Origin of the sequence: Pseudomonas sp. R43(2017), from assembly GCF_002112345.1 — a bacterium.
Classification (GTDB): Bacteria; Pseudomonadota; Gammaproteobacteria; order Pseudomonadales; family Pseudomonadaceae; genus Aquipseudomonas; species Aquipseudomonas kribbensis.
Genome location: NZ_NEHJ01000008.1, coordinates 1 through 57,671 on the forward strand (window position 1 = coordinate 1; position 57,671 = coordinate 57,671).

Sequence of the window (57,671 nt, forward strand, 5' to 3'; positions counted from 1 at the left end):
CTGATCCCATCCCGAACTCAGAAGTGAAACGATGCATCGCCGATGGTAGTGTGGGGTTTCCCCATGTGAGAGTAGGTCATCGTCAAGATTAAATTCCGAAACCCCAATTGCGAAAGCAGTTGGGGTTTTGTTTTGCCCGCGAGAAAATCCTGGAAGAGTGGGCCGGGCGTCGTGATCGCAACCACTGGGGAAATCCTTCTGAAATGACCGCCCGGTTTTTGGTATGGTGCAGCTCGTTTTTAACGGACTGATGTCTCGCCTACGGATCGGCGCTCATTTTTGTCAAAGAGTTGCTGCAGAAATGCCTGAACCAATCCCCATCAAGGACCACGAAAAAGAGACGCGCCTGGTCAACAAACGGCTGGTGGCCTGTGCCTTGTTCGTCTTCGCGATAAGCTGTGCGCTTGTGGTGCGCCTTTACATCCTTCAAGTGGTCGAGTTCGACTACCACTCGACCATCTCCGAAAACAACCGCGTCCACGTCCTGCCAATTCCGCCAACACGCGGGCTGATTTACGACCGCAACGGCGTGCTGTTGGCCGACAACCGCCCCAGTTACAACCTGATCATCACCCGCGAACGTGCCACTGATGTCAATCAGGAGCTGGACGAAGTCATCAGTCTCCTGCATCTGCCCGCCGAAGATCGTTCGGTCTTCGACAAGGCCATGAAACAGTCGCGTCACCCGTTTACACCGGTGACCCTGTTCTATGAACTGACCGAAGAACAGATTGCCGTGCTGGCAGTCAACGAGTTCCGCTTGCCGGGGCTGGATGTCGAACCGCAGTTCGTTCGTCACTACCCGCTCGGCGCGCACTTCGCCCACTCGATCGGTTACGTCGGGCGCATCAACGAAAAAGAATCCAAGACCCTCGACTCCGTCGAGTACCGCGGCACCCAATCCATCGGCAAGACGGGCGTAGAGCGTTTCTACGAAGCACAACTGCACGGCCATGTCGGTTACGAGGAAGTGGAAACCAACGCTCAGGGCCGCGTATTGCGTGTCCTCAAGCACACCGACCCAGTGCCCGGCAAAAACATCGTCCTGAGCCTCGACGTCAAGCTTCAGGAAGCCGCCGAAGCTGCACTGGGCGACCGTCGCGGCTCGGTCGTTGCACTGGATCCATCGACCGGTGAAGTACTGGCCATGGTCAGTAACCCGAGCTTCGACCCCAACCTGTTCGTGACCGGTATCAGCTCCAAGGAATATTCTGCGTTGCGTGACTCCATCGACCGACCGTTGTTCAACCGCGTGCTGCGCGGCTTGTACGCGCCCGGTTCGACGATCAAACCCGAGGTGGCGATTGCCGGGCTCGACGCCGGCGTGGTCACGCCACAGACCCGCGTCTTCGACCCGGGCTACTACCAGCTGCCGGACTTCGACCACAAATACCGCAACTGGAACCACAGCGGCGACGGCTGGGTGGACATGGATGCGGCGATCATGCGCTCCAACGACACCTACTTCTACGACCTGGCGCACAAGCTCGGCATCGATCGCCTGCACGACTACATGGCGATGTTCGGCCTCGGCGAGAAAGTCTCGCTGGACATGTTCGAAGAGTCTCCCGGCCTGATGCCATCCCAGGCCTGGAAGCGTGCCACACGGCGTCAGGCGTGGTTCCCCGGTGAGACGGTGATCTTGGGCATCGGCCAGGGTTATATGCAGGTCACGCCGCTGCAGTTGGCTCAGGCCACGGCACTGATTGCCAACAAAGGTGTATGGAATCGTCCGCACCTGGCCAAGACTGTCGACGGTGTGCCGCCGGTAGATGAACACCCGATGCCGAACATCCTGCTCAAGGATCCGCGCGACTGGGATCAGGTCAACCACGGCATGCAGATGGTGATGCACGACGCTCGAGGTATCGCCCGCGCCGCTGCCGCCGGTGCGCAATACCGCATCGCTGGCAAGAGTGGTACGGCGCAGGTGGTGGCGATCAAGCAGGGTGAGCGCTACAACCGCGAGAAAACCCTCGAGCGCCATCGTGACAACGCCTTGTTCGTCGGGTTTGCCCCGGCCGAGCATCCGAAGATCGCCATCTCGGTGATGATCGAAAACGGCGAGGCCGGTGGCCGAGTCGCAGGTCCCGTGGTGCGGCAGATCATGGACGCCTGGCTACTCGACCAGGACGGTCACCTCAAGCCGCAATACGCGGCGCCAACCAAGGCGCCGGGCGATCCTCACGTGTAACCCGCAACAGCTTCACAGCACAGGCTCACGCAAGCTGAGCATGTGCTGGAAGCTGTCGAGGAACACCGTTTCCGCCTGAGTCATCTTCTGTTCACGATTCCACAGCAGCTGGATATCGAAATCCACCACCCCGTCCTCCGGCGGCAAGCGCCACAGCAAGCCCTGTTCGACATCCCGTCGAACCAGGTGAATCGGCAGACAGCCAATGCCGAATCCTGCACAGATCAAGCGGTAAATCTCTTCGAAACTGGTAGAGGAGGCGACGATCTTGCCGGTAAAACCCTGCTGGTCACGAAACAGCGTCAACGGCGAAAGATTGCCGCCGAGCTGATCGCTGGTGAAGCTGACAAAGTTCTCCGCCGCCAGTTGTTCCAGCGTCAGATTCTGTTGTCCGAACAGTCGATGCCGCTGTCCGCAAAAGTACGCATAGCGCTCACGAAACAGCACCCGTTGCTCCAGCCTTGGCTGTGGCAGGCGACATAACCCGACGCCGACCGTAGCGGTCTTTTGCAGCAGTGAACTGATTATGTTCGAGCTGCCCATCACTTCGACTTCCAGCTCGATTTTCGGGTGAGTTTCGTGGAAGTCCGCAAGAAACTCATCGTAATGCCGCGCTTGTACGCCGCTGACGGTGAGGATGCGGATCTTGCCGACAACATCGTCATGGCGGTTCTCGACCACGGTGCCCAAGCGGGAAATATCGCCGTAGATATCCGCCGCAATCCGCAGGACTTCCTCCCCGGTCTCCGTCAGATCAAAGCGCCGTCCACTTCGGGCAATCAGCACGCAATCCAGTTGTTCCTCGAGACGTTTCAACGCCTGGCTGACCGCCGACTGAGTGATGTGCAATCGCGCGGCGGCGCGGCTCATGCTGCCTTCCTGGCCGATCACCAGGTAAGTGCGCAGCAGGTTCCAGTCCAGCCGGTCGTTGAGAAAACGTCGGCCAACCCAAGGATTCGAGGAAGAACTCATGCAGTAGCCACGCTAATAGTAAAGATAAGTTTTTGAAAATTGACTAATCCTGTCACGGAAGCGATAAAGCCCACAAGCGCCACAGAGCGCGACCGTCAGCCGCCTCGACACCTGCCCAAAACTATAAATACACAGGGTTCTTGCATGCACACCACCGCTCAGCCGCGTCGCGCCGCGGCCGCTGCCTTCATTGGCACGACCATCGAATTCTACGATTTCTATATCTATGCCACCGCCGCCGCACTGGTGCTCGGGCAAGTGTTCTTTCCCAGCAGCGACCCGGTGACCAGCACGCTCGCCGCGTTCGGCAGTTTCGCCGTTGGTTTCATCGCCCGCCCGATGGCCGGCATGGTGTTCGGACACCTGGGCGACCGTCTCGGCCGCAAGAAAATGCTGCTGGTGACCATGGCACTGATGGGCCTGGCCACCGCCGGCATCGGTCTGCTGCCGAGTTACGCCAGCGTCGGTATCTGGGCGCCGATCGGGTTGATTGTTCTCCGTTTGATTCAGGGCATTTCCGTTGGCGGCGAGTGGGGCGGGGCGGTGCTGATGGCCAGCGAGCACGCCCCGGCCAAACGCAAGACCTTCTACGCCTCGTTCGCCCAGCTCGGCAGCCCGGCGGGTTTGCTGTTGGCGTTGATCGCCTTCCGTCTGGTGACGTCGCTGTCGCCGGAAGACTTCCTTGCCTGGGGCTGGCGTCTGCCGTTTCTCGCCAGTGGCGTGCTGATGATGGTCGGGCTGATGATCCGTTCCGGTGTGCACGAATCGCCGGAATTTGCCAAGGCCAAAGACAACAACGAAACCGCGAAATACCCGGTGAAGGATGTTATTCGTCAGTGCTGGCGACAGATCCTGTTCGCCGCTGCCGCCGTGACTATCGGCTCGGCCGGTTTCTTCTTCACCAACACCTTCATGATCACCTACGTCACCCAATATCAGGGCATTCCACGAGCGACCATTCTCGACTGCCTGTTCCTGGTGACGATCATCCAATTGCTTTCGCAACCGTTGTCGGCGCTGCTCGCCGAGCGCATCGGCGAAGGGCGATTCCTGATGCTGGTCGCGTTGCTGTGCATGGTCACGCCGTACCCGATGTTCCTGCTGGTCGGCACTCAAAACATTCTGTTGATGACCCTCGGCATCGCCGTTGCAGTGGTAATCCTCTCGGCGCTTTATGCGGTGATTGCCGGGTATATGACCCAGGCGTTCCCGGTGCATCTGCGCTATTCGGGCATTTCCATCGCTTACCAATTGAGCTGCGCGGTCGCCGGCGGCACCACGCCGCTGATCGGCACGCTACTGGCCAGCAAGTTCTCCGGGCAGTGGCTGCCGTTGGCAGTGTTCTTCACGCTGCTGTCCGCTCTGTCCCTGATCGGTGTCTGCGGCCTCGCGCGTCTGCGGGCCAACCCGATCGTCCTTCACACAAGCAAAGAGGTGTATTCGTGAGTAAGCCCGCCCACATTGACCCGATCGAATGGCAAGCCCGTTGCGAGCTCGCCGCGCTTTATCGCTTGATCGCGCACTTTCGCATGACCGACCTGATCGACACCCACATCACCCTGCGGATTCCGGGGCCTGAGCATCATTTCCTGATCAACCGCTACGGCGTGATCTTCGACCGCATGCGCGCCTCCGATCTGGTGCGCATCGATCAGGACGGGCGCATCGTCGACCCTGTATATGCAGGGCATCGGGTCAATGCCGCCGGCTTCGTGATCCACTCGGCAATCCACATGGCGCGGCCTGATCTGAACTGCGTGATCCACACCCACACCGCCGCCGGCATGGCCGTCGCCGCGCAGAAACAAGGCCTGCTGCCGATCAGTCAGCACGCGCTGAAGTTCTACGGAAAACTGGCTTATCACACCTACGAAGGCATCGCCTTGTCGCTGGACGAGCGTGAGCGTTTGATCGCCGATCTCGGCCCGCATCGCGCGATGATCCTGCGCAATCACGGTTTGCTGGTCGGCGGTTCCGGCGTGGCCCAGGCATTCCAGGAAATCCACTTTCTGGAGCGTGCCTGCCAGGCTCAGGTTCAGGCATTGGCCGGCGGCTGCGAGCTGCATTTCCCGTCGCCGGAAGTCTGCGCCCACACCGCCGAGCAGTTCGACCGCGACGAGCAGGACAACATCATCGACCTGGCCTGGGAGGCCGCTTTGACCCTGATCGAATCCCAGCGCGAGTCCTATCTGTCATGAACACCGTTGCAATGATGTCCCGCGACACGCTGTTGCTCAAACAATTGCAGGAAGCCTTTGCCCGCCGTGCGCCGCAGCTTTCGGCGGTGCTGGCCGATGATCCCCAAGCGGTGAATGCGCAGATCGCGGCGTGCTGGTTTCCGCTGCCGGGCAGCCTTGCCGCGTTGCCCAATCTCCAAGTGATTCACTCGGTCGCCGCCGGCATCGATCATCTGGAGCACGATCCGTCGTGCCCGGATCTGCCGGTGTGCCGGGTGGTCGATCCTGGCCATCGCCAAGGGATGACCGAGTACGTGCGCTGGGCGGTAATTCACTTTCATCGCGGCTTCGATCAAGTCCTTCAGCAACAGCGCCAACTGCATTGGGAGCGACCGCTGCAACGCCCGGCCCGTGAGTTCCGGATCGGTGTGATGGGGCTCGGTTCACTCGGCAGCGCGATTGCACAGGACCTGGCCAGCGCCGGTTACGACGTACGTGGCTGGGCGCGCAGCAGCAAGGATCTGCCGGGCGTGCAGACCTTCGCCGGCACTGATGCCTTCAATCCATTTCTCGACGGCGTGGAGTTGCTGATCAATCTGTTGCCGCTCACCCACGAGACTCGCGGCATCCTCAATCGCCAGACCTTCGAACGATTGGCCAACGGCGCGGCACTGGTCAATGTTGGCCGCGGCGGGCACCTGAACATCGAGGATCTGCAGCAGGCACTGGCCCGTGGAAAACTGCGCGGGGCGCTGCTCGATGTGTTCGAACAGGAACCGCTGCCCGCTGACCATCCGTTGTGGAAAACCCCGGGCGTGACCATCACACCGCACATGGCTTCGGCGGCGTCTCATGACTGCATCGCCGAGCAGATCGCCGAGAACTTCCGCCGTTTGAATGCCGGTGAGCCATTGCTCAACAGCGCGGATCGGCTGCTCGGTTACTGATCCTCCAGACAGGCCTGCAAACGTTCAATGAACAGCGTCTCGGCGCGGCTCATGCGCTGATCGCGATTCCACAGCAGATGAATGTCGACATCGGCAATCCCTTCGTGGGGCGGCAGGCGCCAGAGCAATCCGGCCTCGACGTCCGCCGCCACCACGTGCTCCGGCAGACAGCCGATGCCGAATCCGGCGATCACCAGTCGCCGCACTTCCTCCAGGCTCGGCGATGACGCGACGATACGTCCGCTGAAACCCTGTTGATCGCGAAAAATCGTCAGCGGCGAGAGCATCCCGCCAATCTGGTCGCTGGTGAAACTGACGAAATTCTCTCGCTGCAAATCGCCCTCGACGACGTCCTTCCGACCAAATAACGCGTGGTGTTTGCCACAGAAAAACGCATAGCGCTGACGAAGGAACAGACGCTGTTCCAGACGCGGTTGCGGGCGGCGATTGAGGCTCAGGCCGAGGGTCGCGGTTTTCTCTTGCAGGGCGCTGACGATGTCCGAACTGCGCATCACATCGACCTCCAGATCCACCCGTGGATACTGCCGGTGGAAGTCGGCGAGGAAATCATCGAAACGCTCGGAAAAGATCCGGCTGATGATCAGCAATCTGACCTTGCCGATCACTTCGTCGGCCGGTTGCTCCAGCAGGCTGCTGACTTGGGACATCTGTCCGTAGATCTCGCCGGCCAGTTCGAAGATCTGCTCGCCGACTTCGGTGAGGGCAAAGCGCGGACCGCGCCGGGCAATCAACTGGCGACCCAGTTGCTCCTCCAGACGCTTGAGCGCCTGGCTCACCGCCGGTTGCGTCAGGTGCAGACGCGCGGCGGCGCGGCTGATGCTCAGCTCCTGGCCGATCACCCGGAAGGTGCGCAGCAGGTTCCAGTCGAGGCGGTCGTTGAGCAGGCGCTGGACGTCGCGTTCGGCCATGGGATTTCTCGATTATAAGGTTGCGTAATAGTCGGAATAATAAATAGAAAATTGACTAATCATAGCCCCGGGACGATAAATCTCCTCCAGACAGGCACCGTCAGAGTGCCTCGGATTTGCCGTTTCCCTCCTGCCAGAAAAACAATCAAAGGAGCCCGACCCATGAAGCCCCACGCTTCGAACCAGCCGCGCCGTGCGGCGGCCGCAGCCTTCATCGGCACCATGATCGAGTGGTACGACTTTTACATCTACGCCACCGCCGCCGCGCTGGTGTTCGGCGCGCTGTTCTTTCCCTCCGACGATCCGCTGTTCAGCACCATGGCTGCGTTCGGCACCTTTGCCGTGGGCTTCTTTGCCCGGCCGTTGGGCGGAATCATTTTCGGCCATATCGGCGACCGCATCGGCCGCAAGAAATCCCTGATCATCACGCTGCTGATGATGGGCGTGGTCACGGTGTGCATCGGTCTGTTGCCGACCTACGCGCAGATCGGCGCAACCGCACCGGTACTGCTGATTCTTCTGCGCATCGTCCAGGGCATCGCCGTCGGTGGCGAGTGGGGCGGGGCGGTGTTGATGGCCGGCGAGCATGCGCCGAAGGGCCGGCGCAATTTCTTCGCGTCGTTCGCGCAACTGGGCAGCCCGGCGGGTTTAATCCTGTCGCTGCTGGCCTTCAGTGCCGTGACCCGTTTGCCGGAAGAAGACCTGATGAGTTGGGGCTGGCGTCTGCCATTCCTCGCCAGTGCGCTGTTGCTGTTGGTAGGCCTGGCGATTCGTCTGGGCGTAAACGAATCGCCTGAATTCCTCGCCAGTCGCGAGCAGGCCACCAAACAGATCAAAAAAGAACAGGCGCCGGTCATGGAAGTGTTGCGCACCGCGTGGCGTCCGCTGCTGCTGTGCATCGGCGCCAACACGCTGGGCATCGCCGGGGTGTATTTCACCAACACCTTCATGATCGCCTACACCACTCAGCAGTTGGCGTTGCCGCGTTCGCTGATTCTCGAATGCTTGTTCTTTGTCGCGATCATTCAGTTCTGCATTCAGCCGCTGGCCGCATGGACGGCGGAGAAGATCGGCGCCACGCGTTTCCTGTGCCTGGTATCGCTGCTGGCGATGGCCTCGCCGTATCCGATGTTCGTGCTGGTCAGCTCGGCCCAGGCGCCGCTGATCATCCTCGGGATCGCCTTGGCGGTGGTGTGCATGGCCTCGTTCTACGCGGTGATCGCCGGTTACGTCAGCGGCATGTTTGAGACCCGTGTTCGCTACACCGCAATCTCGCTGGCCTATCAGATTTGCGGCGCGGTGGCCGGTGGGCTGACGCCGCTGATCGGCACGATGTTGGCGCACAAATTCACCGGGCAGTGGTGGCCGATGGCGGTGTTCTACAGCCTGATTGCCGGCATTTCGCTGGTCTGCGTGCTGTCCCTCGCCCGTCGTCACGCCAGCGCCCATCGCGCGGAAATGGCCCGTGCCTAACCCGGAATTTCAGGAGAACCTCATGTTGAAAATCAATGGCGAACGCCTGTGGGCGAGTCTGATGGCCATGGCCGAAATCGGTGCGACAGCCCGGGGCGGCAGCTGCCGTCTGGCATTGAGCGATGAAGACAAGGCCGGTCGCGAACTGTTCGCCTACTGGTGTCGCGAAGCCGGCATGACCTTGAGCGTGGATGCCATCGGCAACCTGTTCGCCCGCCGCGCCGGCACCGATCCGGACGCCGCGCCGGTGATGATGGGCAGCCACCTCGATACCCAGCCCGAGGGAGGGCGTTTCGATGGCGTCTACGGCGTGCTCGCCGGACTGGAAGTGGTACGTTGCCTCAACGACCTGAACATCCAGACCCGCAAACCGCTGGAAGTGGCGGTGTGGACCAACGAAGAAGGTGCTCGCTTCACACCGGCCATGTTCGGCTCGGCGGTATTCACCGGGATCATGGATCTAAGCGCTGCGCTGGCTGTTCGTGATGCAAATGGCATCAGCGTTGCGGAGGCCCTGCAACGAACCGGGTACGCCGGTGAGCGTCCGTTGGGCGGCGCGGTGGATGCGTATTTTGAAGCGCACATCGAGCAAGGCCCGATCCTTGAAGACAACGCCAAAAGCATCGGCGTGGTCACGGGCGGTCAGGCGATCCGCTGGCTCGACGTGCGTGTGGAAGGCATGGCGGCCCACGCCGGCACCACGCCGATGCCGCTGCGCAAAGACGCGTTGTACGGCGTGGCGCGGATGATCCAGGCAATCGAAGGTCTGGCAGCAGATTTTGCGCCGCAAGGCCTGACCACGGTTGGCGAACTGAGCATCAACAAGTCCTCGCGCAACACCATTCCGGGGTTGGTGAATTTCACCGTCGATCTGCGTCATCACCGCGACGACGCCATTGCCGCCATGGAGCAACAGGTCCGTGCCCGGTTGCAGGCCATCGCCGACGGTCGCGGCCTGAACCTGACGATCACCCCGCACTGGATCAGCCCGGCCACACCATTCGACGCCGAATGCGTGGCGGCGGTACAGGAGGCGGTGGATGCGCTGGGCTACGCTCAGCAGTCGATTGTCAGCGGTGCCGGGCATGATGCGATTCACCTGGCGCGCTACTGCCCGACGGCGATGGTGTTCATTCCGTGCGTCGGAGGCTTGAGCCACAACGAAGCCGAAGATGTGTTGCCCGAAGACGTGAAGCAGGGCACCGATGTGTTGCTCAACGCCGTGCTGGCCCGCGCCGGTCGAATCGAACAAGGAGTCTGAAGCATGCGCAGTTTTTTCCACCCCGAACAGTTGCTCCACCATCCGCGCAGCTATTACTCGCGCGGGCAGATGCGCACGCCGCAGGAAGTCCCGGAACGCGCGCAGCGTCTGGTGCAGGCGGCCCATGGTCTGGGCTTCCGTGTGGAGCAACCTGACGATGCCGGCCTCGCGCCGCTGCTGGCGGTGCATGGCGCGCCGTATCTGACATTCCTGCAGGAAGCGCATGCACGCTGGAAAGAAATCCCCGAAGACTGGGGCGATGAGGTGATGTCGAATATCTTCGTCCGTGAACCCAATGCCTTGCGTGGCATCCTCGCCCAGGCGGCACGCTATCTGGCGGACGGCAGTTGCCCGGTCGGCGAGCAGACCTGGCGTTCGGCCTACTGGTCGGCGCAAAGCGCAGTGGCCGGGGCTCAGGCGCTGATCGATGGCGAGCCGGCGGCCTACGCCTTGTGCCGTCCGCCGGGGCATCACGCCCGGGCTGAAGCTGCGGGCGGTTTCTGCTACGTGAACAACGCGGCGGTGGCGGCGCAGGTGCTGCGCGACAAGTTTGAAAAGGTCGCGGTGCTCGACACTGACATGCACCACGGCCAGGGTATTCAGGAAATTTTCTACGACCGCGACGACGTGCTCTATGTCTCCGTGCATGGCGATCCGACCAACTTCTATCCGGGCGTCGCCGGGTTTGCCGATGAGCGCGGCAGCGGCGCGGGGGAGGGCTTCAACCTCAACCTGCCGATGGCTCATGGTTCAAGCGAAGCGGATTTCCTCGGGCAACTGGACGTCGCGTTGAGCGCGGTGCGCGAGTTCGGTGCCAAGGTGCTGGTGCTGTCGCTGGGCTTCGATATCTATGAGCTGGACCCGCAAAGCAAAGTCGCCGTGACCCGCGAAGGCTTTGCAGCACTGGGCGAGCGGATCCGCAGCCTGGGCCTGCCATGCCTGATCGTGCAGGAAGGCGGCTATCACCTGGAAAGTCTCGAAGACAACGCCCGGGCGTTTTTCGTGAATGGCGAGGTGTGGCAGCGCTGAGACGATCCACCTGACGAAGCGCCCTGTGGTGCTTGCCATCGCCCTGACGTTAACGTAAACATTGGCGTCAGGGCGCTGAAGTAAAGAAGCGCAAAGCGGACCGCTCCGGAGCGCTTGATGACTCTAATAAAAACAACTGATCCCAAGTCTCACCACGAAGCCCGGCTGGCCCGGGAAAAACTCCATCTCGAAGGGCAGGTCCCGGATGGTGTGTTGCGTGCGGAGATCGATGCTTCGTGGCGGCGCAGCCTGAGCCACGGCGTGCATTTCAATGGCAAGCATGAGCTGGCGCTGGAATCGAGCGCGAGTCTCGATGTGTTGCTGGCGAGCAATCGCCTGCTGATCGATGCGGCGATTCCGGCCATCGATTACCTGGCCGAACGTCAGGGCAAGGAAGGCCTGATCATCCTCGCCAATTCCGACGCCACCATTCTCGCGGTCGAAGGACGTGCCGACCGGCTCAAGGGCAGCGGCTTGCAGGACATCACCCTCGGCGCCTGCTGGAGCGAAGCTGCCCGTGGCACCAACGCCCTCGGCACGGCACTGGTGGAAGCGCGTCCGACCCTGATCGATTGCGGCGAACACTACCTCGATCGCCTCACCGATTTCTCCTGCACCTCGGTGCCGATCCATTGCCCCCAGGGCGAAATTCTCGGCGTTCTCGACCTGACCCGCGAAGGCCCGCTCGGCCGCGTCCATGACAGCACCGCGCTGCTGAGCATGGCGGTCAGCCAGATCGAGAGCCGAGTGTTCAACAACAGTTTTCCCGATCAGATCGTCCTGGCGTTTCACAGTCGCCGGCAGTATCTGGAATCGCCGTGGCAAGGCCTGCTGGCGGTCAGTCTCGGCGGGCAGATTCTGGCGGTCAGTGCCCAGGCCTGTCAGTTGCTGCGGGCCGAGCGTTCTGCATTGGTCGGCAAGCGCTGTGAGGAGTTCCTCGGGGTCGATGGCGTGCAATTGCTGACCCGTCTGCAACAGGGCGGCGTCGGCAGTGTGCAGACCGCCAAGGGCGAGTTTTTCTACAAGACCCTGCGTGCCCCGGCGCGCTCGGTCAACGTTGGCGGCCCACCACGCAGCGTGGCGAAAACCGCCAAGGCGCAACCGGATCTGGAAGCACTGGCCGGCAACAACGCCCGTTATGCCCGCGCCCTGCGCATGGCCCGCCAAGGTCTGGCCAATGAGTTGCCGGTGCTGTTGCTCGGCGAAACCGGCACCGGTAAAGAAGTGATCGCCCGTGCCCTGCACCTGGCCGGCAGCCGCAGCGACAAACCGTTTGTGGCTGTGAACTGCGCGGCGATTCCCGAAGGCCTGATCGAGTCGGAACTGTTCGGCTACCGCGAAGGCGCGTTCACCGGGTCGCGTCGTGGAGGGATGATCGGGCGACTGCAACAAGCCCATGGCGGCACGTTGTTCCTCGATGAAATCGGCGACATGCCGCTGGCCTTGCAGGCGCGTTTGCTGCGCGTTTTGCAGGATCGCAAGGTCGCGCCGCTGGGGGCCGGAGAAGAGCAGGACATCGACGTCGCACTGATCTGCGCCACCCATCGCGACCTCAAGCGTCAGGTCGAGGACAAGCAATTCCGGGAGGATCTGTTCTACCGGGTCAACGGCATCAGCGTGATGCTTCCGGCCCTGCGTGAGCGCGATGACTTCGCCGCGCTGGTCACTCGCCTGCTGGGCAAACTCGACGCACCGAACGCCGTGTTGCACGACGACCTCAATCGCTTGCTCGCGGGTTATCACTGGCCGGGCAACATCCGCCAACTGGAGATGGTCCTGCGCACCGCTTTGGCCATGCGCGAGCCCGGTGAAACCGTGCTGACCCTCGATCACCTGCCCGATAGCATGCTCGACGAACTCTCCGCCACCGAGAAACCCCAGACCGGCAGCATTCGCGAGAACGAGCTGGAGATGATCCGCCAGTCCCTCGACACCCATCAGGGCAACGTCTCGGCCGCCGCCGACGCCCTGGGCATCAGCCGCGCGACCCTGTATCGCAAACTCAAACAGTTGCGCTCGTGATGCAGCGCCTGTTCGTGCGGCTGATCGACAGCCACAACCCCGCCGCGCTGCAAGCGGCGTTGCGCTGGCTGTACGGGTTCGTGCGGCCGCAGCGGCTGGCGATTGCCGGCCTGCTCGGTCTGTCGGTGTGCGCCTCATTGCTGGTGCTGGTGCAGCCGTGGCTGGTCAAGCTGCTGATCGACGATGGCCTGCTGGCGCGCAATTTCCCGATGCTGGTGCTGATTGCGGTGCTGATGATCATCGCCGGGTTGCTTGGCACGGCGTTGTCGGGGATCAACCGTTATCTGCACACACGCCTGTCCGGACGGATTCTGTTTGCCCTGCGTGACGACCTCTACCGGCATTTGCAGAAGCTGTCGCCGAGCTTCTACGGCCAGCGGCGGATCGGTGATCTGATGTCACGGCTCGACGGCGATGTGGCGGAGATTCAGCGCTTCGCCGTGGACTCGTTGTTCTCGGCGGTGTCGAGTGTGATCGGCCTGGTGGTGGCGATCGCGATGCTGTTCACGCTGTCGTGGAAACTCTCGCTGCTGGCGCTGGTGCTGATTCCGCTCGACGTGCTGTGGCTGCGCTGGATGCGGCGCAAGGTCGAGCGCGATGTGCGGCAGTTGCGCGAGCGTTCGGCGGACATGTCGTCGTTCATGGTCGAGACCCTGCCGGTGATGAAATTCATCCAGTCCGCTGGTCAGCAACAGCGTGAGGCGCGGCGTCTGGAAAGCCTCGGACAGGGCTACATGAACCAGTTGTTGCGCCTGCAAGTCACCGAGTTTTTCACTCAGGCCGTGCCCGGCACCTTGACCTCGCTGTCCCGCGCCTGCGCTTTTTTGATCGGCGGTTATTGGGTTGTGCAGGGCACTTGGCAACTCGGCGCGCTGATCGCGTTTTCCACCTATCTGGGGATGGCGGTCGGGCCGGTGCAGAGCCTGTTGGGGCTGTACGTGGCGATCCAGCGCATGACCGTCAGTCTCGGTCGGGTCATGGAGTTGCGCGGCGAAGAGCCCACAGTGTTTTCGCCGGTCACGCCAAAACCGTTTCCGACCTCGGGTGAACTGCGTTTCGACGCGGTGCACTTCAGCCATCCGGGGCGGCCGAGCACGTTGAGCGGCATCGAAGCGACGATTCCCTACGGTCTGAAAGTCGCCTTGAGCGGCGGCTCCGGCGTCGGCAAGTCGACGTTGATCGATCTGCTGCAACGGCATCACGATCCGCAGTCCGGGCGGGTGCTGCTCGGCGAAGTGGATCTGCGCGAACTTGAGCTGTTCGAACTGCGCCGACGCATCGCCGTGGTCAGTCAGGACATCGTGCTGTTTCGCGGCAGCCTCGCCGACAACCTGGCTTACGCGGTGCCGGACGCCAGCCGCGAAGCCATCGCCGAGGTCGCACGGCTGGCACAACTCGACAGCCTGATCGCGTCGTTGCCCGAAGGCCTCGACAGCCCGTTGGGCGAGCGCGGCCAGCAGTTGTCCGGCGGGCAGAAACAGCGGATCGCGATTGCCCGGGCGTTGTTGCAGGACCCGTTGATTCTGGTGCTCGACGAAGCCACGTCGGCCGTCGACGAAGCCACCGAGCGCGAGGTGATTGAAGCCATAGACCGGTTGTTTGCCGGACGTACACGGATCCTCATCAGCCATCGTCCCTCGACCCTGGCCGATGCCGACCTGCGTTTCGAGTTGCTCGACGGTGTACTCATTTCGAAAACGGTGCTGCATGAAGCCTGAATTGCGTATCGGCGTGGTCGACAGCGGGCACTCGGCAGTGCAGCGAGTGCAGGTGATTGCCGGGCGACGTTTCTCTTTGCTGGAAGACGGTCTGGCTGAATCGGAGCTGCGTGACGATCCCCTTGGCCATGGCAGCGCGGTGATCGAGGCGATCAGCCGCCGGGCTCCCGCTGCACAGATGTGTGTGGCTCAGGTGTTCGATCAGCGCGGTGTCACCAGCGCCTTGCAGATTTCTGCGGCCATTGACTGGCTGGTGGCGCAGGACGTGCGGCTGATCAATCTGAGCCTTGGCCTGCGGCAGGATCGCAGCCTGTTGCGCCAGGCCTGCGCGGCGGCAGTGGCTCGTGGAGTGTTGCTGTGTGCATCGAGCCCGGCGCAAGGGACGGCGGTGTTTCCGGCCAGTTATCCGCAAGTATTGCGGGTGACCGGCGACGCCCGTTGCACCGATGAACAATGGTCCTGGCTCGACAGCGCGCAGGCGGATTTTGCCGCCTGTGTACGCGGCACCTACCCGGGGCAGTCCGGCGCCAGTCTGGGATGTGCCGCGTTGAGCGGTCACATCGCGGGCTATCTGCTGGAGCACCCGCAGGCGAGCAATGCCGAGGTCATCGATTGGCTGAAACAGTACGCTCGTTATCGCGGCCCTGAACGGCGTTTCGGCCCATGACACCGATCCTGATTCTCGGTGCCGGGCCGGCGGGCGCGGCGGTAGCGTTGGGGCTGCGGCGGCTGGGTTACGCCGTGACGCTGATCAGCGAATGGCGCCGCTTTGCGGCGCTCGAAGGCGTGTCGCAACGGGTACTGGAGGCGTTGCGCGGTGCCGGGTTGAATCACGCGTTGGCGGATGCCCCGTTGCCGTCCCAAAGGCAGGTTTCGTGGAACGGTCAGCAGCATGCGCAGAACATCGAGTTTCTGCTGGATCGCCCGACCTTTGATCGCGGTCTGCGTGAAGACTTGCGGCTGGCCGGGGTCGAGGTGATTGAAGGGCGAATCCTGAATGTTCAGTCCTCGGCGGACGGGCATCAGGTCGAACTCGATGGCGGACAGAAGTTGGCGGCGGATTTCCTGGTGGAAGCTCGGGGGCGACAAGCTCCGACATCCGGAAAAGGTCTGCGCGGGCCGGAGACGGTCAGCCTGCTCAATCGCTGGCAAGGTACGCCGGGTGTGACCGCCAGCGCCGTGGAAAGCCTTGAGGATGGCTGGGCGTGGATGGCGCGGCGGGATGACGGCCAATGTTATTGGCAATGGACCGTGGACGTTGTCAGTGCCGGGTTGCCGGGCAAGTCGCAATTGCTCGATCACTGCCGCGCGCGGCGTCAGGCCTCGGATTTTGCTCAAGCGTTCTTTGCCGGCGGGCAGGAATCGGCGTTGCAACTGCACGCTCGCAGCAGCACTGCGATTCTCGCGTCGCAGGTCTGCGGTGATAACTGGATTCGTGTCGGCGACGCGGCGATGGCAGTGGACCCGCTGTCCGGCAACGGGATTTTTCAGTCGTTGTCCTCGGCTTTGCAGGCGCCATTGGTGATCAACACACTGTTGCGCAAACCTGAGCGGGCGTTGCTGGCCCAGCGTTTTCACCGTCAGCGAGTTGAGCAGTTGTTCCTGCGTTTTGCGCGAATAGGTCGAGACTTTTATGCCGATGAACAGCGCTGGCTCGACCTGCCGTTCTGGCAGTTGCGGCGGCAGTGGCCGGACGCTGAGGTGGCGCATGCAGAGGCGGATTTTGCAGCATTGCGCATCGAGCGGATGCCGGTGCTGAGTGACGGGTTTGTCGATGAGGCCGAGGTGGTGATCACGACGGATCAGCCGCTGGGGATCTGGCATGTGCAAGGTGTCGAGCTGGCGCCGCTGGTGCGGCGGCTGCGCGATGAGCCAGCGGATCAGGTGCTGGCGGGGTTGACGTTGGAGCAGGGGCGAGCCGTTCGTGGGTGGTTGTTGGCTCAGGGTTTCAGACCCTGAGCCATGAACCCAGTCATTACAACTTGATCAACACCGACTTCAACTCGGTGTAATGCTCAATCGCCGCATACCCCATCTCGCGCCCGACGCCGGACATCTTGTAACCACCAAACGGCAGCGCCGGGTCCAGCGCACTGTGGCAGTTGACCCACACCGATCCCGACTTGATTCGCGGAATCATCCGGTGCACCGCCGCCAGGTCGTTCGACCAGATGCTGGCGCCCAGGCCGTAAGGGCTGTCATTGGCCATGCGCAACGCATCGGCTTCGTCATCGAATGGAATCGCCACCAGCACCGGGCCGAAGATCTCTTCCTGCACCAGCGAGTTTTTTTGATCGACATCGACAATCACCGTCGGCTTGACGAAGAACCCCGGTCCGAACTGCTCGCCGCCGCAGGCGATGGTCGCGCCGCTCTCCCGACCCATTTCGATGTAGTTGTAGACCCGCTCCTGCTGGCGCGCGGAAATCAGCGGGCCCATATCGATGGTCGGGTCGAGGCCGTTGCCGAGTTTCATGGCATTGGCGATGTCGCTGATGTCGGCCACCACGTTGTCGAAATGCTTGCGCTGCACATACAGCCTGGAGCCCGCGCAGCAGACCTGACCCTGGTTGAAGAAAATCGCACTGGCCGCACCCGCCGCAGCGGTTTTCAGGTCGGCGTCGGCCATGACGATGGTCGGTGACTTGCCGCCCAGTTCCAGGGTGACGCGGGTCATGGAGTCCATGGCGATCTTGCCGATCTGCTTGCCGACGGCGGTGGAGCCGGTGAAGGTCAGCTTGTCGACCAGCGGATTATGGGTCAGGGCGGAACCGGCCGTGATGCCGGTGCCGGTGACTACGTTGAACACGCCTTCCGGATAACCTGCCTCCAGTACCAGCTCTGCCAGTTTCAGCGCAGTCAGCGGGGTTTCGTCGGCCGGTTTGAGCACCACGGTGCAACCGGTGGCCAGCGCCGGGCCGAGTTTCCAGCAGGCCAGCAGCAGCGGAAAATTCCAGGCAACGATGGCGCCGACCACGCCCACGGCTTCGCGGCGGATGAAACTGTGGAACTGATCGCCGGGCAACAACGGCAGCGAAACGTCGACACTGGAACCTTCGATCTTGGTGGCCCAGCCAGCCATGTAACGCAGGAAATCGATGGCCAGTTGCACGTCCATCACCTGCGCCACCGCCGCGCTCTTGCCGTTGTTCAGGCATTCCAGTTGCGCCAGCAGTTCAGCGTCGCGCTGCATCAGGTCTGCGAGTTTCCACAACAGGTTTTGCCGTTCACGCGGACGGGTGCGGCTCCAGGCAGAATCATCGAAAGCCTGACGAGCGGCGAGTACCGCACGGTCGACATCTTCCGGCGTGGCGCGAGGCACCACACACAGCACTTCGCCGGTGGCCGGATTGTGCAGTGGCATGGTCTGGCCGTCGGCGGCTTCGACCCAGTCGCCGCCGATCAGCATGCGCGGCGGGCGCTGGATGAAGGCCGAGGTGGCAGGGAGCAGATAGGGCAGGGGCATGGTGAAGACCTCTTGTTGTTCGTTGTCGTTGAACAGGTCTTGGCAATGGCTGTGCCAGATATTCGAACGTACTGTGCAGGCCCGCCGTGCAAGGGGATGGAGGGGGGAAGAGGGGCGTGGTGGAGTTGCAGGTTGTCGCAATTCGCGACAGCGGCTGAGACTCAAGACACTGATTTGCAGCGGCTGAGGCGCTGGCTGAAAGCAGCATCAGGACTTCAATCAATGATGGCAAAGTGGTATTTCGCCAAGGGATAGCGTATTTAATGCCGCTTTATTGATTGGCCTGTGGGGGCATTGATGCGAGTTGGCAACATTTTACGTTCTGCGGCGCTTTTACTGGCGGGGTTGACGCTGTCGGGATGCATCCACTTCACCCATGAAAGTGCAGAGGGCAAGCCTGTTTCGGATATCGCCACGATCAATCAGATCAACCCGGCGTTAACGATCGTCAGGGTCGATGGTGAAGGCACCTGGTTCTGGTTGAGCCGGCAGTCCCAGTACTTCATCGGCCCGGGCATCCATCGCATCGAGGTACGCAGAGAACTTTCCCAGCAGAGCTACACCGGGACGGTGGAAAGAACCGTGGAACTTGCAGCGGGCCGTACCTATGGGCTTGATGGAAAGACCGGATACGGTCGGTGGGATTTCGAAGTCCGCGATATCGAAACGGGACAGCGGGTTGACAAGCCTGTCCCGGAGACGGCTGCTCAGTAATGGAACTCGACCCTGCGGCCTGTTTACCGCAGGGTCGAGCGATCATCGGTCAGGCGTCAGGGTTGTCGTAGACCTTGTGCCCACCTTTCCAGGTTTCGCAGACGACGATTTTACGGATTTCGCTGGCCGGGTATTTTTCGTCGAGGGGATTATCCTTGAGAATCACGAAGTCGGCGAAATGCCCGTCCTGCAATGAACCGGTAAAGGCATCGGCATGGCACTGCCACGCAGCGTCATAGGTGATGGCTTTCAGCGCTTGCTGGCGGGTCAGGCATTGCCCTTCGTTGAGTACGGGTTGTCGGGCTGCGTCTTTGACAAACGTACCGTTCTTGTCGCGTATGCCTTCCATCTTACGGGTCACCGCCTGTTCCATTGAGCGCAATGGCCCCAGCGGGGTGACGGTGCAATCGCTGTGCAACGAGATGCGCAGGTCTCTGTCCAGGGCGTCCTGGCACAGGTCGAGCATTTCGCTGGCCCGTTCCTCGAAAATCGCCTGTTCGAACGCATACCCCCAATAACCGACGTGACCGATCAGGAAGCTGGGAGAGATGCCCAGATCCTTCATTTGGTCGAGAGTGTCATTGCTCAGCATTGAGCAGTGTTCGATGCGATGGCGTTTTTCCAGGCCGCTCTGGCCGTTCAATGCCTCCTTGTAAGCCTGCAAGGTGAACGCGATGGCCCGGTCTCCGTTGGCATGGATCATCAGTGGCCAGCCGGTTTTCACGGCTTGCTTCAATGTTTTTCCGTAGGTGTCGGGCAGCGTTTTTGGCTCTTTGTCATCGGCGTCGACGAAGTTGAAGTTGCCATATGGGGAGGTGGCATCGCAGCAGTATTTCCGGGATTGGTAGCCGGTCAGGCCCTGATTCGAGCCATCGGAGATCAGCTTGACGGACCCTTGATAAAAAAGTCGTGCGGCTTCTTTGGTCACCGGTTTGTATTTTTCGATCTTGCTGAAGTCCACACCATTACACGCCGCTGCATACCCGACGCGCAGATTACGCGGATGTGTCAGGCCATAGGCTTCCAGAATCACCTTGGATACCGGATCCACCATGGCGTCGTACAGCAGCGTGATGCCCCGGCTGGACGCGTTGTCGAAGTACTTCTTCATGTACTTGAAGATGTTCACCACATCGAGCGCCTGTATGAGCGGAATCGCGCTGATGGCGAGCATGACCCCGGCCTCTTCCTGCAGGACGCCTTGCGTGGCGTTCACAAACGCCTGGGCAGTCGGGTATTGCTTCTTGAAGTCCGGATCCTTTTTGCACTGGTGGTCATACACGGCGTTGGTCGCGGCGGTGTTCAGGTAAACGGTGTGCATGGAGGCGCTCATCATCAGCAACGGACTTTTGCTGACGATGCTGTCCAGATTGCCGATGTTGTCCTGAGCCGGGTCGAAACTGGCGTCGCAATAGAAGCGGGTCAGTTGTTTTTGCCCGTTCTTGTCGACGATCAGTGGCATCAGGGCCGGATCGACCATGTGCCCGAGAATCCAGGTCTTGTTGTCTTTGGGCAGGTCATCCTTGATGAGCCTCACCAAGTAGTCCCAGTTGTAGAGGGGGCGCAGTTGTTGCGTGAAGTCGTCGATCGGCCCCAGGTCCCGCCAGTTGCTCATGACGCACGACTGCACGATATGAGCGTGCGGTTCGACCAGCCCCGGCAGCAGGGTTCTGTTCTCCAGCGATTGAATCTTGTACTTGATGCCCTTGGCCTTCATGCGCTCCTGCACATGGGCGAGGGTGCCCGACGCAACCACGTCGCCGCCATGGATGCCCAGCGCTTCCACCTGCTCATCCATGTTGCCGTTTATCAGGGGGTAGATGGTGCCGCCGGTGAAGATCAACGATTCGCTGCCGGGTTCCGGTAGCAGCCCGGCGACCTTGCCTGCGAAGGCTTTAAGGTCGACGTTGTGTCTGAGCGTATTCCATACCGGGTTTTCACAGCCGCAATGGGTGCAGCCTTGACCCTGTCCATGTGATCCCATGATTCCACTCCTCAGGTTTTCGGTGGTTAGAGGCGTGATGCACGGAGTGTGCGAACAGCAAGCGTAGCAGGCACTTTGATATCGGACGGTCAGTCGTCGGCAACCGGGCTTTTGGCCCTGCGACTGTGCTTGTCTCAGACTGCAACAGCTGTCGCGAAATTGGACGCCGGGAGGCCACGCAAAGATTGGCGCGACACCGTGATGAGCGCGTAACTGCTTGATTGAAAAGCTTATCGGCAAGCTGGCACGCTCCGTGTATTGCTCACCTCAGACGTTTCGCTTGCCTCCGTCCGTGCATCGCCGCGAACGGCAGAAACCATAAAAACGATAAGCCACAAAAATAAGAAAGCACCGTGCGAGGTTCGACGTTGATGAAGAGAAAACTCCGATCAGGCATGAGCGCCAGCCTGCTGGCCGTGGCCGCATGCGTGGCCCTGCATTCGCCCCACAGCCTGGCAGCCCGTGACGCCCAGACCATCCTCAAGGAAACCTGCCAGGGCTGTCACACCCCTGAAGCCGGCGACCAGTTGAGCCGCATCAGCCACCAGCGCAAGACCCCGGAAGGCTGGCTGATGAGCATTGCCCGCATGCAGACCATGCACGGTTTGCAGATCAGCGATGATGACCGTCGCACGCTGGTCAAATACCTCGCCGACACCCAGGGTCTGGCGCCGAGCGAAACCGATGGCGTGCGTTATGCACTGGAGCGCCGGTTGAACACCGTCGAGCAGTTCGACGAGAAAACCGCGCAGATGTGCGGCCGTTGCCACTCCGGAGCGCGGATCGCCCTGCAACGGCGTCCGGCTCAGGAATGGGAGCGCCTGGTGAACTTCCACCTCGGCCAGTGGCCGTCGCTGGAGTATCAGGCGCTGGCCCGGGATCGCGACTGGTTCGATATCGCCCGCAAGGAAATGGTCCCGCTGCTGGCCAAGCGTTATCCGCTGGACAACCCGGCATGGCAGGCCTGGCTCAAAACCGCGCCGAAAGCCGAAGCCTTGGTCGGCGACTGGAGTTTCAGCGGCCACTTGCCGGGCAAGGGCGAACTGGCCGGCATCATGAGCGTCACCGCCGATGGCAGCGACACCTTCAAGGTTGCCGTCAAAGGTCAGTATGCCGATGGCAGCCCGTTCAACGGCGATGGCAGTGCGATCCTCTACAGCGGCTACGAATGGCGCGGCAACGTGACTGTCGATGGCGTGACCATGCGCCAGGTGTTCGCCGCACAAGGCAACGCCATGCAAGGCCGGATGTTCGAGGCCGAGCACGATGAGCGCGGCCTGGACTTTGTCGCCGCCAAACAGGGTTCGCAGCGCTTGCTGGCGGTGCAGCCGGGTTACGTGAAGGTCGGTAGCGAAACCGAAGTGACGCTGATCGGTAGCGGTCTGAGCGGCAAGCCGAATTTCGGCAAAGGCGTGGATGTAGTCGAAGTGGTCGAGCAGAACGCCGAGCGGATCAAGGTCAAGGTCAAAGCCGCCACCAATGCCCAACCGGGCCTGCGCGCCGTCAGCGTCGGCAGCCTGAAAGGCCCGAGCCTGTCGGTGTACAGCACGATTGCCTCGGTCAAAGTGGTGCCGGAATTCTCGGTGGCGCGGATCGGCGAGGGTGGCGGTTCGACGCCGAAAGTCCAGGGCCGTTTCGACGCCGAAGCCTGGGGCAAGGGCGCCGACGGCAAGCCGTATCGCATCGGCGTGTTCCCGGCGCAATGGAAAGTCGAAGCCTTCGACGAGCGCGCCAAAGAGGACGAAGACGTCAAGTTCGCCGGCACCATGCAGGCTGACGCGGGCGTGTTCACCCCGGGCGATGCCGGGCCGAATCCGGCACGCAAGATGTCCACCAACAATGCCGGCAACCTCAAGGTGATCGCCGCCGTCGACGACGCAGGAAAATCCCTGACCGGCGAAGGTCACCTGATCGTCACCGTGCAACGCTGGAACAATCCACCCATTCCCTGATGTTGAAACGTGAGTTGAGCTGAGCGACAGCGATTCAGACACTTTTCGGAATGACCGCAAGTCCCGCCAGGCGGGGCTTGCACAGGAGGTTTGCAATGGGCGCTATCTTGAATCTGGTCGAACGTAATCTGCACGAAGTGCACGTCGACGCCGACCGCATGCTGTTCCATATTCCCAGCAGTTCGCTGTTTGTCAGCGATGAACTGACCGGCACCATCATCGATGCGTTGCGTGGCCCTGGCTGCTCCTCGGAAGACCTGATCCAGCGCCTCGGTGCGCGGTTCAACGGTGAGGAAATCAACGAGACCCTGCGTGAGCTGATCTCACTGGAACTGGTCAGCGACGGCTCGCCGCTGACCCCGGACATCGCGGTCAAACGCGTCGAGCGCACCGCGATCAACACTGTGGTACTCAACGTCAACACCGGCTGCAACCTGAGCTGCACCTACTGCTACAAGGAAGACCTCGACAAGCCGTCCGCCGGCAAGAAAATGGACGTCGAAACCGCCATCGCGTCAGTGGAAATGCTGCTGCGTGAATCCCCCGACGAAGAGCGCTTCACCGTGGTGTTTTTCGGCGGCGAGCCGCTGAGCAATCGCAAGCTGATCGAGTACATGGTCGATTACTGTGAGAAGCGTTTTGCCGAGGCCGGCAAGTTCGTCGAGTTCGTGATGACCACCAACGCCACGCTACTTACCGAAGAAACCGTGGACTACCTGAATGCCCACCGCTTCGGTTTGTCAGTGAGCATCGACGGGCCGAAAACCGTGCACGACCGCAACCGCATCACCGTGGGCGGGCAGGGCACCTATGACGTGGTGCGGCGCAAGGCCGAAATGCTGCTGTCGCGCTACAACAGCCGTCCGGTCGGCGCACGGGTGACCCTGACCACCGGCGTCACGGACGTTGAAACCATCTGGGATCACTTGTTCAACGAGTTGGGGTTTGCCGAAGTCGGATTTGCTCCGGTGACGTCTGGCGATATCAGCAGTTTCAACCTGACCAACGACGAATTGATCGAAGTCTTCGCCAGCATGAAACGCCTCGGTCGGCGTTATCTGGACGCGGCGCTGGAGCACCGCAACATCGGGTTCTCCAACCTGCATCAGTTGATCACCGATATTCATGAAGGCCACAAAAAGGCCCTGCCGTGCGGTGCCGGGCTGAAGATGCTGGCGGTTGATCACAAGGGCGAATTGAACCTGTGCCATCGCTTCACCGGCTCGTCGCTGCCGACTTTCGGCAACGTCCACAGCGGCGTTAAACAGGTCGAGTTGAACGACTTCCTGTCCCAGCGCCTGGATCGCACCAACACCGGTTGTCATGACTGTCAGATCCGCAACCTGTGCTCCGGCGGCTGCTATCACGAGAGCTACGCCCGCTACGGCGACCCGGCCCACCCGACGTATCACTACTGCGAACTGATGCGTGACTGGGTCGACTTCGGCATCGAGGTCTACACCCGGATCATGGCCGCCAACCCTGCGTTCATCAGCAGCTACATCACTCCGCGCAAGGCTCACTGATATGAAACATCTCAAGGCAATCAATAACAAAGCGTTGAAGCTGGATCAGGCCGCGGACGAGAACCGCATCGAAGAAGTGGTGGCGATGAGCTCCGTCGCCGGCTGTGCCTCGACCACCGATCCGGGCTGGGAAATCGATGCGTTCGGCGGCGTGTCGTCGCTGTGCCAGCCGATGGAAGCGGACCTGTATGGCTGCTCCGACCCGTGCTGGTGGCCGGCCCAGGTGCCGGACATGATGAGTACCTACCCGGACTGGAACAAGGATGCCCAGGCGTCCAACGACAACTGGCGCAACCTCGGCACTGTCTTCCCGAAAGACAAGTGATCCATAAGAAGAAGGATTCCGGCATGCACAACTTCAAAGCCTGCGGCCTTGCCGCACTCGCGGTTCTGAGCGCCTGTTCGCTCCCGGTTCTGGCCGATGAAAACACCGCGCTGCAAGACGGTCACGAGTACATGTTGACCACCAATTATCCGAACAACCTGCACGTCATCGACCTGTCGACCGACAGCTTGTACAAGACCTGCAAGATGCCCGATGCCTTTGGCCCCGGCACCGTGCAGCTGTCGCCGGATCGCAAGACCGCCTATGTGCTGAACAACCATTACGCCGACGTTTACGGTGTCGAGCTGGACAGCTGCAAGCAGGTGTTCCATGCCAGCATCACCCAGCAGCCGGGCGAGAAGGCACGGTCGATGTTCGCATTCACCGTCAGCCACGATGGCAAGGAGCTGTACACCATCGCCAACCCGACGCTGATGCTCAACGACCATTACGAGGTCAAGCAGCCACGTCTGGACGTCTACGCCACCGACGCCGGAATGAACGCCAAACCGGTGCGCAGCTTCCCGGCGCCACGACAGTTGACGATCATGCAGAGCGGCGATGACGGTACGTTGTATGTGGCTGGCGCCGATGTGTACAAGGTCGATGTGAGGAGCGGCAAGTTCGACGTGCTGATCCCCAGCCGTCACTGGAAGCGCCCGAACTACAGCGCGCCGGACGTGCTCTACGTGTGGAACCAGCAGACTTACCGCCACGATTTCTCGCTGCTGTACACCGCCGCCAAGTTCAAGGACAAGAAACAGGATCCGGCCACCGCTGAATACCTGTACGGCTTGTTCAGCGTCGACCTGAAAACCGGCAAGACCGAAACCACCGACTTCGGCCCGCTGACCGAAATCTACTTCAGCGGCATGCGCTCGCCGAAGGATCCGAACCTGATGTTCGGCGTGCTCAACCGTCTGGCCAAGTACGACATCAAGCAGAAGAAGCTGATCCAGGCGGCCACGCTGGACCATTCCTACTACTGCATTTCGTTCAACAAGGATGGCAGCAAGATCTACCTGGCCGGGACGTTCAACGACGTGGCGATCTTCGATGCCGAGACCATGAAACAGACCGGCAGCATCAAGTTGCCGGGTGGGGATATGGCGATTACTACGGCGCAGATATTTGTGCGTTGATGAGTGGCGTCAGGGATGACGCCATCGCGAGCAGGCTCGCTCCCACAGGGGATTTGTGAACTGCACACAGCCCCTGTGGGAGCTGGCTTGCCAGCGATGAGGCCTTCAAAGACCCTGAAAAATCAGGCCCCGGGCACCGGGCAACTCAAATCACCTTCTTCACACTTCAGATACTGCTTCAGGGCCTCGGTACGCACCTTGGTCACCGATGTCAGGCAGTTGCTGTAAATCAACGGATAAACACTCCCGCCTGCCACCCCGGACGCCGAAAAGTTGCACTCGGCATCCCGAAACCCGATCCACGCTCGTTGTGCACTGACCAATAGTTTCTTGCCTTCGGCGTTGTCCTTCAGACGCGCGGTGATCTGCTGGTACACCGCATTCAGTTCCTTATCGGCCGCCTTGTATTCCTGTCCGGCACACTGATTCATCGTCGCCTGATCGCTGGCATTGGCGCAGTCCACGGCAGCGTGGGCAACGGAAGTGAAAAGAAAAGGCGTCAGGGCCAGGAGCAGGCGTGGGGACATGGGGGTTCTCGCTGTTTGCGGTGAAGAAATGTGCAGTGTAGACAGGTGAAGGATGATTTCGATCAGTCGTTTGATACAACTTCGCATTGGACATGTGGTCATACAAGCCTACTGTTCAAAACAGGAGGTGACGTATGAAACCAGTACCCAACAGCTTTGAACGTAAAATCATGCTCCGCTCGCCGCGCTCCCATGTCTGGCGTGCGCTGGTCGATGCCGAGGCGTTTGGCCAGTGGTTTGGCGTGGCTCTGGAAGGCCGGCGGTTTATCGCCGGCGAGTGGACCCAGGGGCAGGTTACGTACCCCGGTTATGAACATGTGCTCTGGAACGTGCTGGTGGAGCGGGTCGAGCCCCAGCAGTTGTTTTCCTTTCGCTGGCACCCGTATGCGGTGAACCCGAAAATCGACTACTCCCAGGAACCGACCACACTGGTCAAATTCGAGCTGCAGGACTATGAGAACGGCACGCTGCTGAAGGTTTCCGAGTCCGGTTTCGCGCATATTCCCGATGTGCGTCAGAAAGAGGCGTATTACATGGACAGCCGTGGCTGGGAAGAGCAGTTGAGCAGGCTCGAACACTTTCTGGCCGAAACCGACAGGGCACGCGAGCGTGAAGGTGGCTGATAACGAGTGGTTTGATCCGTGGTTGAAGCGTTGGGCACTGGTGCCCGACGGCGTTCCGATCATCACGCCGGGCAGCAAGCTGTTGCCGGTGCGTCAGGGCGACGTACCGGCGATGCTGAAAGTCGCGGTGGACGACGAGGAAAAGTACGGCAACTTGCTGATGACCTGGTGGGATGGCGATGGCGCCGCCCGGGTGCTCGCTCATCACGAGGAAGGCCTGTTGCTGGAGCGGGCCATGGGCCGGCGTTCGTTGATGCACATGGCACTCAATGGCGAGGATGACGAGGCCACCCGGATCATGTGCCAGGCTTTGACGCGGTTGCATGCACCGCGCCCTACGAAACCACCAACATTGGTGGAGCTGGCGCCGTGGTTTACGTCGTTGCGAGTCGCTTCGGCCCGATACGGCGGCCAATATTCTGTTTGCCTGCAAATGGCTGAAACCTTGCTCGCCGCGCCCCGGGATGTCGTGGTTCTGCACGGCGACATGCATCACGACAACGTCCTTGATTTCGGCCCGCGTGGCTGGCTGGCCATTGACCCGAAACGGGTGCGGGGCGAGCGTGGTTATGACTACGCTAACCTGATCTGCAATCCGGAACTGCCGACTGCTGCCGATCCTGAACGCTTTCAACGGCAGGTCGATGTGATCTGTGAAACGGCGGGACTTGAGCGAAAGCGCCTTCTGCAATGGGTACTGGCGTTTGCCGGACTGTCTGCCGCATGGTTCATGGAGGATGACGAGCAGAAATCCGCCGCCGGACAGCTGAAAGTCGCGGATCTGGCGGCTGTTGCACTCAATGCCCGACACGTCTAAGGGTTTTCGGAAGGGGTGCTATGGCGAATGTCTTACACGCGCTGGTAGCTTTTTCGACTATTGCCGATTGGATCCACAGCGTAATCTAGCCTCATCAACTGAAGCACAGGGAGTGTTTCAGGATCATGGATGATCGACCATATGCAAGGATCGCTGCCGACAGGGAGTCGATAATGGTCTTGGGAAAAACCCGCTTCGGCGGGTTTTTTTTCGCCTGCAGAAAAGTGTCGCCCCTAAACAGAAACACCGCCGATTGGCGGTGTTTCTGCATCTGCAGGTCTTACGAGGCGATCAACTGCCGCAATACGTAATGCAGGATCCCGCCGGACTTGAAGTACTCCACTTCGTTCAAGGTATCGATGCGGCACAGCACTTCGATCTTCTCCTGACGTCCGTCTTCCCGGGTGATCACCAGGGTCAGGTTCATGCGTGGCGTCAGCTCGACACCGGTCAAACCCTGAATCTCCAGGGTTTCCTTGCCGGTGAGGTTCAGGCTCTTGCGGTTCTGATCGAGCTTGAACTGCAGCGGCAGCACACCCATGCCCACCAGGTTGGAACGGTGGATCCGCTCGAAGCTTTCGGCGATTACCGCTTTCACGCCCAGCAGGTTAGTGCCCTTGGCGGCCCAGTCGCGGCTGGAACCGGTGCCGTATTCTTGCCCGGCAATCACCACCAGCGGCGTGCCCGAGGCCTGATAGCGCATGGCCGCGTCGTAGATCGCCAGTTTTTCGCCGGTCGGAATGTAGATCGTGTTACCACCTTCTTCCCCGCCGAGCATTTCATTGCGGATACGGATGTTGGCGAATGTGCCGCGCATCATCACTTCGTGGTTGCCCCGGCGCGAGCCGTAGGAGTTGAAGTCCCGCGGTTCCACACCTTTTTCCCGTAGATAACGCCCGGCCGGACTGTCAGCCTTGATGTTGCCGGCGGGGGAGATGTGGTCAGTGGTCACCGAATCGCCCAGCAACGCCAGTACCCGCGCACCTTTCACGTCGGTGATCACCGGCAAAGGCCCGGCAATGTCATCGAAAAACGGCGGGTGCTGGATGTAGGTCGAATCGTCCTGCCAGACATAGGTGGCAGCTTGCGGCACTTCGATGGCTTGCCACTGTTCGTCACCGGCAAACACCTCGGCATATTCCTTGTGGAACATCGCCGTGTTGACCTGATTCACCGCGTCGGCGATTTCCTTGCTGCTCGGCCAGATATCGCGCAGGTAGACCGGTTTGCCTTGCTTGTCTTCACCCAGCGGTTCGCTGCTGATGTCCGTGCGCACTGTGCCGGCCAGGGCGTAGGCGACCACCAGTGGTGGTGAGGCCAGCCAGTTGGTTTTCACCAGCGGATGCACCCGGCCTTCGAAGTTGCGGTTACCGGACAGTACTGAAGCCACGGTCAGGTCGGCTTTCTGAATGGCTTTTTCGATGGGTTCCGGCAGCGGCCCGGAGTTGCCGATGCAAGTGGTGCAGCCATAGCCCACCAACGAAAACCCGAGTTGATCGAGGTACTGCGTCAGTCCGGCAGCCTTGTAATAGTCAGTGACGACTTTGGAGCCCGGTGCCAGTGAGCTCTTCACCCACGGTTTACGGGTCAGGCCTTTCTCCACGGCTTTTTTCGCCAGCAAACCGGCGGCCATCATCACGCTGGGGTTGGAGGTGTTGGTGCAGGACGTGATCGCGGCAATCACTACGGCACCGTTTTTCAGGCGGTAGGTGTGGCCGTCGTACTCGTAATCGGTTTCGCCGACCAGATCGGCATTGCCCACCGCGACACCGCCGCCGCCCTCGCTTTCCAGACGTCCTTCTTCCTTGCTGGTGGGTTTGAATTGCAAGTCGAGGAAGTCGCTGAACGCCTGGCCGACATTCGGCAGCGAGACGCGATCCTGCGGGCGTTTCGGCCCGGCGAGGCTGGCTTCGACGCTGCCCATGTCCAGCGCCAGGTTGTCGGTGAACACCGGTTCCTGACCGGGCAGGCGCCACAGGCCCTGGGCCTTGGTGTAGGCCTCGACCAGTTTCACCACTTCGGTGGGGCGACCGGACAGGCGCAGGTATTCGAGAGTCACGTCATCGACCGGGAAGAAGCCGCAGGTCGCGCCATATTCCGGGGCCATGTTGGCGATGGTCGCACGGTCGGCCAGCGGCAGGTCGGCGAGGCCGTCACCGTAGAACTCGACGAATTTGCCGACCACGCCTTTCTTGCGCAGCATCTGGGTCACGGTCAGCACGAGGTCGGTGGCGGTGATGCCTTCCTTGAGCTTGCCGGTGAGTTTGAAACCGATCACCTCAGGAATCAGCATCGACACCGGTTGCCCGAGCATCGCTGCTTCCGCCTCGATTCCGCCTACGCCCCAGCCGAGTACGCCGAGGCCGTTGATCATGGTGGTGTGGGAGTCGGTGCCGACCAGCGTGTCGGGGAAGGCATAGGTGCGGCCGTCTTCGTCCTTGGTCCACACCGTGCGTCCGAGGTATTCGAGGTTGACCTGGTGGCAGATCCCGGTGCCCGGCGGCACCACGCTGAAGTTGTCGAAGGCGCTCTGGCCCCAGCGCAGGAAGGCGTAGCGTTCGCCGTTGCGCTGCATTTCGATGTCGACGTTCTGTTCGAATGCGCTGGCGCTGGCGAACTTGTCGACCATCACCGAGTGGTCGATTACCAGATCCACCGGTGAAAGCGGGTTGATTCGCTGCGGATCGCCGCCGGCCTTGGCCATTGCGGCGCGCATCGCGGCCAGATCGACCACGGCCGGTACGCCGGTAAAGTCCTGCATCAGCACGCGGGCAGGGCGGTACTGGATTTCCCGGTCGGAGCGACGCTCCTTGAGCCACGCGGCAATCGCCTTGAGGTCGGCGCCGGTGACAGTTTTTTCATCTTCCCAGCGCAGCAGGTTTTCCAGCAGGACTTTCAGCGACATGGGCAGCTTGTCGAGATCGCCCAAGGTCTTGGCGGCATCCGGCAAGCTGAAATAGTGGTAAGTCTTGTCGTCGACTTTCAGGGTTTTAAGGGATTTCAGACTATCGAGGGACGGCATTACGATCACTCCTTTGAGTCCGCACGGCTACGGACTGAGGGGACGGGCAGAGCTATCAACGTAGCCCTGTTTTCAGTAGCTGGCTAATAACTGGACTCTATGGGCAAGTCCAAGGTTCCGACATCGGCTATCATGCGCCGGTTTTCGTGACAGGCTTTGCTTTGACGCAAGCCTGGACATCGCGCAGGGGATGAATGACCGCCCTCTGCCCAGGAGTAAGAATGAACACCCTATTCATGCATTGCCGGCCGGGCTTCGAAGGCGAAGTCTGCTCGGAGATTTCCGACCTCGCCGCCCAACTGAACGTGGCCGGCTACGCCAAGGCCAAACCGGCGACCGCTTGCGCCGAGTTCGTCTGCACCGAAGAAGACGGCGCCGAGCGCCTGATGCGTGGCCAGCGTTTCGCCGAGCTGATCTTCCCGCGCCAATGGGCTCGCGGGGTTTTCATCGATCTGCCGGAAACCGACCGCATCAGCGTGATCCTCGCGCACATGGCCGAATTCCCGGTCTGCGGCAGCTTGTGGCTGGAAGTCGTCGACACCAACGACGGCAAGGAACTGTCGAATTTCTGCAAGAAGTTCGAAGGCCCGCTGCGCAAGGCGCTGACCGGTGCCGGCAAACTGGTGGATGACGCCGGCAAGCCGCGCCTGTTGCTGACCTTCAAGAGCGGCCGTGAGGTGTTCCTCGGTCTGGCCGATGCCGGTAACTCGGCGATGTGGCCGATGGGCATTCCGCGTTTGAAGTTCCCGCGTGAGGCGCCAAGCCGTTCCACGTTGAAGCTGGAAGAAGCCTGGCACCACTTCATCCCCCGGGATCAGTGGGACGAGCGTCTGCACAGCGACATGACCGGCGTCGACCTCGGCGCGGCGCCGGGGGGCTGGACCTGGCAACTGGTCAATCGCGGCATGCTGGTGACGGCCATCGACAACGGCCCGATGGCCGAAAGCCTGATGGACACCGGTCTGGTACAGCACTTGATGGCTGACGGTTTCACCTTCAAGCCCAAACAGCCAGTGGACTGGATGGTCTGCGACATCGTCGAGAAGCCGGCGCGCAACGCCGCGATGCTCGAAGAGTGGATCGGCGAGGGGCATTGCCGGGAAGCGGTGGTCAACCTCAAGTTGCCGATGAAGCAGCGATATGCCGAAGTGAAGCGCCTGCTCGAGCGTATCGCCGATGGTTTCAAGGCCCGGGGAATCAAGGTCGACATCGGCTGCAAGCAGCTGTATCACGACCGCGAGGAAGTGACCTGCCATTTGCGCCGTCATGACGTGAAGAAAGCCAAAGCCCGCTGAGCGCGCGACAGGTGACCGAACACCCGGCATTGGGCGACAATGCCGGCCAGTTTCAGGAGTGAATCATGAGTGAAATGATCAATACGCCGGTCGACGGCACCCTCGACGCCACGGGCCTCAATTGCCCGGAGCCGGTGATGATGCTGCACCAGCGCATCCGTGACCTGGTGCCCGGCGGCCTGCTCAAGGTGATCGCCACCGACCCGTCGACCCGTCGCGACATCCCCAAGTTCTGCGTGTTTCTCGACCATGAACTGGTGGGGCAACACGAAGAGGCCGGGACCTATCTGTACTGGATTCGCAAGAGGTCCGGTTGATCGGAAGGCAAAAAAAAGACCTGCAGTTGCAGGTCTTTTTTTATGGCCGGTCAGCCCATCGAGCGGCTGATGCGAATGCGTTTGCGCGCACTGCGCGTCAGGCGGATCGACAGCATCAGCGCCGCACAGCTCAGGCCGACGATCAGACCTTCCCACAAGCCGCTCGGGCCGCGTGGCTCGCCGAACCAGTCGGTCAGGCCGAGGGCGTAACCCACCGGCAGGCCGATGCCCCAGTAGGCGAACAGGGTAAGGATCATTGTTACCCGCGTGTCCTGATAACCGCGCAGGGCGCCAGCGGCGGTGACCTGGATCGCGTCGGAGAACTGGAACAGCGCCGAATACACAATCAGCATCGCTGCGATGTGAATCACCATCGGATCGGAGGTGTAGATCGCCGCGATGTGTTCGCGCATCAGCAACATCATGCTTGCCGACAGACAGGCGTAGGCCAGCGCAGTACCCATGCCGACACCTGCCGCAAAACGCGCTTCGCGAGGTTCTTCACGGCCCAGGGCCTGGCCGACACGCACGGTCACGGCCATGCCCAGCGAATACGGAATCATGAACACCAGCGAGCTGACGTTCAGCGCGATCTGGTGCCCGGCCACCACCGTGGCGCCGAGGCTGCCGATCAGCAGCGCGATCACCGCGAAAATACTCGACTCGGCAAACACCGCGATGCCAATCGGCAGACCAATGGCCAGCAGACGCTTGATCACCGCCCATTGCGGCCAGTCGAAACGGCTGAACAGTTCGCTCGACTTGTAGGCTGGCGCCCAGCGTTCGTAACCGGCCAGGCCCAGCGCCATGACCCACATCACGATCGCCGTGGCCCAGCCGCAACCGACGCCGCCCATGGCCGGCACACCGAAGTGGCCGTAAATGAACACGTAGTTCAACGGAATGTTCAGCGCCAGACCACAGAGGCCCAGCACCATCGCCGGCCGGGTGCGGCCGAGACCGTCACTGGTGCAGCGCAGCACATGGTAGAACGCCACCGCCGGCAGACCGCTGGCGATGCCGTGCAGGTACTGCATGCACGGGCCGATCAGCTCCGGATCGACTTTCATCAGGTGCAGGATCGGTTCTGCACTGAACAGCAGGGCGGTCGCCATCAGTCCGACCACCAGCGCCAGCCACAAGGCCTGGCGCACGATCGGGCCGATCTCGCTGTGGGTACCGGCGCCGAAGCGCTGGGCGACTTTCGGCGTGGTGGCCAGCAGGGTGCCGGTCATCAGCAGAAACACCGGCACCCAGATCGAGTTGCCCAGCGCCACGGCCGCCAGATCCTTTGGCCCGACGCGCCCGGCCATCACCGCATCGACGAAGCCCATGGCGGTGGTTGCCAGTTGGGCGATCATGATCGGCAGGGCCAGGCCGAGCAGATTCTTCAGCTCCAGGCGAACCCGGGCAGGGCGGTTGAGGGAAACGGCGTCAGGGCGTTCGGTTACGGAGTTCACAGGCAAAGCGTCCACAGGGGTTGATGCGCAAGGCCGGGCATTCTACGCCGCTGACGTTATGGTCAGGAAAAATCCTCTGTTGCGGATTTGTAATCAACAGCCGGCTGGCTCATCGCAGTCCCAGCGCCTACACTGCCGATCCGCCCAAGGAGCCCTGCCATGCTGATTGTTGCCGACGAAAATATCCCGTTGCTCGATGCCTTTTTTGCCGGTTTCGGCGAGATCCGCCGGGTGCCGGGCCGTTCCATTGACCGGGCCACGGTCGAACAGGCCGACGTGTTGCTGGTGCGCTCGGTGACCAACGTCAACCGCGCGTTGCTCGAAGGCAGCCAGGTGCGTTTTGTCGGTACCTGCACCATCGGGACCGATCATCTGGATCTCGAATACTTCAACGAGGCCGGCATCACCTGGTCCAGCGCGCCGGGCTGCAATGCGCGTGGTGTGGTGGATTATGTGCTGGGCAGCCTGATGACCCTGGCTGAAATCGAAGGTGTCGATTTGAGTGAGCGCACCTACGGCGTGATCGGCGCCGGTGAAGTCGGCGGTCGCTTGATCAAGGTGCTGAAAGGGCTGGGCTGGAACGTGAAAGTCTGCGATCCGCCGCGTCAGGCGGCCGAGGGCGGCGACTATGTCAGCCTGGAGCAGATCATCCAGCAGTGCGACGTGATCAGTCTGCACACCCCGCTGACCCGCAGTTGTGAAGGCGCAACCTGGCACTTGTTCGACGAGCAACGTTTGCAGCAACTCAAGCCCGGCGCGTGGCTGATCAATGCCGCCCGTGGTCCGGTGGTGGATAACGCCGCGTTGCGCGAAGTGCTGCTGGAGCGTGAAGACCTGCAAGCGGTGCTCGATGTGTGGGAAGCCGAGCCGGAAGTCGATGTCGCCTTGGCCGAACTCTGTGTACTGGCGACCCCGCATATCGCCGGTTACAGCCTCGATGGCAAGCAACGCGGCACGGCGCAGATCTATCAGGCTTACTGCGATTTCGTCGGCCAACCGGCCAGCATTCAGCTAGGCGATCTGTTGCCGGCACCGTGGTTGTCGGAAGTTTCCCTGCATGCCGACAGCGATCCGGCCTGGGCCCTGGCGATGTTGTGCCGTGGCGTGTACGACCCGCGCCGGGACGATGCGGATTTTCGTCGCACCTTGCTGGGTAGCGTTGGCGAGCAACGTGCGGCGTTCGATGTGTTGCGCAAGCAGTATCCGGTACGCCGCGAAATCGAAGGGCTGAAAGTAAGAATCGAGGGGGATTCACCCGCCCTGCGGCAGATCGTGACGGCGCTGGGCGCTGTGGCCGTATAAACCGCGGGCAGAAAAAAACCCGGCCTGCAGGGGCCGGGTCAGGAAGACGGTGGCTACATCACTTTTGTTCGGCAGGCTTGACCAATCGCTTCTCCAGTTCGCGGCAAGCGTTCTGGATCATGTCTTCAGTGATTGGCACTTCGCGCCCATCCTTATCGATAATCGAGCAACCCAGAGGTTGGCCGGGCTTGGTGCGGATCACTTGAATCTTGTCGTCGCTGCTGTGTTGCAAGGACATGGCCTGTCTCCTCATCAGGTTGTGTAAGCACAATAAAACCGTCAGGTGACCAGGCTGTGACAACTCCCTTCGATCTTTCCGGAACGGTATCTTCACTCAAGCAGAATTGACCGTTCGTCTCAACCCGGACATTAGACCGATAGCATCTAGGGGGTAGTCTTGCCGGTCATATTTAACGTTACTCATTGTGATTTGCAGGGCTCTACCCCATTTGAGTGTGTAGGCTGACCCCATTAATCAGCACACGATGTGAACCTTGATGATCTCGATGCTTTCCTCGCGCCACCGACGGGCCCTGCGCCTGACCAGTCATTTTCTCGCTCCTTATCGCTGGCAGGCCTTCGGCGCACTGCTCGCATTGATCGTTACCGCCGGCATCACCTTGTCGATGGGGCAGGGCATCAAGCTGCTGGTCGATCAGGGTTTCATGACCCAGTCGCCGCACCTGCTCAACCAGTCCATTGGTCTGTTCATGCTGTTGGTGTTTGGGCTCGCGATCGGCACCTTTGCCCGGTTCTATCTGGTGTCATGGATCGGCGAACGGGTAGTGGCCGACATCCGTCGGCAGGTGTTCAATCATCTGGTTTACCTGCATCCCGGGTTCTACGAAGACAATCGCAGCTCGGAAATCCAGTCGCGCCTGACGGCTGACACGACATTGCTGCAATCGGTGATCGGTTCGTCGCTGTCGCTGTTCCTGCGCAATCTGCTGATGGTCATTGGCGGCGTCGTGCTGCTGTTCATCACCAATGCCAAGCTCACCAGTATCGTGGTGATTGCGCTGCCGCTGGTGATTGCGCCGATCCTGATTTTCGGGCGACGTGTGCGTAATCTTTCGCGATTGAGTCAGGACCGGATCGCCGACATTGGCAGCTATGTCTCGGAAACCCTTGGCCAGATCAAGACCGTTCAGGCCTATAACCATCAGGTCCAGGACGAACAACGCTTCGCCGGCACCGTCGAGCAGGCGTTCGAGACCGCACGCAAACGGATTTTCCAGCGGGCTTGGCTGATTACACTGGTGATCGTGCTGGTGCTCGGCGCCGTCGCGGTAATGTTGTGGGTTGGCGGCATGGATGTGATTGCCGGGCGTATTTCTGCCGGTGAGCTGGCGGCGTTCGTGTTCTACAGCCTGATCGTCGGTAGTGCGTTTGGCACGTTGAGCGAAGTGATCGGCGAACTGCAGCGTGCTGCCGGTGCTGCCGAGCGCATTGCCGAACTGCTGCGTTCCGAGAACATCATCCAGCCGCCGAATGCCGGGCTGGTAACCTTGCCGGAGCGGATCAAAGGCGAGCTGGAATTGCGGGATGTAAGTTTTTCCTATCCCTCACGGCCCGAAAGCCTTGCGGTCAATGGTTTGAGCCTGACAGTCAACGCGGGCGAAACCCTCGCGCTTGTAGGTCCGTCAGGTGCGGGCAAGTCCACGGTGTATGACCTGCTGCTGCGCTTTTACGATCCGCGCGAAGGGCAAATCCTGATCGATGGCGTGCCGCTGACGAGTCTTGATCCCCTGGACCTGCGCCGCTGTTTTGCACTGGTTTCGCAGACTCCGGCGCTGTTCTTCGGCAGTGTCGAAGAAAACATCCGCTACGGTTGCCCGAACGCCACGCTGGAGCAGGTGCAGGAAGCCGCGAAAATCGCCCATGCCCACGACTTCATCGAGCAAATGCCCGACGGCTACCAGACCCACCTGGGCGACGGTGGTCTCGGCCTGTCAGGCGGCCAACGCCAACGTCTGGCCATTGCCCGGGCATTGCTGGTCGACGCGCCGATCCTGCTGCTGGACGAAGCCACCAGCGCCCTCGATGCCCAGAGCGAACACCTGATCCAGCAAGCCCTGCCCAGCCTGATGCAAAACCGCACCACGCTGGTGATCGCCCACCGCTTGGCTACGGTGAAAAACGCCGACCGGATCGCAGTGATGGATCAGGGCAAGCTGGTTGCGATCGGCACGCATCAGGAGCTGATCGCCAGCAATCCGTTGTATGCGCGGTTGGCGGCGTTGCAGTTCAGTGATGGGCATCTGGCTTCGACCGACCCAGTAACCGACTAAGTAAGCGACCTAGTAACCGACCCAGTAGAGCGTCATAAAAAATGCCCGCATCTCTCGATGCGGGCATTTTTGTTTACGTCGATCCTTGCACGATCACTGATCGTCAAAATACCGCTCATGCCAGTCCACCAGCGGTTGCGGCGAGTTGAGTTTCTGGCCGTAGATCACCGAATAGGACAGCACGTTCTGCACGTACTGGCGGGTTTCGTCGAACGGGATGCTTTCCACCCACACGTCAAAGCTCAGGTGGTCGGCACCGCGCAGCCACTGGCGCACGCGGCCAGGGCCGGCGTTGTAGGCGGCGGAGGCGAGCACACGGTTGCCGTTGAACTGGCTGTGTACCTGGCTCAGGTAGGCGGCGCCGAGCTGGATGTTCTTGTCCGGATCGAGCACCTGCTGCGGCGAGGCCAGCGGAATGCTGAATTTGCGCGCGGTTTCCTTGGCGGTGCCGGGCATCAGTTGCATCAGGCCGCTGGCGCCGACGCCGGAGCGGGCGTCGTCCATGAAGGCGCTTTCCTGACGAGTGATGGCGAACACCCAGCTCGAGTGCAGGCCACGAACCTTGGCTTCACGCACGAGGGTGTCGCGGTGGGCCATCGGGAAGCGGATGTCCAGGTCGTCCCAGTATTGCGCCTGGCTGATGGTGCGGATTGCCGGGAAATACCATTTCAGGTCGTAAGCCAGTTTGGCCTGGGCGACCATCTCGTCGCGGTTGAAGTGACGGCTGACGTGGTACCACTCGCGACGCCCGTCGACGATCTGCCCACGGGCGTGGAACTCCAGCGCACGGCGCACGCCGGGGGTGTTGCGCACCTTGTTGATGGTGGCCTGGCTGAGTACCAGCGGTTTGTTGACCAGCGAATAGGGCAGTTGCGAGCGATCGGCGGCCAGGAAACCGTAGAAATCCCGCTCCCGTGCGAGGCTCTTGTACAGCGTCTGCGCTTCAGGGTTCTGCGGTTGCGCCAGTTCCAGGCTGCGGGCCTGCCAGTAACGCCAGCGGTTGGTGGTGGCCAGATCCTGCGGCAGGCGGCGGGTCAACTGATAGGCGTCGTCCCAGCGCGCCAGGCGCAGCAGCAGGCGCAGGCGCCATTCGGACACGGTGTTGTCGCGCAGTTCCGGGTCATATTTGGTCATCACATCCAGCGCGCGGCTGTCGAAGCGACGGGCCAGGGTCAGGCCGATTTCCCGGGCGATGGCGACTTTTTCATCTCGCGAGAAATGCATGCTGCTGGCGTAGCCGTCGAGCAGATCCATGGCCTTGTCCGGATCCTGACGGGCCAGACGGCGCAGGCCGAGGCTGACGATGTCCGACATCGGTTCGTCGGCCGGGGTGAAGCGCGATGGCTGGTTGAGCAGTTCCGGTTTCTGCGCCACATCCACCAGCAGACGCCCGCGCGGGGCAAGGGTGGTCAGGCCGTTGACCAGGCTGTTGGCCAACGGATAGTTACGCGCCTGGGCGGCGAGTTTGGTGCGCTCCCAGCGTTTTTGCTCGGTCAACTGGCCATCGGCAGCCCAGATGCCGAACAGCGCGTCACACGCGGCGGGTTGCGATTTGCCGGTCAGCCACAGTTTGTCGGCATTGGCGTAACCCTCGGCCTTGTGGCCGCTGCTGATCTGGTACTGCGCGTTCAGGCAGTCCAGTTCGGTGAAGTTGAGCTTCGGATCGTAATACTTGACGAAGGTCGCCCAGTCGCCACGGTCGGCGAGCCAGCGCAACCAGCGCAGCTTCATCCAGTTGGCCTGGGGCAGGTCGCCGTGTTCGGCGAGGAATTTTTCGATTTCCGCGTTGCTGGCAGTCTTCAGGCGGGCGGTCAGCTCGTCGTAGGCCAGGTACGGCTCCAGCGGATAATCGGCGAGCGCCTGGCTGTAACGGAAATACGGGCCGGTGTCGCCCTTGGCCAGGGCGCGCTTGGCCTCATCGTAATACTGGCGCTGGGTGGACAGGTCCACCGCCTGGGCGGATTGAGCAGCAGCGGCGGTGAGTAGCAAACAGGACAAAACACTGAGAAGGCGACTGCGCATGAGACATCCGGGCAGAGAAATCATGACAAGTGCCAGCGTGGGCGGCACTGAATTGTCTGTAGCTTAGCCTTTTGCCAGCAGACGGCGAAAGCTTTGCGGGCCTTGTGGCACAAGTTCGCAACAAATGTTGTGCAGAGTACGTCAGCGGCGAAATTGCCGGCCTGTTCGGCCCTCGATTCAGGTAGAATGCGCGCCCGGTTTTTGGAGAAGCTCATGACCCTGCTCAAATTCAGCGATGTGTCCCTTGCATTCGGCGCGATGCCGTTGTTGGACAAGGTGTCCTGGCAGATCGCCCGTGGTGAGCGGGTGTGCATCATCGGCCGCAACGGCACTGGCAAATCCAGCATGATGAAACTGGTCAAGGGCGACCAGAAGCCTGACGACGGCGCCGTGTGGCGTGCCCCCGGTCTGAAAATCGGTGAATTGCCACAGGAACTGCCGGTGGCCGACGAGCGGACCGTTTTCGACGTGGTGGCCGAAGGCCTCGACGGTGTGGGTGCGCTGCTTGCCGAATACCATCACCTGAGCCAGAACATCGTCACCGACGCTGATCTGGAAAAGCTGATGCACGTCCAGCACGATCTCGAAGCCCGTGACGGCTGGCGCTTGCAGACCCTGGTCGACAGCACCCTGAGTCGCCTGCAACTGCCGGCCGACAAGACCCTCGCCGAGTTGTCCGGCGGCTGGCGTCGTCGCGTGCTGCTGGCCCAGGCGCTGGTGTCCGAGCCGGATCTGCTGCTGCTCGACGAACCGACCAACCACCTGGATATCGGTGCGATTGCCTGGCTCGAAGAAGCGCTGAAGGATTTCCAGGGCGCCGTGCTGTTCATCACGCACGACCGTTCCTTCCTGCAAAACCTGGCCACCCGCATCCTCGAACTGGATCGCGGCGGCCTGATCGACTGGAATGGCGACTACGCCAGTTTCCTGGTCCACAAAGAAGCCGAACTGGCCGCTGAAGAAACCGCTAACGCGCTGTTCGACAAGCGTCTGGCTCAGGAAGAAGTGTGGATTCGTCAGGGGATCAAGGCCCGTCGCACCCGTAACGAAGGCCGCGTGCGTGCGCTGAAGGCCCTGCGTGTCGAGCGCAGCGAGCGTCGTGAGCGCACCGGCAAGGCCAACATCCAGCTGGAAACAGCGGAGAAGTCCGGCAAGCAGGTGATGGTGCTGGATAACGTGAGTTTCGCGCACCCGGGCGGTCCGTTCCTGATCCGCGATTTCTCCATGGTGCTGCAGCGCGGCGATCGTATCGGCCTGCTCGGCGCCAACGGTACCGGCAAGACCACCCTGCTGAAACTGATGCTCAGCGGTCTGCAGCCGACCAGCGGCAAAGTGGAAGAGGGCACCAAGATCGACGTGGCCTACTTCGACCAGTTGCGCCATCAGCTGGATCTGGAAAAGACCGTGGTCGACAACGTCGCCGAAGGTCGCGATTTCATCGATATCAATGGCCAGAGCCGCCACGTGCTGAGCTATCTCGGCGACTTCCTGTTCAGCCCGCAGCGTGCCCGCACGCCGGTGAAAGCGTTGTCCGGTGGCGAGCGCGCACGTCTGCTGCTGGCCAAACTGTTCAGCAAACCAGCAAACCTGTTGGTGCTCGACGAACCGACCAACGACCTCGATGTGGAAACCCTCGAGCTGCTCGAGGAAGTGCTGCTGACCTTCAACGGCACCGTGCTGATGGTCAGCCACGACCGGGCATTCCTCGATAACGTGGTTACCAGCACCCTGGTCTTCGAAGGTGAAGGCAAGGTTCGCGAGTACGTCGGCGGTTATCAGGACTGGATCCGTCAGGGCGGTTCGCCGCGTCTGCTGGGCGTGACCGAAAGCAAATCCGGCAAGGCCGACCTGAATTCGGCGGTGGTCACTGCCGAACCGGCTCCGGTGGCCGCACCGGTTGCTGCGGCCCCGGCAGCGAAGAAGAAGCTTAGCTACAAGCTTCAGCGCGAGCTGGAAGCGTTGCCGGGCGACATCGACGCCAAAGAGCAGCAGATCGCCGCTGTGGAGGCTGAAATGGCTGAAGCCGGTTTCTACCAGCGTCCGCCGGCCGAAACGGCCAAGGTGATTGCTTCGCTGGAGCAATTGCAGGCTGAGCTGGATGCGCTGGTGGAGCGTTGGGCCGAGCTGGATGCCTGATTGTTTCCAGGCATGAAAAAGCCCGGCGTCCAGAGATGGGCGCCGGGCTTTTTAACTTTTCACAAGTGCCTGAGGTCAGCGTTTGACCAGATGCACCGCGAGCACATCGCAAGGTGCGCCGTGCAGCACGTCGTTGGCGGTCGAGCCCAATAGCAGCGCCAGACCATGCCGGCCATGGCTGCCGACCACGATCAGGTCGCATTCCTGATCCTTGGCGAAGTGGTGGATTTCCTGGCGCGGCTGGCCGTAGGTCAGGTGGCAGTTTGAGCCTTCCAGTTCGGTGTATTTGTGCTTCAGGCGCTCGAGGCGTTCCTTGGCTTGATCGAACTGCTGTTGTTGCAGTTGTGACAGATCCATCGGCACGTCACCCCCGAAGGCCATGGCCATCGGTTCGACGATATGCACCAGCGACAGCTTGGCGCCATTGCTCACCGACAGCTCTCGGGCGCGGTGGATCACAGGGTCGCACTCTTCGGTCAGATCTACGGCGACCAGGATATGGTGGTAGGGCATGAGGTGCTCCTCGTGAGGGATCAATATTGTTAAGTATGGCTGGTTTCAAGCGCATTGGTTCCAAAGTGACGCAATGGGCTCATGACAAAACGGGAGTACACATATGACGGTCTGGCTGGTGGTGTCAATCCTGCTGGTGGTGTTGAGCCCCCTGGCGTGGTTGCGTCCGTCCCGTGCACAGAGTGGCCGGATAGCCTTGCGCACGGAGGCCCGGCGCATCGGGCTGGCCATGCAGCTGGCGCCCCAGGAGTGGCCGCACTGGCTGTCTCAGGAGCCGCCAAACCCGTGTGCGCAATACCATCGGCCACGGCGCGGCAAGCAGCCAGCGTGCTGGACGTATTGGCAGAAATCCCCGGGCGTATGGGTCAATCAGTGGCAGGAAGTCTGTGAAGAGCCGCTGCTGCTGAATCATTTCGAAAAATTGCCGGGCAACGTTTTCAAGGTCGAAGCCGACAAACAGATGATCGCGCTCTATTGGGGCGAGAAGGGTGACGCTTCGGTTCTGCTGGACATTGATGCCACGCTGAAAGCACTGGCATGACTCACGGACGTTTCGCGCTGCAACGGTGCGAAACGTCTGGCAGACGAGCAATAAAAAGCCCGACATGATTCATCGGGCGGGGTTGGCCAGGCAGGCCGGAAATTCTTTTTGGCGTTGGGCCGGAGTGATCCGGTCAGCAAACGTGCACCTGTTTTCCTTCGTAGTCCAGCCAGCGTAGCCTGTTAAACAAGGCTTGCGGTGAATTAGGGCGACTTTTCTAACTATTAATCTTATGAATGCCCTGACATGCAAGCATGTGTGGACGGGCTGCGTCTTACAGAAATGACCGCAAAGTCGCATTTCAACCCGTATTTAGGGCGATTGACAATTGTCGGAAATTCCGTGAAGGTGGCGTACCCAAATCAAACGGGCGTATGAATTGAGCGTTTGTATTGCAGACTGCTCCTACAGAATCCCGACTATCGCGTTGGCGGGTGTGCCGGGTGGATTGGTGTCAGCATTGACGAAAAAGCGTCCTGCCGAGCCATTCGCCTGCGTCCGACGTGTACTGTTCAGCTTCCATATCGTGGAGATCAGTTGATGATTTACGAAGGTAAAGCCATCACGGTTAAAGCTCTTGAAAGTGGCATCGTCGAATTGAAATTCGACCTCAAGGGTGAGTCCGTCAACAAGTTCAACCGTCTTACCCTGAACGAACTGCGTCAGGCCGTAGACACCATCAAGGCAGATGCTTCGATCAAGGGCGTGATCGTCAGCAGTGGCAAGGACGTGTTCATCGTCGGCGCCGACATCACCGAATTTGTCGACAACTTCAAGCTGCCGGATGCCGAGCTGGTTGCTGGCAATCTCGAAGCCAACAAGATCTTCAGCGATTTCGAAGACCTCAACGTTCCGACCGTAGCCGCGATCAACGGCATCGCCCTGGGTGGCGGTCTGGAAATGTGCCTGGCAGCGGACTACCGCGTCATGTCCACCAAGGCCAAGATCGGTCTGCCGGAAGTCAAGCTGGGCATCTACCCGGGCTTCGGCGGTACCGTGCGTCTGCCGCGCCTGATCGGTGCCGACAACGCCATCGAGTGGATTGCCGCCGGCAAGGAAAACCGTCCGGAAGACGCGCTGAAAGTCGGCGCCGTCGATGCCGTGGTTGCCCCTGAAAAGCTGCAGGATGCTGCCCTTGAGCTGATCAAGCGCGCCATCTCCGGCGAGTTCGACTACAAGGCCAAGCGTCAGCCGAAGCTGGAAAAGCTCAAGCTGAACGCCATTGAGCAAATGATGGCTTTCGAAACCGCCAAAGGTTTCGTGGCTGGCCAGGCCGGTCCGAACTACCCGGCCCCGGTCGAAGCGATCAAGACCATCCAGAAAGCCGCGAACTTCGGTCGCGACAAGGCGCTGGAAGTCGAAGCTGCTGGTTTCGTGAAGCTGGCCAAGACCTCTGCCGCGCAGAGCTTGATCGGTCTGTTCCTGAACGATCAGGAACTGAAGAAAAAGGCCAAGGCCTACGATGAAATCGCCAAGGACGTGAAGCAGGCTGCCGTACTGGGCGCCGGCATCATGGGTGGCGGTATCGCCTATCAGTCGGCCTCCAAAGGTACGCCGATCCTGATGAAGGACATCAACGAGCACGGCATCGAGCAAGGTCTGGCGGAAGCCGCCAAGCTGCTGGTCGGCCGCGTTGATAAAGGCCGCATGACTGCCGCGAAAATGGCTGAAGTGCTCAACGGCATTCGTCCTACGCTGTCCTACGGCGATTTCGGTCACGTTGACCTGGTCGTTGAAGCCGTGGTCGAGAACCCGAAGGTCAAGCAAGCCGTTCTGGCGGAAGTTGAAGACAAGGTCAAAGAGGACACCATCCTCGCGTCCAACACCTCGACCATTTCCATCAGCCTGCTGGCCAAGGCTCTCAAGCGTCCGGAAAACTTCGTCGGCATGCACTTCTTCAACCCGGTGCACATGATGCCGCTGGTGGAAGTGATCCGTGGCGAGAAGTCCAGCGAGCTGGCGATTGCCACCACCGTTGCCTACGCCAAGAAAATGGGCAAGAACCCGATCGTCGTCAACGACTGCCCGGGCTTCCTGGTCAACCGCGTACTGTTCCCGTACTTCGGCGGCTTCGCCAAGCTGGTCAGCGCTGGTGTTGATTTCGTCCGTATCGACAAGATCATGGAAAAATTCGGCTGGCCGATGGGCCCGGCGTACCTGATGGACGTGGTCGGCATCGACACCGGCCACCACGGTCGTGACGTAATGGCTGAAGGCTTCCCGGATCGCATGAAGGACGACCGTCGTTCGGCCATCGACGTGCTTTACGAAGCCAAGCGTCTGGGTCAGAAGAACGGCAAGGGCTTCTACGCCTACGAGGCCGACAAGAAAGGCAAGCAGAAGAAGGTTGCCGATCCGTCGGTGCTGGAAGTGCTCAAGCCGATCGTCTACGAGCAGCGTGAAGTCACTGACGAAGACATCATCAACTGGATGATGATCCCGCTGTGCCTGGAAACCGTGCGTTGCCTGGAAGACGGCATCGTCGAAACCGCCGCCGAAGCCGACATGGGTCTGGTCTACGGTATTGGTTTCCCTCCATTCCGTGGCGGTGCGCTGCGCTACATCGACTCGATCGGTGTTGCCGAGTTCGTTGCCCTGGCCGACCAGTACGCTGATTTGGGCGCGCTGTACCACCCGACCGCGAAGCTGCGCGAAATGGCCAAAAACGGCCAGAGCTTCTTCGGTTAAGCGCCCCCAACTAGAGTGAGAGTGAACTTATGAGCTTGAATCCTAGAGACGTCGTGATTGTCGACTTCGGTCGTACTCCGATGGGCCGCTCCAAGGGCGGCATGCACCGCAACACCCGCGCCGAAGACATGTCGGCGCACCTGATCAGCAAACTGCTGGAACGCAACTCCAAGGTCGATCCTGCTGAAGTGGAGGACGTGATCTGGGGCTGTGTGAACCAGACTCTGGAGCAGGGCTGGAACATCGCGCGCATGGCGTCGCTGATGACCCAGATCCCGCACACTTCGGCCGGCCAGACCGTCAGCCGTCTGTGCGGCTCGTCGATGAGCGCGCTGCACACCGCCGCACAAGCGATCATGACCGGCAACGGTGACGTATTCGTGGTTGGTGGCGTCGAGCATATGGGCCACGTGAGCATGATGCACGGTGTCGATCCGAACCCGCACATGTCCCTGTACGCGGCAAAAGCCTCGGGCATGATGGGCCTGACCGCTGAAATGCTGGGCAAAATGCACGGCATCACTCGCGAACAGCAGGACGCCTTTGGCGTGCGTTCCCACCAGTTGGCCCACAAGGCAACTGTGGAAGGCAAGTTCAAGGACGAAATCATCCCGATGCAGGGCTATGACGAGAACGGTTTCCTGAAAACCTTCGACTACGACGAAACCATTCGTCCGGAAACCACCCTGGAAAGCCTGGCGGCTCTGAAGCCGGCGTTCAATCCAAAGGGCGGCACCGTGACTGCCGGTACTTCGTCGCAGATCACCGATGGTGCTTCGTGCATGATCGTGATGTCGGCGCAGCGTGCACAGGACCTGGGCATTCAGCCGCTGGCCGTGATTCGTTCGATGGCGGTGGCAGGTGTGGATCCGGCGATCATGGGCTATGGTCCGGTACCGGCGACTCAGAAAGCACTGAAGCGTGCCGGCCTGGGTATCAACGATATCGACTTCTTCGAGCTCAACGAAGCGTTCGCCGCACAGGCCCTGCCAGTGCTGAAAGACCTGAAAGTGCTCGACAAGATGAATGAGAAGGTTAACCTGCACGGCGGCGCGATCGCCCTGGGTCACCCGTTCGGTTGCTCCGGTGCCCGTATTTCCGGCACTTTGCTGAACGTGATGAAGCAGAATGGCGGCACCTTCGGGGTGGCCACCATGTGCATTGGCCTCGGCCAAGGCATCTCCACCGTCTTCGAACGCGTTTAAGCGTCTCGTCGATGGAAGCCGGGGCCAAGTGCCCCGGTTTTTGTTTTTGCGGATTTATTTTTGTTTTTATTTTGAAAAAATTTGAGTGAGGGCCGAAGCATGCCGATACAACCTGGGCTCTACCAACATTACAAAGGTCCGCAGTACCGCGTATTCAGTGTCGCGCGGCATTCCGAGACCGAAGAAGAAGTGGTCTTTTACCAAGCCCTGTATGGCGATTACGGCTTCTGGGTACGTCCCTTGAGCATGTTCCTGGAGTCCGTCGAGGTTGACGGGGAGCAGGTCCCACGCTTTGCTTTGGTGCAAGCCGAACCGAGCCTTTTTTCGAAGCCGTAAGGCGAGTGCGCGCAAAACCCTGCGCTTGACCTCACCTTGTAGCCACTATATATAGCGGTGCCGCGTCAGGCGCCAACCGCCTTTCACTTCTAGAATTCAGGAATTTTCTGATCCATGGGCAAATCGCTGGTCATTGTGGAATCCCCGGCTAAGGCCAAGACCATCAACAAGTATCTGGGCAACCAATACGTGGTGAAGTCGAGTATCGGCCATATCCGAGACCTGCCCACCAGCGGTTCGGCTAGCGCCAGCAAGGAGCCTGCCGCCAAGCGTGGCAAGGCAGCTGCGGGCGAAGCGCCAGCGCTGTCGCCGAAAGAGAAGGCGCGCAAGCAACTGGTCTCGCGCATGGGTGTCGATCCGGATCATGGCTGGAAGGCCAAGTACGAGATCCTCCCGGGCAAGGAAAAGGTCATCGAAGAGCTGCGCCGGCTCGCCAAGGATGCTGACACCATCTATCTCGCAACCGACTTGGATCGCGAGGGAGAAGCCATTGCCTGGCACCTGCGCGAAGCCATCGGTGGTGACGACAGCCGCTACAAGCGCGTGGTGTTCAACGAAATCACCAAGAAAGCGATTCAGGAAGCCTTCTCGGAGCCGGGCGAGCTCGATATCGATCGAGTGAACGCGCAGCAGGCCCGTCGTTTCCTCGACCGCGTCGTGGGTTACATGGTTTCGCCGCTGTTGTGGGCCAAGATCGCTCGTGGTCTGTCCGCCGGTCGTGTGCAATCGGTGGCCGTGAAGCTGGTGGTCGAGCGTGAGCGTGAAATTCGTGCGTTCATTCCGGAAGAGTACTGGGAAGTGCATGCCGACCTCGGTACCACCAAGGGTTCGACCGTTCGTTTCGAAGTGGCGCGTGAAAAGGGCGAAGCTTTCAAGCCGCTCAACGAAGCCCAGGCCATGGCGGCGCTGGAGAAGCTGAAGTCCTCCAGCTACAGCATCGTCAAGCGTGAAGACAAACCAACCAGCAGCAAACCGTCGGCTCCGTTCATCACCTCCACGCTGCAACAGGCCGCGAGCAATCGCCTGGGCTTCGGCGTGAAGAAAACCATGATGATGGCCCAGCGTCTTTACGAAGCCGGCTACATCACTTATATGCGTACCGACTCGACCAACCTCTCGGCCGATGCCGTGGCGATGGCGCGTACTTATATCGAAGACGAGTTCGGCAAGAAGTACCTGCCGGAAACGCCGAACGTCTACAGCAGCAAGGAAGGCGCACAAGAGGCTCACGAAGCGATTCGTCCTTCCGACGCCAACACCACGCCAAGCAAGCTCGCTGGCATGGAGCGTGATGCTGAGCGCCTCTACGAGCTGATCTGGCGCCAGTTCCTGGCTTGCCAGATGCTGCCGGCGCAATATCTGTCGACGACCGTCAGCGTGGCCGCTGGCGATTTCGAGCTGCGTGCCAAGGGTCGTATCCTGAAATTCGACGGCTACACCCGCGTTCTGCCGCAAATCACCAAGCCTGGCGATGACGATGTCCTGCCGGACATGGCGCAGGGCGACGTGATGAAGCTGATCAAGCTCGATCCGACCCAGCATTTCACCAAGCCGCCGGCCCGTTACTCGGAAGCCAGCCTGGTGAAAGAAATGGAAAAGCGCGGCATCGGTCGTCCTTCGACCTACGCGGCGATCATTTCGACCATTCAGGATCGCGGTTACGTGACCCTGCACAACCGTCGTTTCTATTCGGAAAAGATGGGCGACATCGTCACCGAGCGTCTGTCCGAGAGCTTCTCGAACCTCATGGACTACGGCTTCACCGCCGGCATGGAAGAGAACCTCGATGACGTGGCCCAGGGCGAACGCGACTGGAAAAACGTGCTGGACGAGTTCTACGGTGACTTCAAGAAAAAACTCGAAGTGGCCGAGAATCCGGAAGCCGGCATGCGTGCCAACCAGCCGGTGATGACCGATATTCCGTGCACCACTTGCGGTCGTCCGATGCAGATTCGTACTGCGTCGACCGGTGTGTTCCTCGGCTGCTCGGGCTACAGCCTGCCGCCGAAAGAGCGCTGCAAGGCCACCGTCAACCTGGTGCCGGGTGACGAAATCGCTGCGGACGACGAGGGTGAGTCGGAGTCCCTGGTGCTGCGCGGCAAGCATCGTTGCCCGATCTGCAGCACCGCGATGGACGCTTACCTGCTCGACGAAAAGCGCAAGCTGCACATCTGCGGTAACAACCCGGATTGCGCCGGCTACGAAATCGAAGAAGGCAGCTACCGCATCAAGGGCTATGAAGGTCCAAGCCTGGAGTGCGACAAGTGCGGTAGCGAGATGCAGCTCAAGACCGGCCGTTTCGGCAAGTTCTTCGGTTGCACTAACCCGACGTGCAAGAACACCCGCAAGCTGCTGAAGAGTGGCGACGCGGCGCCGCCGAAGATGGATCCGGTGAAGATGCCTGAGCTGAAATGCGAAAAGGTCAACGACACCTATATCCTGCGCGACGGTGCTTCAGGCCTGTTCCTGGCGGCGAGCCAGTTCCCGAAAAACCGCGAGACCCGTGCTCCGCTGGTGATCGAGCTTCTGCCGCACAAGGACGAGATTGATCCGAAGTACCACTTCCTGTGCGACGCGCCGCAGAAGGATCCAGATGGTCTGCCGGCAGTGATCCGCTACAGCCGCAAGACCAAGGAGCAATACGTCCAGACCGAAGTCGACGGTAAACCGACTGGCTGGAAAGCGTTCTTCGACGGTGGCAAGTGGACCGTTGAAGACAAGCGTCCGGCGAAAGCCAAGGCTTGAGCAAGCGCTGATCCGAGGCTGCCCTGACCGGGTGGCTTCAACACAAAAGGCCGCATGACAACCTTCTGGTTTTCATGCGGCCTTTTTGTTTAATGCTTGCGGTCGGATTGGTTGATCCATGACACTGTCCGACCTGTATGAAGAAATTATTTCGCTGCGGAGAGTGCCGATATGGCCCACGAGCTCTATACCCGTACCAATCAGAAGATTTATTTCGCGGGTCTGTCGCTGGAAGCGCTGGCCAGGGCTGAAGAGGGGCGGGCGATGAATTCGCTTGCGTTGATTCAGGCCGGGCGCGAATCGGCGCTGTTTCATCTCTACGGCGCATTGCTGGGGTTGTGTCACGAAATTGCAGGGTTTTACCGTCTGCCACAGGCTAACGCGCCCCGGGCGGAAACGCTGTTGACCCGCGAAGTGCTTGAGTCGATTGCGATTCCAGAGTTGGCCGAGATGGTCGAGTTGGCGGGTAATCCGGAAACCTGGCTGGCTAAATTGCTGGCCGCACATTCGGCGCTGTTTCAGCCACCACGGGTGCCACACAAGCCAAAAGGCGATGTGACCCAGCCGCTGATTCAGGCGGTCAATCTGGATGAAGAGCAAGCCCCGGAAGAGTTGAGTCGTGAAGAGCTGGAGAGCTGGCGGCAGAATCTGAAGAGTCTGGCTATCCGTTTCCGTGAAGGCCTGAACGAGTGCTGATGGCTTCTTGACTGGCGGCGACGAGATGCATGCTGCTGGTCAAGATCCTGAGCGAATCCTGAACGATCTCTATATAATCCCTGCCTTTCGTGGAGAACAGACCTATATGCCAACGTCCTTTCTAGAAATTGTCGAGCTACCAGACGGCCGAATCGAACTGCGCAGGGCTGAGGACGAGGGTTCTCTGGTGACTCTGGATTTCTCCGAGGATGCCAAGGCATTTTTGCAGGGCCAGCATGTTGAAATTGCCAAGGCGATGCTCAGCGTTGGCGTGCAGATGGCTGGTCGAATGGTTGAAGGCGAGTTTGATAAGGAAGAGGGGCCGCGGGTTCTTCATTGAGCACCGCCCGTCGATTATCGCTTAGGTTCGGCTTCTCTGTCCCTTGAGAAGCCCCGCGCTTCAGATAGCGCGCACGTGTCAGCCCAATCGAATATTCAGGCTTTGAGCGTCCCCGGTGCGGGCGGCGCTGATCAGTTGTTGGCGTGAGCCTGAGTTGAGCGGGTTCAACCATGTCACCACCGTATGGCTACGACCCAGGCGCAGGGCTTCGCAAGCCAGTTGCTGGGCACTCTGAGTCCCGCGCGGTTGCAGCAACAGAATGCGTTCACGATTCAGTCCTGCATCCCGCAGCCAGGCCTGAGTCAGGCTCGCTGGTGGCGCAATCAGGGTCAGCCAGCGTGCGTCCTGATCCTCACTCAATTCACGAAGAATCGGTGCCAGCAAGTTCAGGCAGTTCCCGGCCGCACCGCGCAGCGACAGTTCACTGAACGCTTCGGGTTCGACATTCCATGGGCGTTCGGCTACATCCTTGAGGATGGGGGCCAATGGTTGCGCCAGAAAAGCCTCGAATAACGGCAGTTGTGTTTGCTGAGGTACGTGTGGGAACTGCATAAAGCCTCCTTTAGCGGCGGATTACGCCGACACTCAAGCCTTCGATCACCAGTTCCTGATCTTTCAGGTCGACTTCGATAGGGGCGAACTCAGGGTTCTCGGCGATCAACCAGACTTTGCTGCCATCGCGCTTGAAGCGTTTGACGGTCACCTCGTCGCCGATCCGGGCAACGACGATCTGGCCGTTGCGTGCTTCCCGGGTCGTGTGAACCGCCAGCAGGTCACCGTCGAAAATACCGATGTCCTTCATGCTCATCCCGTGGACGCGCAACAGGTAGTCGGCGCGAGGATGGAAAAAGGCCGGGTTGATGTTGCAGGACTCTTCGATGTGCTGTTGGGCGAGAATCGGCGCACCTGCAGCCACTCGGCCGATGATCGGCAGGGTGGATTCGTCGACCTTGGCTTCAAAGCCGGGGATTCGAATGCCGCGAGAGGCGCCGGGAGTCATTTCGATCGCGCCTTTGCGGGCGAGCGCCTTGAGATGCTCTTCGGCCGCGTTGGGCGATTTGAAACCCAGTTCCTGAGCGATTTCCGCACGGGTCGGCGGGTAGCCGTTGTCTTCGAGGCAGCGTTTGATAAAGGCCAGAATCTCGGCTTGGCGTGGCGTCAGCTTAAGCATATTGATCGCTCTGTCTTTTTATACAGTGACTGGGATTATATACAGTGAAGCGGTCTTGGCAATGATCGTTTTTTGCCAGGCCGCCGGACGGTCAGTGACGGCGTCGATTAATGTGGCGTCCTTGTTGTGGTTAAATATCTGACCGACCATTCCCAAAACGAACCGGCAGGCTTGACAAGGCACAGGCTGAAACGTATGTTTCAAACAAGTGTTTGTCAGGCGGAGTAGCCATGGCCCAGTCGGAAACCGTTGAACGCATTCTTGATGCTGCAGAACAGCTGTTCGCGGAAAAAGGTTTCGCCGAAACCTCATTGCGTCTGATCACCAGCAAGGCCGGGGTCAACCTCGCAGCGGTGAACTATCACTTCGGCTCGAAGAAGGCGCTGATCCAGGCGGTTTTCTCGCGTTTTCTCGGTCCCTTCTGCATCAGCCTCGATAAAGAGCTGGAGCGCCGCCAGGCAAAACCAGAGAACAAGCCTTCACTTGAAGAGCTGCTGGAAATCCTCGTCGAGCAAGCGCTGGTGGTTCAGCCGCGCAGCGGTAACGATCTGTCGATCTTCATGCGCTTGCTCGGTCTTGCATTCAGCCAGAGCCAGGGCCACTTGCGCCGTTACCTGGAAGACATGTATGGCAAGGTTTTCCGCCGCTACATGCTGCTGGTAAACGAAGCGGCGCCACGCATTCCTCCTATCGAACTGTTCTGGCGTGTGCACTTCATGCTCGGCGCAGCGGCATTCAGCATGTCTGGTATCAAGGCCCTGCGCGCGATTGCCGAGACCGATTTCGGCGTCAACACCTCCATCGAACAGGTGATGCGTCTGATGGTGCCGTTCCTGGCTGCCGGCATGCGTGCCGAAACCGGCGTCACCGATACCGCAATGGCCACCGCGCAGTTGCGTCCTCGCAGCAAATCGACACCGGCACCGGCCAAGGTTTAACCGTCCATGGGTGGGCGTGGCAGCGGACATCCGCTAAGCTAGCCGCCCATGCCGACTCTCGTTCTGAACCCGTTACTCATTGAAATCACCAACCTGCCGGGTAATGGCTCTGGTGGTGGTTTCGTGGGCGACGGGTTTTTCGTTTTCAAGGAATCTCTATGACTGCTGGCCTGCAAGGCTCGTTGATGGTGGACGTCGCCGGTACCTGGCTGACGGCCGAAGATCGCCAATTGTTGCGCCAGCCCGAAGTGGGCGGCCTGATCATTTTTGCCCGTAACATCGAGCACCCGCGTCAGGTGCGCGAGTTGAGCGCGGCGATCCGTGCCATTCGTCCGGACCTGTTGCTGGCGGTGGACCAGGAAGGCGGTCGCGTCCAGCGCCTGCGTCAGGGCTTCGTGCGTCTGCCGGCGATGCGGGCGATTGCCGACAACCCGAATGCCGAATACCTGGCCGAGCAGTGTGGCTGGATCATGGCCACTGAGGTGCTGGCTGTCGGTCTCGATCTGAGCTTTGCCCCCGTGCTGGACCTGGATTACCAGCGCAGCGCCGTGGTTGGCACTCGTTCATTCGAAGGCGATCCGGAGCGCGCTGCGCTGCTTGCCGGTGCCTTCATCAAAGGCATGAACGGCGCCGGCATGGCGGCTACCGGCAAGCACTTCCCCGGCCACGGCTGGGCGGAAGCCGACTCCCACGTAGCAATCCCCAACGACGAGCGCAGCCTCGAAGAGATCCGCGCCAACGACCTGGTGCCGTTCGCCAGACTCAGCAAGCAACTGGCCGCCGTCATGCCGGCCCACGTCATTTATCCGCAAGTCGACGCACAGCCCGCCGGTTTCTCCCGTCGTTGGTTGCAGGACATCCTGCGCGGTGAGTTGCAGTTCGACGGTGTGATTTTCAGCGACGATCTGTCGATGGCGGGTGCCCATGTGGTCGGCGACGCCGCCAGTCGTATCGAAGCCGCACTCAGCGCTGGTTGCGATATGGGCCTGGTGTGCAACGACCGTGCTGCCGCCGAACTGGCCCTGAGCGCCGCGCAACGCATGAAGGTCAAGCCGTCGCCACGCATTGCGCGGATGCGCGGCCAGGCGTTCGCCAACATCGAATACCGTCAGGATCCGCGCTGGCTGACCGCTGTCGGCGCCCTCAAAGACGCTCAACTGATCGATTAAGGATTTTTCGCTATGACGGTTTACGCAATCATCGGCGGCACCGGCCTGACCCAACTGGAAGGCCTGAGCATTCGTCAGTCGCTGGCAGTGGATACGCCTTATGGTGCGCCATCGGCTGAAGTCCAGATCGGTGAATACGCCGGCAAGGAAGTGCTGTTCCTGGCTCGCCACGGCCACCCACATCGCTTTCCGCCGCACAAGGTCAACTACCGCGCCAACCTGTGGGCTTTGAAGCAGGCCGGGGCCGAAGCAATCATTGCGGTCAACGCAGTGGGTGGAATTCATCCTGCAATGGGCACCGGACATTTCTGCGTACCGCATCAGATCGTGGACTACACCAGCGGGCGTGAGCACACCTATTTTGCCGATGATCTGGAACATGTCACACACATCGACTTCAGCTTTCCCTACAGCGAGCCACTGCGTCAGCAACTGATTGCTGCGCTGACCGCCGAAGGCTGTGAATACAGCGATCAAGGCGTTTACGCCTGCACTCAGGGCCCGAGACTGGAAACCGTGGCGGAAATCGTGCGTCTGGAGCGTGACGGTTGCGACATCGTCGGCATGACCGGCATGCCGGAAGCTGCACTGGCCCGTGAGCTGGATCTGGATTACGCCTGTCTGTCACTGGTGGTGAACCCGGCGGCGGGCAAGACCACTGAAGTGATCACCATGGCCGAGATCGAGCAGGCGCTGCATGACGGCATGGGCAAGGTGAAGTCGACGTTGGCGCGGGTGCTGAAGGGCTGAGTCTGGCTCGAAACCGAGTCGAGCCATTCGCGGGCAAGCCCGTTCCCACAGGTTAAGCGCTATCTCTGTGGGAGCGGGCTTGTCCGCGAATCGATCTGCTAGACGACAAAGACTTCAGCGCTTGTCGAACTTGTCCGGCAACGGCGCAAACAGCGCCTCGATATCATCACTCTGCAGCTTCCAGTCCCCGGCCTTGCGCCCATCCAGCACGCCGGCCGCGAGGTCGGATTTTTCCCGCTGCAGCAGCTGAATCTTCTCCTCGACCGTGCCCCGGGCAATCATCTTGTAGACGAATACCGGCTTCTCCTGGCCAATGCGATACGCACGGTCGGTGGCCTGGTTTTCGGTCGCCGGGTTCCACCACGGATCGTAGTGAATCACGGTGTCCGCTTCCGTCAGGTTCAGGCCTACACCGCCAGCCTTCAGGCTGATGAGAAAGATCTGACGCTTGCCGCTCTGGAATTCCTTCACCGGCGTGCGCCGATCCCGGGTTTGCCCGGTCAGCAACGCATAGGGGACATTGCGTTTTTTCAGCTCGTCCTCGATCAATGACAGCATCGATGTGAACTGCGAGAACAACAGAATCCGCCGTCCTTCCTCAAACAACTCCTCGAGCATTTCCATCAGGCTGTCGAGCTTGCCTGAGGTGCTGCCGCGAGCGGGCAGGGTGGCGTCGTTGACCAGGCGCAAATCACAGCAGACCTGACGCAACTTGAGCAGCGCTTCGAGAATGATGATCTGGCTGCGCGCCACGCCCTTGCGAGTGATCTCGTCGCGAACCTTCTTGTCCATGGCCAGGCGCATGGTTTCGTACACGTCGCGCTGCGCCTCGTTGAGCTCGACCCAATGGATGATCTCGGTTTTCGGCGGCAACTCGGTCGCGACCTGTTCCTTGGTGCGACGCAGCAGAAAGGGTTTGATCCGACCGTTGAGGTGTTGAAGTCTGACTTCGCTGGCGCGTTTTTCGATCGGTACGCGGTAGTCGGCGTTGAAGCTTTTGACGTCGCCGAGCCAGCCGGGCAGCAGGAAGTGAAACAGCGACCACAGCTCGCCAAGGTGATTTTCCAGTGGCGTACCGCTCAGGCACAGGCGCTGACGGGCGTTCAGCTCGCGGGCACCCTGAGCGGCCTTGCTGTTCGGGTTCTTGATGTATTGCGCCTCGTCCAGCACCAATACATGCAGCGGTTGCTGTGCGAGACGCTCGACATCCTTGGGCAGCAGCGCATAAGTCGTGAGGATCAGGTCGTAATCGGCCAGGTGCTCGAAGTGCTTTTTTCGGCTGGCGCCGTACAGGGCCACCACTTTGAGCTGTGGCGTGAAATGCGCCGCTTCGTCCAGCCAGTTGGGGATCAGGCTGGTGGGCATCACCACCATGCAGGGTCGATCCAGGCGCCCGGCGTTTTTCTCGCTGAGAATGTGCGCCAGGGTCTGTAGGGTTTTGCCCAGGCCCATGTCGTCCGCGAGAATCCCGCCAACCTCAAGTTGCCGCAGCGACTGCATCCAGCTCAAGCCTTCGAGCTGATAAGGGCGCAGCGTCGCGTTCAGCCCTTGTGGCGCTTCGGCACTGTAGTCACGGATATCGCGCAAGCGTTGGGCGAAGCTGCGGATCTGCTCCCCGCCTTCCCAAAGCAGGGGAATGCCTTCCAGCGAATTCAGGCGTGTGGCGTCAGCCTTGCTCAGTCGCAGGGTGGTTTCGCCCGGCTCTTGCAGATAGAACTCGCCCAGCGTCGCCAACACCGGTTTCAACCGGCCAAGGGGCAGGGCGACTTGCAATGGCCCGTGCTCGCTGTTGCGCTGCGGGATGTTCACCAGAATCAACTCATCGTCCCGTCGCCGGGCAAGGCGTTCGGGGTTGAGGATTTCCGTGTGCGAACGCATCAGATTGAGCAGGATTGGCAGCAGGCTCAGGCGTTCGCCATTGACGATGATGCCCAGTTCCAGATCGAACCAGTCCCGCTCTGGCGTCTGCTCGACGGTGGCGTACCAGTCGTCCACGGCTGTCAGGTCGAAGCCGAATTCATCGTCGACCAGCAATTCCCAGCCTTGGGTGCGCAGCTTCGGCAGATCGTTCAGGGTGAACGTCAGCCAGGCGCTGTCGTTGACCATCTCGTAGAGTTCGCCGGCGCTTTCCGGCAGTGCCTTGCTTTGCCGGGTGGCGATGCGAAAGCCGAGAATTCGCAGTTGCTCGCGGTAGCTTTGCTCGACGTCCGGCTGGCGTTTGACTCGCAGCGTCTGCGCTTCCTGGCGAATCAGGATGTCGCTGTTTTTCTGGCCGCTGACGTATTCGTCGAGATAGCTGAAAGACAACGCCGCACGATGCTGGATGTAGCGCTGCATCTTGCCGTTGCGCGGTTCGAAGGCGCTGAATTCGACACTGGCCAGCCACAGGCGGGGCACCGGTTGCACGTTGTCCACCAGTACTTGTGGCGGCGCTTTTGGGCTGCGGTTTTCCAGGACTGCCTGGAGTTTTTCCAGCAGTTCGGCGTCTTTGGCGGCGGCCGGGTATTCGAGGGTTTCCTGCACTTGCAGCAATACCGCCGCACAGTGTTTGCAGTTGTTGTGGACCGGGCAGGTGCACGTGGCGTCGACCATCAATAACGTGCCTTTGGCTGACTCGCGCAGATGAATCGTCTGACGATAAATGTTGCCGCCAGAGCCTTCGCAGCTGGCGGTAATGGTCGCATCGCCGACCTGCACGATCCGCACCCGGTTTTCCAGGGCGTAGCGGCGGCCACGCTCCAGGCTTTGTTCCTTGAACCGGCTGACCCAGGAGGAGGCCAGCGGTTTACTCAGAGGCGGGGACATAAGGACTTCAATCAGTCCGGAACGACTTCAGGCGCTTCCCGAGGCGCAGGCGCCGTCAGTGAAGTGATCTTGATCAGCAGGGCAAGGTGGCCGTTGTCCAGGTAGTTGAGCTGGCCGTTCTTGGTGTGGCT

The 57,671-nt window shown here is 60.6% G+C and carries 47 protein-coding genes and 1 rRNA gene (1 of these 48 running past the window's edge); 34 read left to right on the forward strand and 14 right to left on the reverse strand.

Going from position 1 to position 57,671, the window contains the following annotated elements; genetic code table 11:
* Together rrf and mrdA are read left to right on the forward strand one after the other, a co-directional pair.
* Positions 1-88 (forward strand): 5S ribosomal RNA (rrf, locus tag CAG02_RS21570); the annotation flags it as partial.
* Positions 89-301: 213 nt separating this feature from the next.
* Positions 302-2,194 (forward strand): penicillin-binding protein 2, encoded by a 1,893-nt coding sequence (mrdA, locus tag CAG02_RS21575; RefSeq protein WP_085713108.1) that lies wholly within the window; start codon positions 302-304, stop codon positions 2,192-2,194.
* Between the two features lie 12 nt (positions 2,195-2,206).
* Here mrdA and CAG02_RS21580 read toward each other — a convergent pair whose 3' ends face one another.
* Positions 2,207-3,166 (reverse strand): LysR family transcriptional regulator, encoded by a 960-nt coding sequence (locus tag CAG02_RS21580; RefSeq protein ID WP_085686878.1) that lies wholly within the window; start codon positions 3,164-3,166, stop codon positions 2,207-2,209.
* A gap of 144 nt (positions 3,167-3,310) precedes the next feature.
* On the opposite strand from CAG02_RS21580, the gene CAG02_RS21585 reads away from it, so the two are divergent.
* The 3 genes from CAG02_RS21585 to CAG02_RS21595 are packed head-to-tail and all read left to right on the forward strand — an operon-like array spanning position 3,311 to position 6,290.
* Positions 3,311-4,612 carry an MFS transporter gene (locus CAG02_RS21585; RefSeq protein WP_085713109.1) on the forward strand — a complete coding sequence of 434 codons (1,302 nt, stop codon included), beginning with the start codon at positions 3,311-3,313 and terminating at the stop codon, positions 4,610-4,612.
* Positions 4,609-5,364 carry a class II aldolase/adducin family protein gene (locus CAG02_RS21590; RefSeq protein ID WP_085713110.1) on the forward strand — a complete coding sequence of 252 codons (756 nt, stop codon included), beginning with the start codon at positions 4,609-4,611 and terminating at the stop codon, positions 5,362-5,364. The genes CAG02_RS21585 and CAG02_RS21590 overlap by 4 nt, the downstream gene beginning before the upstream one ends.
* Complete coding sequence (locus tag CAG02_RS21595) at positions 5,361-6,290, forward strand: glyoxylate/hydroxypyruvate reductase A (RefSeq protein WP_085713111.1); 930 nt, start codon at positions 5,361-5,363, stop codon at positions 6,288-6,290. Before CAG02_RS21590 ends, CAG02_RS21595 begins: the two co-directional genes overlap by 4 nt.
* Here the strand turns inward: CAG02_RS21595 and CAG02_RS21600 are convergent.
* Complete coding sequence (locus CAG02_RS21600) at positions 6,284-7,219, reverse strand: LysR family transcriptional regulator (RefSeq protein ID WP_085713112.1); 936 nt, start codon at positions 7,217-7,219, stop codon at positions 6,284-6,286. The genes CAG02_RS21595 and CAG02_RS21600 overlap by 7 nt on opposite strands.
* A 162-nt stretch (positions 7,220-7,381) precedes the next feature.
* Here CAG02_RS21600 and CAG02_RS21605 point away from each other — a divergent pair, with 162 nt between their 5' ends.
* From CAG02_RS21605 to CAG02_RS21635, 7 genes are all read left to right on the forward strand, one after another.
* Positions 7,382-8,692, forward strand: coding sequence for an MFS transporter (locus tag CAG02_RS21605; protein WP_007953111.1), 1,311 nt, complete (start codon positions 7,382-7,384; stop codon positions 8,690-8,692).
* Positions 8,693-8,714: 22 nt separating this feature from the next.
* The gene (locus CAG02_RS21610; protein WP_085713113.1) at positions 8,715-9,953 is read left to right on the forward strand and encodes a Zn-dependent hydrolase; all 1,239 of its coding nucleotides are present in this window, start codon (positions 8,715-8,717) and stop codon (positions 9,951-9,953) included.
* A 3-nt stretch (positions 9,954-9,956) separates the two neighbouring features.
* Positions 9,957-10,982, forward strand: a complete 1,026-nt coding sequence (locus tag CAG02_RS21615) for a histone deacetylase family protein (protein ID WP_085713114.1) — start codon at positions 9,957-9,959, stop codon at positions 10,980-10,982.
* A 117-nt stretch (positions 10,983-11,099) separates the two neighbouring features.
* On the forward strand, positions 11,100-13,004 hold the full coding sequence (locus tag CAG02_RS21620) for a sigma-54-dependent Fis family transcriptional regulator (RefSeq protein ID WP_085713115.1): 1,905 nt from the start codon (positions 11,100-11,102) through the stop codon (positions 13,002-13,004).
* Entirely contained in the window at positions 13,004-14,722 is a 1,719-nt protein-coding gene (locus tag CAG02_RS21625; protein WP_085713116.1) for an ABC transporter ATP-binding protein, read from the forward strand. The genes CAG02_RS21620 and CAG02_RS21625 overlap by 1 nt, the downstream gene beginning before the upstream one ends.
* The gene (locus CAG02_RS21630; RefSeq protein ID WP_085713117.1) at positions 14,712-15,389 is read left to right on the forward strand and encodes a S8 family serine peptidase; all 678 of its coding nucleotides are present in this window, start codon (positions 14,712-14,714) and stop codon (positions 15,387-15,389) included. The genes CAG02_RS21625 and CAG02_RS21630 overlap by 11 nt, the downstream gene beginning before the upstream one ends.
* On the forward strand, positions 15,386-16,681 hold the full coding sequence (locus CAG02_RS21635; RefSeq protein WP_085713118.1) for an NAD(P)/FAD-dependent oxidoreductase: 1,296 nt from the start codon (positions 15,386-15,388) through the stop codon (positions 16,679-16,681). The genes CAG02_RS21630 and CAG02_RS21635 overlap by 4 nt, the downstream gene beginning before the upstream one ends.
* Positions 16,682-16,697: 16 nt before the next feature.
* Here CAG02_RS21635 and CAG02_RS21640 read toward each other — a convergent pair whose 3' ends face one another.
* Positions 16,698-18,188, reverse strand: a complete 1,491-nt coding sequence (locus CAG02_RS21640; RefSeq protein WP_085713119.1) for an aldehyde dehydrogenase — start codon at positions 18,186-18,188, stop codon at positions 16,698-16,700.
* A gap of 297 nt (positions 18,189-18,485) precedes the next feature.
* On the opposite strand from CAG02_RS21640, the gene CAG02_RS21645 reads away from it, so the two are divergent.
* Positions 18,486-18,902, forward strand: a complete 417-nt coding sequence (locus CAG02_RS21645; protein WP_134827587.1) for a hypothetical protein — start codon at positions 18,486-18,488, stop codon at positions 18,900-18,902.
* 49 nt (positions 18,903-18,951) lie between these two features.
* On the opposite strand, the gene CAG02_RS21650 is transcribed toward CAG02_RS21645, so the two are convergent.
* Positions 18,952-20,886 carry an amidohydrolase gene (locus CAG02_RS21650; protein WP_085713121.1) on the reverse strand — a complete coding sequence of 645 codons (1,935 nt, stop codon included), beginning with the start codon at positions 20,884-20,886 and terminating at the stop codon, positions 18,952-18,954.
* A 371-nt stretch (positions 20,887-21,257) separates the two neighbouring features.
* Between CAG02_RS21650 and peaA the strand changes: the two genes are divergently transcribed.
* The 4 genes from peaA to peaD all read left to right on the forward strand — a co-directional run bounded on the left by peaA (position 21,258) and on the right by peaD (position 25,831).
* A complete protein-coding gene (peaA, locus tag CAG02_RS21655) occupies positions 21,258-22,838 on the forward strand; it encodes a quinohemoprotein amine dehydrogenase subunit alpha (protein WP_085713122.1) in 1,581 nt (526 codons plus the stop codon).
* Positions 22,839-22,933: 95 nt separating this feature from the next.
* Entirely contained in the window at positions 22,934-24,364 is a 1,431-nt protein-coding gene (gene peaB / locus CAG02_RS21660) for a quinohemoprotein amine dehydrogenase maturation protein (protein WP_085713123.1), read from the forward strand.
* A gap of 1 nt (position 24,365) precedes the next feature.
* Complete coding sequence (gene qhpC / locus CAG02_RS21665) at positions 24,366-24,689, forward strand: quinohemoprotein amine dehydrogenase subunit gamma (RefSeq protein ID WP_008016081.1); 324 nt, start codon at positions 24,366-24,368, stop codon at positions 24,687-24,689.
* A gap of 23 nt (positions 24,690-24,712) precedes the next feature.
* On the forward strand, positions 24,713-25,831 hold the full coding sequence (gene peaD, locus CAG02_RS21670; RefSeq protein ID WP_085713124.1) for a quinohemoprotein amine dehydrogenase subunit beta: 1,119 nt from the start codon (positions 24,713-24,715) through the stop codon (positions 25,829-25,831).
* A 122-nt stretch (positions 25,832-25,953) separates the two neighbouring features.
* Here the strand turns inward: peaD and CAG02_RS21675 are convergent, their stop codons facing one another.
* A complete protein-coding gene (locus CAG02_RS21675) occupies positions 25,954-26,358 on the reverse strand; it encodes a lysozyme inhibitor LprI family protein (RefSeq protein ID WP_085713125.1) in 405 nt (134 codons plus the stop codon).
* A gap of 134 nt (positions 26,359-26,492) precedes the next feature.
* Here CAG02_RS21675 and CAG02_RS21680 point away from each other — a divergent pair, with 134 nt between their 5' ends.
* Positions 26,493-26,981 (forward strand): SRPBCC family protein, encoded by a 489-nt coding sequence (locus tag CAG02_RS21680; protein ID WP_085713126.1) that lies wholly within the window; start codon positions 26,493-26,495, stop codon positions 26,979-26,981.
* Positions 26,974-27,798, forward strand: coding sequence for an aminoglycoside phosphotransferase family protein (locus CAG02_RS21685; RefSeq protein ID WP_085713186.1), 825 nt, complete (start codon positions 26,974-26,976; stop codon positions 27,796-27,798). The genes CAG02_RS21680 and CAG02_RS21685 overlap by 8 nt, the downstream gene beginning before the upstream one ends.
* Positions 27,799-28,078: 280 nt before the next feature.
* Here CAG02_RS21685 and acnA read toward each other — a convergent pair whose 3' ends face one another.
* Positions 28,079-30,820 carry an aconitate hydratase AcnA gene (gene acnA / locus CAG02_RS21690; RefSeq protein WP_085713127.1) on the reverse strand — a complete coding sequence of 914 codons (2,742 nt, stop codon included), beginning with the start codon at positions 30,818-30,820 and terminating at the stop codon, positions 28,079-28,081.
* A 221-nt stretch (positions 30,821-31,041) separates the two neighbouring features.
* Between acnA and rlmM the strand changes: the two genes are divergently transcribed.
* Both rlmM and tusA read left to right on the forward strand, forming a co-directional pair.
* Positions 31,042-32,115: a 23S rRNA (cytidine(2498)-2'-O)-methyltransferase RlmM gene (rlmM, locus tag CAG02_RS21695; RefSeq protein WP_085713128.1), complete on the forward strand. Its 1,074-nt coding sequence runs from the start codon at positions 31,042-31,044 to the stop codon at positions 32,113-32,115.
* A gap of 65 nt (positions 32,116-32,180) precedes the next feature.
* Complete coding sequence (tusA, locus tag CAG02_RS21700; RefSeq protein WP_085713129.1) at positions 32,181-32,432, forward strand: sulfurtransferase TusA; 252 nt, start codon at positions 32,181-32,183, stop codon at positions 32,430-32,432.
* Between the two features lie 50 nt (positions 32,433-32,482).
* Here the strand turns inward: tusA and CAG02_RS21705 are convergent, their stop codons facing one another.
* The gene (locus tag CAG02_RS21705; RefSeq protein WP_085713130.1) at positions 32,483-33,892 is read right to left on the reverse strand and encodes an MATE family efflux transporter; all 1,410 of its coding nucleotides are present in this window, start codon (positions 33,890-33,892) and stop codon (positions 32,483-32,485) included.
* A gap of 159 nt (positions 33,893-34,051) precedes the next feature.
* Here CAG02_RS21705 and pdxB point away from each other — a divergent pair, with 159 nt between their 5' ends.
* Positions 34,052-35,194, forward strand: a complete 1,143-nt coding sequence (gene pdxB, locus CAG02_RS21710; protein ID WP_085713131.1) for a 4-phosphoerythronate dehydrogenase PdxB — start codon at positions 34,052-34,054, stop codon at positions 35,192-35,194.
* Between the two features lie 58 nt (positions 35,195-35,252).
* Here pdxB and CAG02_RS21715 read toward each other — a convergent pair whose 3' ends face one another.
* Positions 35,253-35,432 carry a PA1571 family protein gene (locus tag CAG02_RS21715; protein ID WP_065260694.1) on the reverse strand — a complete coding sequence of 60 codons (180 nt, stop codon included), beginning with the start codon at positions 35,430-35,432 and terminating at the stop codon, positions 35,253-35,255.
* A gap of 259 nt (positions 35,433-35,691) precedes the next feature.
* Between CAG02_RS21715 and CAG02_RS21720 the strand changes: the two genes are divergently transcribed.
* On the forward strand, positions 35,692-37,485 hold the full coding sequence (locus CAG02_RS21720; RefSeq protein ID WP_085713132.1) for an ABC transporter transmembrane domain-containing protein: 1,794 nt from the start codon (positions 35,692-35,694) through the stop codon (positions 37,483-37,485).
* A 93-nt stretch (positions 37,486-37,578) separates the two neighbouring features.
* On the opposite strand, the gene CAG02_RS21725 is transcribed toward CAG02_RS21720, so the two are convergent.
* Entirely contained in the window at positions 37,579-39,507 is a 1,929-nt protein-coding gene (locus tag CAG02_RS21725) for a transglycosylase SLT domain-containing protein (protein ID WP_085713133.1), read from the reverse strand.
* 213 nt (positions 39,508-39,720) lie between these two features.
* Here CAG02_RS21725 and CAG02_RS21730 point away from each other — a divergent pair, with 213 nt between their 5' ends.
* Complete coding sequence (locus CAG02_RS21730) at positions 39,721-41,643, forward strand: ATP-binding cassette domain-containing protein (protein ID WP_085713134.1); 1,923 nt, start codon at positions 39,721-39,723, stop codon at positions 41,641-41,643.
* Between the two features lie 75 nt (positions 41,644-41,718).
* On the opposite strand, the gene CAG02_RS21735 is transcribed toward CAG02_RS21730, so the two are convergent.
* Positions 41,719-42,156: a universal stress protein gene (locus CAG02_RS21735; RefSeq protein ID WP_047295289.1), complete on the reverse strand. Its 438-nt coding sequence runs from the start codon at positions 42,154-42,156 to the stop codon at positions 41,719-41,721.
* Between the two features lie 103 nt (positions 42,157-42,259).
* On the opposite strand from CAG02_RS21735, the gene CAG02_RS21740 reads away from it, so the two are divergent.
* The 7 genes from CAG02_RS21740 (at position 42,260) to CAG02_RS21775 (ending at position 50,707) form a co-directional block, all read left to right on the forward strand.
* Positions 42,260-42,697, forward strand: coding sequence for a hypothetical protein (locus CAG02_RS21740; RefSeq protein ID WP_085713135.1), 438 nt, complete (start codon positions 42,260-42,262; stop codon positions 42,695-42,697).
* 540 nt (positions 42,698-43,237) lie between these two features.
* Positions 43,238-45,385, forward strand: coding sequence for a fatty acid oxidation complex subunit alpha FadB (gene fadB / locus CAG02_RS21750; protein ID WP_064598124.1), 2,148 nt, complete (start codon positions 43,238-43,240; stop codon positions 45,383-45,385).
* 29 nt (positions 45,386-45,414) lie between these two features.
* A complete protein-coding gene (fadA, locus tag CAG02_RS21755; protein WP_085713136.1) occupies positions 45,415-46,590 on the forward strand; it encodes an acetyl-CoA C-acyltransferase FadA in 1,176 nt (391 codons plus the stop codon).
* 99 nt (positions 46,591-46,689) lie between these two features.
* A complete protein-coding gene (locus CAG02_RS21760) occupies positions 46,690-46,926 on the forward strand; it encodes a DUF1653 domain-containing protein (RefSeq protein ID WP_007953059.1) in 237 nt (78 codons plus the stop codon).
* Positions 46,927-47,040: 114 nt separating this feature from the next.
* Positions 47,041-49,671 carry a type I DNA topoisomerase gene (gene topA / locus CAG02_RS21765; RefSeq protein ID WP_085713137.1) on the forward strand — a complete coding sequence of 877 codons (2,631 nt, stop codon included), beginning with the start codon at positions 47,041-47,043 and terminating at the stop codon, positions 49,669-49,671.
* A gap of 171 nt (positions 49,672-49,842) precedes the next feature.
* On the forward strand, positions 49,843-50,367 hold the full coding sequence (locus CAG02_RS21770; RefSeq protein ID WP_085713138.1) for a DUF6586 family protein: 525 nt from the start codon (positions 49,843-49,845) through the stop codon (positions 50,365-50,367).
* A 106-nt stretch (positions 50,368-50,473) separates the two neighbouring features.
* A complete protein-coding gene (locus CAG02_RS21775) occupies positions 50,474-50,707 on the forward strand; it encodes a hypothetical protein (RefSeq protein ID WP_003226592.1) in 234 nt (77 codons plus the stop codon).
* A 78-nt stretch (positions 50,708-50,785) separates the two neighbouring features.
* On the opposite strand, the gene sulA is transcribed toward CAG02_RS21775, so the two are convergent.
* Positions 50,786-51,259 carry an SOS-induced cell division inhibitor SulA gene (sulA, locus tag CAG02_RS21780; RefSeq protein WP_085713139.1) on the reverse strand — a complete coding sequence of 158 codons (474 nt, stop codon included), beginning with the start codon at positions 51,257-51,259 and terminating at the stop codon, positions 50,786-50,788.
* Positions 51,260-51,269: 10 nt separating this feature from the next.
* Complete coding sequence (lexA, locus tag CAG02_RS21785) at positions 51,270-51,878, reverse strand: transcriptional repressor LexA (protein WP_085713140.1); 609 nt, start codon at positions 51,876-51,878, stop codon at positions 51,270-51,272.
* A gap of 230 nt (positions 51,879-52,108) precedes the next feature.
* Here lexA and CAG02_RS21790 point away from each other — a divergent pair, with 230 nt between their 5' ends.
* The 3 genes from CAG02_RS21790 to CAG02_RS21800 all read left to right on the forward strand — a co-directional run bounded on the left by CAG02_RS21790 (position 52,109) and on the right by CAG02_RS21800 (position 54,735).
* Positions 52,109-52,816, forward strand: a complete 708-nt coding sequence (locus CAG02_RS21790) for a TetR/AcrR family transcriptional regulator (RefSeq protein WP_085713141.1) — start codon at positions 52,109-52,111, stop codon at positions 52,814-52,816.
* Between the two features lie 170 nt (positions 52,817-52,986).
* On the forward strand, positions 52,987-53,985 hold the full coding sequence (gene nagZ, locus CAG02_RS21795; RefSeq protein WP_170931637.1) for a beta-N-acetylhexosaminidase: 999 nt from the start codon (positions 52,987-52,989) through the stop codon (positions 53,983-53,985).
* Positions 53,986-53,997: 12 nt separating this feature from the next.
* On the forward strand, positions 53,998-54,735 hold the full coding sequence (locus CAG02_RS21800) for an S-methyl-5'-thioinosine phosphorylase (RefSeq protein ID WP_085713143.1): 738 nt from the start codon (positions 53,998-54,000) through the stop codon (positions 54,733-54,735).
* A gap of 114 nt (positions 54,736-54,849) precedes the next feature.
* Here the strand turns inward: CAG02_RS21800 and CAG02_RS21805 are convergent, their stop codons facing one another.
* Positions 54,850-57,540: a DEAD/DEAH box helicase gene (locus tag CAG02_RS21805; RefSeq protein ID WP_085713144.1), complete on the reverse strand. Its 2,691-nt coding sequence runs from the start codon at positions 57,538-57,540 to the stop codon at positions 54,850-54,852.
* An 11-nt stretch (positions 57,541-57,551) separates the two neighbouring features.
* Positions 57,552-57,671, reverse strand: the final stretch of a protein-coding gene (locus CAG02_RS21810) for a CsiV family protein (RefSeq protein ID WP_085713145.1). It continues 447 nt past the right edge of the window; only the last 120 of its 567 coding nucleotides appear in the window; its start codon lies off the right edge, out of view — the gene reads right to left on this strand; the stop codon is at positions 57,552-57,554.

Bases quoted from the DNA above. Each gene is read 5' to 3' on its own strand.
- sulA (WP_085713139.1), bottom strand. From the start codon at position 51,259: ATGCAGTTCCCACACGTACCTCAGCAAACACAACTGCCGTTATTCGAG.
- CAG02_RS21720 (WP_085713132.1), top strand. From the start codon at position 35,692: ATGATCTCGATGCTTTCCTCGCGCCACCGACGGGCCCTGCGCCTGACC.
- CAG02_RS21610 (WP_085713113.1), top strand. From the start codon at position 8,715: ATGTTGAAAATCAATGGCGAACGCCTGTGGGCGAGTCTGATGGCCATG.
- CAG02_RS21595 (WP_085713111.1), top strand. From the start codon at position 5,361: ATGAACACCGTTGCAATGATGTCCCGCGACACGCTGTTGCTCAAACAA.
- peaA (WP_085713122.1), top strand. From the start codon at position 21,258: ATGAAGAGAAAACTCCGATCAGGCATGAGCGCCAGCCTGCTGGCCGTG.
- CAG02_RS21675 (WP_085713125.1), bottom strand. From the start codon at position 26,358: ATGTCCCCACGCCTGCTCCTGGCCCTGACGCCTTTTCTTTTCACTTCC.
- CAG02_RS21680 (WP_085713126.1), top strand. From the start codon at position 26,493: ATGAAACCAGTACCCAACAGCTTTGAACGTAAAATCATGCTCCGCTCG.
- CAG02_RS21790 (WP_085713141.1), top strand. From the start codon at position 52,109: ATGGCCCAGTCGGAAACCGTTGAACGCATTCTTGATGCTGCAGAACAG.
- CAG02_RS21800 (WP_085713143.1), top strand. From the start codon at position 53,998: ATGACGGTTTACGCAATCATCGGCGGCACCGGCCTGACCCAACTGGAA.
- CAG02_RS21775 (WP_003226592.1), top strand. From the start codon at position 50,474: ATGCCAACGTCCTTTCTAGAAATTGTCGAGCTACCAGACGGCCGAATC.
- pdxB (WP_085713131.1), top strand. From the start codon at position 34,052: ATGCTGATTGTTGCCGACGAAAATATCCCGTTGCTCGATGCCTTTTTT.
- peaB (WP_085713123.1), top strand. From the start codon at position 22,934: ATGGGCGCTATCTTGAATCTGGTCGAACGTAATCTGCACGAAGTGCAC.
- CAG02_RS21760 (WP_007953059.1), top strand. From the start codon at position 46,690: ATGCCGATACAACCTGGGCTCTACCAACATTACAAAGGTCCGCAGTAC.
- CAG02_RS21620 (WP_085713115.1), top strand. From the start codon at position 11,100: ATGACTCTAATAAAAACAACTGATCCCAAGTCTCACCACGAAGCCCGG.
- rlmM (WP_085713128.1), top strand. From the start codon at position 31,042: ATGAACACCCTATTCATGCATTGCCGGCCGGGCTTCGAAGGCGAAGTC.
- CAG02_RS21630 (WP_085713117.1), top strand. From the start codon at position 14,712: ATGAAGCCTGAATTGCGTATCGGCGTGGTCGACAGCGGGCACTCGGCA.
- fadA (WP_085713136.1), top strand. From the start codon at position 45,415: ATGAGCTTGAATCCTAGAGACGTCGTGATTGTCGACTTCGGTCGTACT.
- CAG02_RS21605 (WP_007953111.1), top strand. From the start codon at position 7,382: ATGAAGCCCCACGCTTCGAACCAGCCGCGCCGTGCGGCGGCCGCAGCC.
- CAG02_RS21580 (WP_085686878.1), bottom strand. From the start codon at position 3,166: ATGAGTTCTTCCTCGAATCCTTGGGTTGGCCGACGTTTTCTCAACGAC.
- CAG02_RS21805 (WP_085713144.1), bottom strand. From the start codon at position 57,540: ATGTCCCCGCCTCTGAGTAAACCGCTGGCCTCCTCCTGGGTCAGCCGG.
- tusA (WP_085713129.1), top strand. From the start codon at position 32,181: ATGAGTGAAATGATCAATACGCCGGTCGACGGCACCCTCGACGCCACG.
- CAG02_RS21730 (WP_085713134.1), top strand. From the start codon at position 39,721: ATGACCCTGCTCAAATTCAGCGATGTGTCCCTTGCATTCGGCGCGATG.
- CAG02_RS21715 (WP_065260694.1), bottom strand. From the start codon at position 35,432: ATGTCCTTGCAACACAGCAGCGACGACAAGATTCAAGTGATCCGCACC.
- topA (WP_085713137.1), top strand. From the start codon at position 47,041: ATGGGCAAATCGCTGGTCATTGTGGAATCCCCGGCTAAGGCCAAGACC.
- CAG02_RS21635 (WP_085713118.1), top strand. From the start codon at position 15,386: ATGACACCGATCCTGATTCTCGGTGCCGGGCCGGCGGGCGCGGCGGTA.
- lexA (WP_085713140.1), bottom strand. From the start codon at position 51,878: ATGCTTAAGCTGACGCCACGCCAAGCCGAGATTCTGGCCTTTATCAAA.
- acnA (WP_085713127.1), bottom strand. From the start codon at position 30,820: ATGCCGTCCCTCGATAGTCTGAAATCCCTTAAAACCCTGAAAGTCGAC.
- CAG02_RS21770 (WP_085713138.1), top strand. From the start codon at position 49,843: ATGGCCCACGAGCTCTATACCCGTACCAATCAGAAGATTTATTTCGCG.
- CAG02_RS21585 (WP_085713109.1), top strand. From the start codon at position 3,311: ATGCACACCACCGCTCAGCCGCGTCGCGCCGCGGCCGCTGCCTTCATT.
- CAG02_RS21725 (WP_085713133.1), bottom strand. From the start codon at position 39,507: ATGCGCAGTCGCCTTCTCAGTGTTTTGTCCTGTTTGCTACTCACCGCC.
- CAG02_RS21615 (WP_085713114.1), top strand. From the start codon at position 9,957: ATGCGCAGTTTTTTCCACCCCGAACAGTTGCTCCACCATCCGCGCAGC.
- CAG02_RS21600 (WP_085713112.1), bottom strand. From the start codon at position 7,219: ATGGCCGAACGCGACGTCCAGCGCCTGCTCAACGACCGCCTCGACTGG.
- peaD (WP_085713124.1), top strand. From the start codon at position 24,713: ATGCACAACTTCAAAGCCTGCGGCCTTGCCGCACTCGCGGTTCTGAGC.
- CAG02_RS21740 (WP_085713135.1), top strand. From the start codon at position 42,260: ATGACGGTCTGGCTGGTGGTGTCAATCCTGCTGGTGGTGTTGAGCCCC.
- CAG02_RS21625 (WP_085713116.1), top strand. From the start codon at position 13,004: ATGCAGCGCCTGTTCGTGCGGCTGATCGACAGCCACAACCCCGCCGCG.
- CAG02_RS21645 (WP_134827587.1), top strand. From the start codon at position 18,486: ATGCGAGTTGGCAACATTTTACGTTCTGCGGCGCTTTTACTGGCGGGG.
- qhpC (WP_008016081.1), top strand. From the start codon at position 24,366: ATGAAACATCTCAAGGCAATCAATAACAAAGCGTTGAAGCTGGATCAG.
- CAG02_RS21640 (WP_085713119.1), bottom strand. From the start codon at position 18,188: ATGCCCCTGCCCTATCTGCTCCCTGCCACCTCGGCCTTCATCCAGCGC.
- mrdA (WP_085713108.1), top strand. From the start codon at position 302: ATGCCTGAACCAATCCCCATCAAGGACCACGAAAAAGAGACGCGCCTG.
- CAG02_RS21735 (WP_047295289.1), bottom strand. From the start codon at position 42,156: ATGCCCTACCACCATATCCTGGTCGCCGTAGATCTGACCGAAGAGTGC.
- CAG02_RS21650 (WP_085713121.1), bottom strand. From the start codon at position 20,886: ATGGGATCACATGGACAGGGTCAAGGCTGCACCCATTGCGGCTGTGAA.
- fadB (WP_064598124.1), top strand. From the start codon at position 43,238: ATGATTTACGAAGGTAAAGCCATCACGGTTAAAGCTCTTGAAAGTGGC.